Annotated in this window: 50 protein-coding genes; 25 read left to right on the forward strand and 25 right to left on the reverse strand. The window is 68.0% G+C overall.

What is annotated here, in order from left to right:
- Positions 1-149: 149 nt before the first annotated feature.
- Positions 150-491: a BP74-related protein gene (locus tag ACL03I_RS35340; protein WP_039794242.1), complete on the forward strand. Its 342-nt coding sequence runs from the start codon at positions 150-152 to the stop codon at positions 489-491.
- A gap of 54 nt (positions 492-545) precedes the next feature.
- Here the strand turns inward: ACL03I_RS35340 and ACL03I_RS35345 are convergent, their stop codons facing one another.
- Positions 546-2,084 carry a Rieske 2Fe-2S domain-containing protein gene (locus tag ACL03I_RS35345; RefSeq protein WP_356963297.1) on the reverse strand — a complete coding sequence of 513 codons (1,539 nt, stop codon included), beginning with the start codon at positions 2,082-2,084 and terminating at the stop codon, positions 546-548.
- A 42-nt stretch (positions 2,085-2,126) separates the two neighbouring features.
- Positions 2,127-3,089 carry a hypothetical protein gene (locus ACL03I_RS35350; protein ID WP_412808130.1) on the reverse strand — a complete coding sequence of 321 codons (963 nt, stop codon included), beginning with the start codon at positions 3,087-3,089 and terminating at the stop codon, positions 2,127-2,129.
- Between the two features lie 76 nt (positions 3,090-3,165).
- On the opposite strand from ACL03I_RS35350, the gene ACL03I_RS35355 reads away from it, so the two are divergent.
- Both ACL03I_RS35355 and ACL03I_RS35360 read left to right on the forward strand, forming a co-directional pair.
- Complete coding sequence (locus tag ACL03I_RS35355; protein ID WP_355073260.1) at positions 3,166-3,915, forward strand: lysophospholipid acyltransferase family protein; 750 nt, start codon at positions 3,166-3,168, stop codon at positions 3,913-3,915.
- A gap of 11 nt (positions 3,916-3,926) precedes the next feature.
- On the forward strand, positions 3,927-4,670 hold the full coding sequence (locus ACL03I_RS35360) for a lysophospholipid acyltransferase family protein (protein WP_355073259.1): 744 nt from the start codon (positions 3,927-3,929) through the stop codon (positions 4,668-4,670).
- Between the two features lie 37 nt (positions 4,671-4,707).
- Here ACL03I_RS35360 and ACL03I_RS35365 read toward each other — a convergent pair whose 3' ends face one another.
- The 3 genes from ACL03I_RS35365 to ACL03I_RS35375 all read right to left on the reverse strand — a co-directional run bounded on the left by ACL03I_RS35365 (position 4,708) and on the right by ACL03I_RS35375 (position 7,673).
- Positions 4,708-5,115: a hypothetical protein gene (locus ACL03I_RS35365; protein ID WP_412808131.1), complete on the reverse strand. Its 408-nt coding sequence runs from the start codon at positions 5,113-5,115 to the stop codon at positions 4,708-4,710.
- Positions 5,116-5,156: 41 nt separating this feature from the next.
- The gene (locus ACL03I_RS35370) at positions 5,157-5,984 is read right to left on the reverse strand and encodes an alpha/beta fold hydrolase (RefSeq protein ID WP_412808132.1); all 828 of its coding nucleotides are present in this window, start codon (positions 5,982-5,984) and stop codon (positions 5,157-5,159) included.
- Positions 5,985-6,155: 171 nt separating this feature from the next.
- A complete protein-coding gene (locus ACL03I_RS35375; protein WP_355073254.1) occupies positions 6,156-7,673 on the reverse strand; it encodes a sugar transferase in 1,518 nt (505 codons plus the stop codon).
- A 451-nt stretch (positions 7,674-8,124) separates the two neighbouring features.
- Here ACL03I_RS35375 and ACL03I_RS35380 point away from each other — a divergent pair, with 451 nt between their 5' ends.
- Genes ACL03I_RS35380 through ACL03I_RS35395 form a run of 4 tightly spaced genes read left to right on the forward strand, consistent with a single transcriptional unit; the run spans position 8,125 to position 11,865 of the window.
- Positions 8,125-9,408 (forward strand): methyltransferase domain-containing protein, encoded by a 1,284-nt coding sequence (locus tag ACL03I_RS35380; protein WP_412808133.1) that lies wholly within the window; start codon positions 8,125-8,127, stop codon positions 9,406-9,408.
- On the forward strand, positions 9,405-10,178 hold the full coding sequence (locus ACL03I_RS35385) for a glycosyltransferase family protein (protein WP_355073250.1): 774 nt from the start codon (positions 9,405-9,407) through the stop codon (positions 10,176-10,178). The genes ACL03I_RS35380 and ACL03I_RS35385 overlap by 4 nt, the downstream gene beginning before the upstream one ends.
- Complete coding sequence (locus tag ACL03I_RS35390; RefSeq protein ID WP_412808134.1) at positions 10,157-10,825, forward strand: PIG-L deacetylase family protein; 669 nt, start codon at positions 10,157-10,159, stop codon at positions 10,823-10,825. Before ACL03I_RS35385 ends, ACL03I_RS35390 begins: the two co-directional genes overlap by 22 nt.
- 5 nt (positions 10,826-10,830) lie before the next feature.
- A complete protein-coding gene (locus ACL03I_RS35395; RefSeq protein ID WP_355073754.1) occupies positions 10,831-11,865 on the forward strand; it encodes an NAD-dependent epimerase/dehydratase family protein in 1,035 nt (344 codons plus the stop codon).
- On the opposite strand, the gene rfbC is transcribed toward ACL03I_RS35395, so the two are convergent.
- Complete coding sequence (gene rfbC, locus ACL03I_RS35400; protein WP_412808135.1) at positions 11,843-12,406, reverse strand: dTDP-4-dehydrorhamnose 3,5-epimerase; 564 nt, start codon at positions 12,404-12,406, stop codon at positions 11,843-11,845. The two genes, ACL03I_RS35395 and rfbC, sit on opposite strands and share 23 nt — an antisense overlap.
- Positions 12,407-12,420: 14 nt before the next feature.
- On the opposite strand from rfbC, the gene ACL03I_RS35405 reads away from it, so the two are divergent.
- Positions 12,421-13,587 (forward strand): class I SAM-dependent methyltransferase, encoded by a 1,167-nt coding sequence (locus ACL03I_RS35405; protein WP_412808136.1) that lies wholly within the window; start codon positions 12,421-12,423, stop codon positions 13,585-13,587.
- 182 nt (positions 13,588-13,769) lie between these two features.
- Here the strand turns inward: ACL03I_RS35405 and ACL03I_RS35410 are convergent, their stop codons facing one another.
- Positions 13,770-14,588, reverse strand: coding sequence for a glycosyltransferase family 2 protein (locus ACL03I_RS35410; RefSeq protein ID WP_355073243.1), 819 nt, complete (start codon positions 14,586-14,588; stop codon positions 13,770-13,772).
- A 260-nt stretch (positions 14,589-14,848) separates the two neighbouring features.
- Between ACL03I_RS35410 and ACL03I_RS35415 the strand changes: the two genes are divergently transcribed.
- The 11 genes from ACL03I_RS35415 (at position 14,849) to ACL03I_RS35465 (ending at position 28,898) form a co-directional block, all read left to right on the forward strand.
- Positions 14,849-15,925, forward strand: a complete 1,077-nt coding sequence (locus tag ACL03I_RS35415; RefSeq protein WP_412808157.1) for a glycosyltransferase family 4 protein — start codon at positions 14,849-14,851, stop codon at positions 15,923-15,925.
- Entirely contained in the window at positions 15,922-17,052 is a 1,131-nt protein-coding gene (locus ACL03I_RS35420; RefSeq protein WP_355073241.1) for a glycosyltransferase family 4 protein, read from the forward strand. Before ACL03I_RS35415 ends, ACL03I_RS35420 begins: the two co-directional genes overlap by 4 nt.
- A gap of 146 nt (positions 17,053-17,198) precedes the next feature.
- Positions 17,199-18,470, forward strand: a complete 1,272-nt coding sequence (locus ACL03I_RS35425) for a lipopolysaccharide biosynthesis protein (protein WP_356963501.1) — start codon at positions 17,199-17,201, stop codon at positions 18,468-18,470.
- On the forward strand, positions 18,467-19,483 hold the full coding sequence (locus ACL03I_RS35430) for a CgeB family protein (protein ID WP_355073240.1): 1,017 nt from the start codon (positions 18,467-18,469) through the stop codon (positions 19,481-19,483). Before ACL03I_RS35425 ends, ACL03I_RS35430 begins: the two co-directional genes overlap by 4 nt.
- Positions 19,484-19,566: 83 nt before the next feature.
- Positions 19,567-20,832: a hypothetical protein gene (locus ACL03I_RS35435; RefSeq protein WP_412808137.1), complete on the forward strand. Its 1,266-nt coding sequence runs from the start codon at positions 19,567-19,569 to the stop codon at positions 20,830-20,832.
- A gap of 11 nt (positions 20,833-20,843) precedes the next feature.
- Positions 20,844-22,109 carry a Wzz/FepE/Etk N-terminal domain-containing protein gene (locus ACL03I_RS35440; protein WP_412808138.1) on the forward strand — a complete coding sequence of 422 codons (1,266 nt, stop codon included), beginning with the start codon at positions 20,844-20,846 and terminating at the stop codon, positions 22,107-22,109.
- On the forward strand, positions 22,106-23,464 hold the full coding sequence (locus ACL03I_RS35445; RefSeq protein ID WP_356963310.1) for a glycosyl hydrolase family 28-related protein: 1,359 nt from the start codon (positions 22,106-22,108) through the stop codon (positions 23,462-23,464). The genes ACL03I_RS35440 and ACL03I_RS35445 overlap by 4 nt, the downstream gene beginning before the upstream one ends.
- A complete protein-coding gene (locus tag ACL03I_RS35450; protein WP_412808139.1) occupies positions 23,461-24,825 on the forward strand; it encodes a GNAT family N-acetyltransferase in 1,365 nt (454 codons plus the stop codon). Before ACL03I_RS35445 ends, ACL03I_RS35450 begins: the two co-directional genes overlap by 4 nt.
- A 161-nt stretch (positions 24,826-24,986) precedes the next feature.
- Positions 24,987-26,354, forward strand: a complete 1,368-nt coding sequence (locus ACL03I_RS35455) for a glutamate-1-semialdehyde 2,1-aminomutase (protein WP_412808140.1) — start codon at positions 24,987-24,989, stop codon at positions 26,352-26,354.
- On the forward strand, positions 26,351-27,445 hold the full coding sequence (locus tag ACL03I_RS35460) for a glycosyltransferase (protein WP_355073231.1): 1,095 nt from the start codon (positions 26,351-26,353) through the stop codon (positions 27,443-27,445). The genes ACL03I_RS35455 and ACL03I_RS35460 overlap by 4 nt, the downstream gene beginning before the upstream one ends.
- Before the next feature lie 259 nt (positions 27,446-27,704).
- On the forward strand, positions 27,705-28,898 hold the full coding sequence (locus ACL03I_RS35465) for a glycosyltransferase (protein WP_412808141.1): 1,194 nt from the start codon (positions 27,705-27,707) through the stop codon (positions 28,896-28,898).
- 146 nt (positions 28,899-29,044) lie between these two features.
- Here the strand turns inward: ACL03I_RS35465 and ACL03I_RS35470 are convergent, their stop codons facing one another.
- Positions 29,045-29,251 (reverse strand): DUF397 domain-containing protein, encoded by a 207-nt coding sequence (locus ACL03I_RS35470; RefSeq protein WP_412808142.1) that lies wholly within the window; start codon positions 29,249-29,251, stop codon positions 29,045-29,047.
- Complete coding sequence (locus ACL03I_RS35475) at positions 29,248-30,174, reverse strand: helix-turn-helix domain-containing protein (RefSeq protein WP_412808143.1); 927 nt, start codon at positions 30,172-30,174, stop codon at positions 29,248-29,250. The genes ACL03I_RS35470 and ACL03I_RS35475 overlap by 4 nt, the downstream gene beginning before the upstream one ends.
- A 282-nt stretch (positions 30,175-30,456) precedes the next feature.
- Here ACL03I_RS35475 and ACL03I_RS35480 point away from each other — a divergent pair, with 282 nt between their 5' ends.
- Positions 30,457-30,945: a DNA-directed RNA polymerase subunit beta gene (locus tag ACL03I_RS35480; RefSeq protein WP_412808144.1), complete on the forward strand. Its 489-nt coding sequence runs from the start codon at positions 30,457-30,459 to the stop codon at positions 30,943-30,945.
- Between the two features lie 520 nt (positions 30,946-31,465).
- On the opposite strand, the gene ACL03I_RS35485 is transcribed toward ACL03I_RS35480, so the two are convergent.
- From ACL03I_RS35485 to ACL03I_RS35495, 3 genes are all read right to left on the reverse strand, one after another.
- Complete coding sequence (locus tag ACL03I_RS35485; RefSeq protein WP_355073227.1) at positions 31,466-32,038, reverse strand: PIN domain-containing protein; 573 nt, start codon at positions 32,036-32,038, stop codon at positions 31,466-31,468.
- A gap of 12 nt (positions 32,039-32,050) precedes the next feature.
- Complete coding sequence (locus ACL03I_RS35490; RefSeq protein WP_355073225.1) at positions 32,051-32,575, reverse strand: helix-turn-helix domain-containing protein; 525 nt, start codon at positions 32,573-32,575, stop codon at positions 32,051-32,053.
- Positions 32,576-32,727: 152 nt separating this feature from the next.
- Positions 32,728-33,549, reverse strand: a complete 822-nt coding sequence (locus ACL03I_RS35495; RefSeq protein ID WP_412808145.1) for a helix-turn-helix domain-containing protein — start codon at positions 33,547-33,549, stop codon at positions 32,728-32,730.
- A gap of 85 nt (positions 33,550-33,634) precedes the next feature.
- Here ACL03I_RS35495 and ACL03I_RS35500 point away from each other — a divergent pair, with 85 nt between their 5' ends.
- Both ACL03I_RS35500 and ACL03I_RS35505 read left to right on the forward strand, forming a co-directional pair.
- On the forward strand, positions 33,635-34,498 hold the full coding sequence (locus ACL03I_RS35500) for an SDR family NAD(P)-dependent oxidoreductase (protein ID WP_412808146.1): 864 nt from the start codon (positions 33,635-33,637) through the stop codon (positions 34,496-34,498).
- 105 nt (positions 34,499-34,603) lie between these two features.
- A complete protein-coding gene (locus ACL03I_RS35505) occupies positions 34,604-34,948 on the forward strand; it encodes a hypothetical protein (RefSeq protein ID WP_355073219.1) in 345 nt (114 codons plus the stop codon).
- Positions 34,949-35,072: 124 nt separating this feature from the next.
- Here the strand turns inward: ACL03I_RS35505 and ACL03I_RS35510 are convergent, their stop codons facing one another.
- From ACL03I_RS35510 to ACL03I_RS35530, 5 genes are all read right to left on the reverse strand, one after another.
- The gene (locus ACL03I_RS35510; RefSeq protein ID WP_412808147.1) at positions 35,073-36,167 is read right to left on the reverse strand and encodes a threonine aldolase family protein; all 1,095 of its coding nucleotides are present in this window, start codon (positions 36,165-36,167) and stop codon (positions 35,073-35,075) included.
- A gap of 18 nt (positions 36,168-36,185) precedes the next feature.
- Complete coding sequence (locus ACL03I_RS35515; RefSeq protein WP_412808148.1) at positions 36,186-38,432, reverse strand: heavy metal translocating P-type ATPase; 2,247 nt, start codon at positions 38,430-38,432, stop codon at positions 36,186-36,188.
- A gap of 34 nt (positions 38,433-38,466) precedes the next feature.
- Positions 38,467-39,411, reverse strand: coding sequence for a hypothetical protein (locus ACL03I_RS35520; RefSeq protein WP_412808149.1), 945 nt, complete (start codon positions 39,409-39,411; stop codon positions 38,467-38,469).
- 16 nt (positions 39,412-39,427) lie between these two features.
- Positions 39,428-39,634 carry a heavy-metal-associated domain-containing protein gene (locus ACL03I_RS35525; protein ID WP_412808150.1) on the reverse strand — a complete coding sequence of 69 codons (207 nt, stop codon included), beginning with the start codon at positions 39,632-39,634 and terminating at the stop codon, positions 39,428-39,430.
- A 133-nt stretch (positions 39,635-39,767) separates the two neighbouring features.
- Positions 39,768-40,514, reverse strand: a complete 747-nt coding sequence (locus ACL03I_RS35530) for a carboxymuconolactone decarboxylase family protein (protein ID WP_364432840.1) — start codon at positions 40,512-40,514, stop codon at positions 39,768-39,770.
- A 119-nt stretch (positions 40,515-40,633) separates the two neighbouring features.
- On the opposite strand from ACL03I_RS35530, the gene ACL03I_RS35535 reads away from it, so the two are divergent.
- Positions 40,634-41,188, forward strand: coding sequence for a TetR/AcrR family transcriptional regulator (locus ACL03I_RS35535; RefSeq protein ID WP_412808151.1), 555 nt, complete (start codon positions 40,634-40,636; stop codon positions 41,186-41,188).
- 371 nt (positions 41,189-41,559) lie between these two features.
- Here the strand turns inward: ACL03I_RS35535 and ACL03I_RS35540 are convergent, their stop codons facing one another.
- A complete protein-coding gene (locus tag ACL03I_RS35540; protein ID WP_412808152.1) occupies positions 41,560-42,276 on the reverse strand; it encodes a sterol desaturase family protein in 717 nt (238 codons plus the stop codon).
- A gap of 8 nt (positions 42,277-42,284) precedes the next feature.
- Positions 42,285-43,022, reverse strand: a complete 738-nt coding sequence (locus tag ACL03I_RS35545) for a FadR/GntR family transcriptional regulator (RefSeq protein ID WP_412808153.1) — start codon at positions 43,020-43,022, stop codon at positions 42,285-42,287.
- A gap of 314 nt (positions 43,023-43,336) precedes the next feature.
- On the opposite strand from ACL03I_RS35545, the gene ACL03I_RS35550 reads away from it, so the two are divergent.
- The gene (locus ACL03I_RS35550) at positions 43,337-43,855 is read left to right on the forward strand and encodes a GNAT family N-acetyltransferase (protein WP_412808154.1); all 519 of its coding nucleotides are present in this window, start codon (positions 43,337-43,339) and stop codon (positions 43,853-43,855) included.
- A gap of 207 nt (positions 43,856-44,062) precedes the next feature.
- On the opposite strand, the gene ACL03I_RS35555 is transcribed toward ACL03I_RS35550, so the two are convergent.
- From ACL03I_RS35555 to ACL03I_RS35580, 6 genes are read right to left on the reverse strand one after another with little or no spacing between them, the layout of a single operon-like run.
- Positions 44,063-44,725 (reverse strand): hypothetical protein, encoded by a 663-nt coding sequence (locus ACL03I_RS35555; protein WP_412808155.1) that lies wholly within the window; start codon positions 44,723-44,725, stop codon positions 44,063-44,065.
- The gene (locus tag ACL03I_RS35560; RefSeq protein ID WP_397076996.1) at positions 44,722-46,401 is read right to left on the reverse strand and encodes an ABC transporter family substrate-binding protein; all 1,680 of its coding nucleotides are present in this window, start codon (positions 46,399-46,401) and stop codon (positions 44,722-44,724) included. Before ACL03I_RS35560 ends, ACL03I_RS35555 begins: the two co-directional genes overlap by 4 nt.
- Positions 46,402-46,433: 32 nt before the next feature.
- A complete protein-coding gene (locus ACL03I_RS35565; protein WP_412808156.1) occupies positions 46,434-48,134 on the reverse strand; it encodes an ABC transporter family substrate-binding protein in 1,701 nt (566 codons plus the stop codon).
- A gap of 13 nt (positions 48,135-48,147) precedes the next feature.
- Positions 48,148-49,998 (reverse strand): ABC transporter ATP-binding protein, encoded by a 1,851-nt coding sequence (locus tag ACL03I_RS35570; protein WP_355073168.1) that lies wholly within the window; start codon positions 49,996-49,998, stop codon positions 48,148-48,150.
- Complete coding sequence (locus ACL03I_RS35575) at positions 49,995-50,915, reverse strand: ABC transporter permease (protein WP_355073166.1); 921 nt, start codon at positions 50,913-50,915, stop codon at positions 49,995-49,997. Before ACL03I_RS35575 ends, ACL03I_RS35570 begins: the two co-directional genes overlap by 4 nt.
- Entirely contained in the window at positions 50,912-51,889 is a 978-nt protein-coding gene (locus ACL03I_RS35580) for an ABC transporter permease (RefSeq protein WP_355073164.1), read from the reverse strand. The genes ACL03I_RS35575 and ACL03I_RS35580 overlap by 4 nt, the downstream gene beginning before the upstream one ends.
- Before the next feature lie 155 nt (positions 51,890-52,044).
- Here ACL03I_RS35580 and ACL03I_RS35585 point away from each other — a divergent pair, with 155 nt between their 5' ends.
- Complete coding sequence (locus ACL03I_RS35585; RefSeq protein ID WP_355073162.1) at positions 52,045-52,884, forward strand: HAD family hydrolase; 840 nt, start codon at positions 52,045-52,047, stop codon at positions 52,882-52,884.
- The last annotated feature ends 186 nt before the right edge of the window (positions 52,885-53,070 follow it).

Genomic DNA, 53,070 nt, shown 5'->3' on the forward strand with positions numbered 1-53,070 from the left:
TCTTTTCTGCCGCCGAGACCGACCGGAGCCCGGTTATCTACTGGTTAGCAAATTTCTAGCAAATCTACGGTGATGCGCCGATAGGATCGAACCGCACCGGTGCGGATTCGCCATCCAACCAACACGACCCATCGACAAGAGGGGAAGACATGGCGCTCTTCGCATTCACCGACTACTCCGGCAAAGAGTTCATCATCCAGCTGACCAACGAGCAGCGGATCGCCGAAGCACGCCGCATCCTGTCGGGTGACGAGCAGATGTCCGTCCACGTCATGGGCCGGATCCGGAAGATGCCCGCCCCCTACAACCCGGGTTGGGACTTCCATCTGGACCCCGACACCATCACCTTCTTCACCATGGCGATCGAGGTTTGCGACGCCAGCATCATGTACGTGAACGATCACCTGGACGAGGCGTGCGGCGCGTTTCTGCCGGGCTGCTTCTGGTGTCCGTGGTCGTCGAAGCTGACCCGCGAGGTCGCCGACCGGTAATCGGCTGGCAAACGCTTCCGGCCGGCGTGTGAACGCCGGCCGGAAGTCTCGGATTCAGTCCAACTTGCGCGAGCGCAATTCGTGGCCCTTGGACGTCTTGCACCGTCCCGACTCCAGGTCCCACTGCCAGCCGTGCAGGTTGCAGGTCAGCGTGTTGCCTTCGACCACACCGAACTTCGACAGGTCCGCCTTCAGGTGCGGGCACCGCCGCTGCACCTCCCAGCCGCTGAGTTCGGTGGAGGCGGAGTCGTCGTGCGCCTCGGAGAACCAGCCGTCGGCGTAGGCGATCCGCTCGTCGGTGAGGCACTTGAAGAAGGTGTAGAGGAACTCGTTGTATCCGCCGATGCGCCAGGCCTGGAAGCGGGTGGACAGGAAGATGGTGTTCACCCAGTCGGGCTCCCGGTCGCGCAGCACCGTGCGCACCAGCTCCGGCGCGATGCGGAAGCCGTAGCGGTAGCGCCCCTCGCCTTCGATCGGCTCGCGCACCGTGCGCTTGGGGAAGTCCAGCACGACGGTCTCCTCGCCGATCACCAAGCCGACCGGGTAGCCGATGCCGTCGCAGATCACGTCGCTCTGGGCCATGATCGGCTCGAACACTTTGCGCAGCGGCTCCAGCAGCGAGCCATCGCCGCGCTCCCAGGTCGCCTTCTCGGCCTCCAGTACCGGGGCGAGGCGCTGGGCCATCCGTTCGATGTACTCGGCCTTGTTGTCGTAGATCTCGGCGGGGTCGCTCGGGTGGGTCAGGGTCAGCTCGGCGCCGCGCACGTCCGCGACCGAGCCGGGGATCATCAGGATTCCGCCCCCGTTGCCGTGGATCTCCATCTGCTCCAGGAACACCTTCTGGTCGGGGAAGATGTTGCCTTCGTCACCGCGATCGTCGTTGAGGTAGCGCAACTCGTCGTCCAGGAACACCGGCGGACCCGCCGACGGCACCACCCAAGTCGCGCCGACCTGCTCGATGTAGCTGCGGGCGCGGTCCATGCCGCGCTGACGCTTCTGCTTGCCGAAGTTCGACTTGGTGCGGGCCGGGATGTCGTAGACCATCGGGTACCAGATCGCGCCCGAGTACTGCAGCAGGTGGATGTCGACATGGCCGAAGGCGTCCTGCAGCACGTCCATGTCGACCGGGCGGGCGTCGTTCATGTTGAAGCAGGTGGTCTCGCCGTCGGAGACCACGAGCCCGGAGTCGCCGATCGGGCCGTCGGCGGGCGCGCGCAACGCGATGATCATGACGTCCAGGTCCCCGCCGGGGCCGGTCACCGTGTGCTTGACCGAGTCCTCGGTCTCGAAGAACTTGTGGAAGCCCAGCTGCTCGAGCTCCCGGCGCAGATCCGGCACGGGATAGTCCGGCAGCAGCACGGTCGCGTCCTTGTTCACGTGCTCGGCCAGCGTCTTCGCGTCGAAATGGTCGCGGTGCAGGTGCGAGACGTAGAGGAAGTCGCATGCGCCCAGCTCGTCCCAGTCCAGCTGGGTGTTGTCGGGGAACGGGAACCAGGAACCGAAGTACGCGGGGTTCACCCAGGGATCGCAAAGGATCGACCCGGCCGCGGTGCGGATGTGGAATCCGGCGTGTCCGACGCTGGTGATCTGCACTAGCTGCTCCTCCTGCTGTTTACCAGCCAACCAGGGTAGTAGTTACGGCGAGACATCGCCGATGCAGTAGCCGTCCGTCCCGGAGCGCAAGGTGAAGGTGCGGGTCTGCGTCACACCGGAGGAGTTGGTCACCGGCACGAGCACCGCGATGTAGTCGGTGTTCACCTGCTCCGACCGGATCTGCTGGTCGGCGAACTCGGCGGCCCCGGTGAGCACGCCCTGGTTGTTCGCCAGCGGCGCGGGGCTCGGACGCCCGGTGCCCTTGGGATCCCAGGACGCCGGGGACGCCTTACAGATCAGAGGGTAGTCGCCTTCTTTGTCGGCGGGGTCGAGCGGAGTGCCGACGAAGCGGGAGAGGTACCGGCGCACGGTGTGCCGGGCGTCGGCGTCGTTGTAGGCGATCTCCGCACCGGCCGTCGCGACGCGCGGGCAGGCGTAGCCGGTCTCGATCTCGGCGCGCTGGACGGCGACGGTGGTGGTCGGGCTCTTCCAGATGACGGCGTCCTGGCCCGCCGTGCCGGGCTGGGCCAACGCGGTGAGGACGGCCTGCTGGTCTCCGTACATCTCGGCGACGTTCCTGGGCGCGATGGTCCAGCACTTGTCCTGCATCTCGGCGATGGTGTGCGAGCGCAGGTCGGCCGCCCAGCGCCGCATCGCCGGGGCGGCGGCAGGCACCCCCGCGACCGCGCCGACCGCCGGAGCGTCGGCGGGAACCGGCGGAAGCGCGGAGGAGCTCGGCGGGGGCGTGGCCGGCACGGCGGCCGGCGGTGTCGTGCGAACGGCCGCCTGCGGCGGGGTCTCCTCCGGAATGCCGACGACGGAATCGCATCCGGTCAGCGCGATCGCAGCGATCAGGGCGGAGCCGCAGGCCAGCGCGGCGCGGGTCGCTCGCCCGGCCCGGTTCCGCTCGCGTGCTGCACTGCGGTCGTACTCGCGCGGTACCGATCGGGCGCGTTCCACTTCGACGATCCTCTTCTCTCCGGACGTGCGGTCGGGGCTGCTCATGCGTCCTCGCTCCGGCGCGGCGCGCGGCGGCGGCGAACTGCCGATGGGGACGAGCAGCGACTACGCTAGCGGACTTGTGGAACCCGTCTACCGGACGATCATCGGCCTCGCCCGTACCGTCTTCTTCATCGAAGGTCTGAAGTTCACCGTCAAGGGCGATGAACACATTCCCGCCCGAGGTGGCGCCGTGCTGGCGGTGAACCACACCGGCTACATGGACTTCACCTACGCGGGCCTGCCGGTGCGCACCCCGAAGCGCTACGTCCGGTTCATGGCCAAGAAGGAGGTCTTCGACGACAAGATCTCCGGCCCGATCATGCGCGCGCTCAAGCACATCCCCGTCGACCGTTCGGCGGGCGCGGATTCCTACAAGGCCGCTGTGGACTATCTGCGCCGTGGCGAGCTGGTCGGGGTGTACCCCGAGGCGACGATCAGCCGCAGTTTCGAGATCAAGGAATTCAAGTCCGGCGCGGCGCGCATGGCCATCGAGGCGGAGGTGCCGATCATTCCGATCGTCATCTGGGGCGCGCAGCGGGTCTGGACGAAGGGGTTCCCGAAGCGGCTGGGCCGCACCAACACGCCCATCTCGATCGCGGTCGGCGAGCCGATCCAGCCGTTCGAGCCCGCCGCCGAACTCACCGCCAAGCTCCGCTCGACCATGCGGGAAATGCTGGCCGACCTGCAGAAGGACTATGTGCACGAGCCCGGCGCGTACTGGGTTCCGGCCCGGCTCGGCGGCAGCGCTCCTACCCTGGAAGAGGCGGACGCGATGGACGCCGCCGAAGCCGAGGCGAAGGCCGCGCGCAAGAACGCGGCGGGGCAGTAGCGGGAGGTGCGATGGCGCGCGAACCGGTTTACGACATTCTCACCGGATTGGCCCGCGCCATCTTCTTCGCGCAGGGTCTGCGCCTCGATATCCAGGGCAGGCAGCACATTCCGCGTTCCGGCGGCGCGGTGCTGGCGGTGAATCACACGGCTTATCTGGATTTCATGGAAGTCGGACTGGTCGGGCGCAAGTCCGGCCGCAACGTCCGGTTCATGATGAAGGCCGAACTGGAACACGGCATCGTCGGCTTTCTCATGAAGCACTGCAAGGCGATCGGCGTCGATCGCACGGCCGGAGCCGAGTCGTACGCCCGCGCGGTGACCGCTTTGCGCGAGGGCGAGGTGGTCGTGGTCTATCCCGAGGCGACGATCAGCCGCAGCTTCGAGTTGAAGGAATTCAAGTCCGGTGCGGCGCGCATGGCGGTCGAAGCCGGGGTCCCGATCGTTCCCCTGGTCATCTGGGGCGCTCATCGGATCTGGACCAAGGACATCCCCAAGCAGTTGGGCCGCCATAATTTTCCGGTCACCATCCGGATCGGCGCACCGATCCCGCCCGATGAACCGGCCGAGAAACTCACCGCCACCTTGCGGACGCGGATGGGTGAGCTTTTGGACCTCGCTCAACGCGACTATCCAATGGTGGAAGGCGCCCGCTGGGTCCCCGCACGGCTCGGCGGAACCGCCCCGACTCTCGCGGAGGCGGCTGTGCTGGAACGCGAGGAGATGGAGAGGCGGCGGCGCGCGAAGGCGCGGTGACGGCGCTGTACCCGCCACGTCGTAGGGCGGCACTCGATCAGGCCGCGTCGAGCGCTGCGGTGATCTTGCGGACCATCTCGGCCGGGACGGGGCTGGGCGCGCCCTTGTGGGATCCGGCGGCTGCGTCGATGGCGACGAGGACGGTGCTGCGGAAGTTGTCGGCCTCGGCCGGGTCCTGATTCGCGAGCAGCCTCATCGCCGCGGTCAGGGCAGGCAGCACATGGTCGGTGAGTTCGGCGACGTTCTTGCCGTTCAGGGTGATGTCCTTGGACTTCGCGGCGAGTACGTGCCCGACCAGGCCGGTTGCCGACGACAGGGCGATGCTGCCGTGCGTGGCGGCCTTGTGGGGTGAGCCGGTGGCGTCGGCGGCGGCCATGAGCGATACGGCGCCGTAGGCGGCGGTGCGGACGGTGGCCTTGTCCTGGTCGGTCAGGGTGATGGACATGGTGGTGTGCTCCTTCGAAATGTGGGGGGTCGGCGGGCCGGTCAGTGGCTCGGCGAGCCGTGCTGGTCTCCGGCCGGTGCGGTCTGGCGGACGGCATCGGCGATGGCGCGAAAGTCCTTGCGCAGGATCGCGCCGTGGTTGCCGGCGACCTTCGCGCCGATCCGGATGTTCGGATTGCGGGCGCACACGCCGTCCAGGCTGGTGCGGATTCGCTCTTGCTCGTCGCCACGGCTTCCGAACGACGTCCCCGAAGCAACCACATACCGCACCGGAACAGTGCTGCGGTCCAGCAGGGGACCCAATTCGCGCTCACGGGAGAGCTTGCCGAGCTCGATGTTGCTCTCGGCCATCTGTTCGGCGGTCATCCGCGGGGTCAGACCGGTCGGGCGCAGCAGCGGCGTGAACCAGCTCAGCCGCTTGAACAGCTTGCGGATCCGCTGCTCCATGGCCTCGTCGAGCCAGTCGTACGGGAAGGCGCCGTCGACCAGCACCGCGCCCATGGCACGGTCCGGATTCCGGTCGGCCCAGTGCGCCGCGACGACTGCCCCGTAGGACCAGCCCACCAACAGCGCCCGGTGCACGCCTCTGGCCGCCGAGACCGCATCGACGTCCCGGACGGCGGCCTCGAAGGAATAGTCCGCCGAACGCCGGGATTTGCCGCGGGCGCGCTCGTCGAAGGTGATGTGCCGGTAGGCGGGGCCGAGCGCGGCGATGACCCGCCGCCAGTAGCCCTGAGTGGCGAACTGGCCGTTGCAGTAGATCACGGGGATACCGGGACCGCCGGTATCGGTGACCGCCAGGGCGGTATCGTCCACCGGCACCGTGCCGGTCCACTTCGAAGCGGGGGCCGGGTTGCTGTTCTTCGTCATGGCAACAACTCTCGGCGTCCGGCCTGACACCGCCCTGACACCCGCCTGATACGGCCACTGACACCGTGTTTCGCGGCGGCGGTTGTAGTTCAGCCCAGATCGGGTGCGTTCTCGACCGCCCTACGCGAGCGGCGGTCGGAACATCCGACTACCGCCCGGTCCGCAGGGCCTTCAGTACGCTCCGTCACCCCGGGCCACCACACCGACCGTGCGCGCGATCAGCCGCAGGTCCATCCGCATGGACACGTTCTCCACGTAGGACAGATCGAGCCGCACGGCGTCTTCGAGCGGAAGGTCCGACCGGCCACTGACCTGCCACAAGCCGGTCAGCCCCGGCTTCACCAGCAGGCGTCGGCGCATCATGTGGTCGTAGGTGTCGACTTCCCGCCGCACCTGCGGTCGCGGCCCGACCACGCTCATGTCGCCGCGCAGCACGTTGAGGAACTGCGGCAGCTCGTCGAGACTGTACTTGCGCAGGAATCGTCCGACCGGCGTGACGCGGGGATCGATCTTCATCTTGAAGAAGACCGGATTTGCACCTTGCTGTGCGATCAAAGCTTCGGCATATCGGTCGGCATCGTCGTGCATACTGCGAAACTTGATCATGCGGAAGGGCAGGCCGTATCGGCCGATGCGTTCGGACAGGTAGAAGACCGGGCCGCGGCTGGTGGTCTTCACCGCGATCGCGATCACGAGGAACACCGGCAGCAGCAGTAGCAGGCACATCGTCGCGAAGACGATGTCGAAGGCCGTTTTGCTGACCGACCGAGCCCGCTCGTACTGCGGTTCGGCGATGTGCATCATCGGCATTCCCGCGACCTGCCGATTGGTGAGCCGGGATATGGCGATGTCGACCGCCCCTGGCGCCAGCATGAACTCGACTCCCAGCGCATCCAGTTCCCAGGCGAGCCTGCGCAACTCGGTCGGACCGAGATGCCGGGTCGGACCGATGGCGACGGTGTCGGCGTGGGTGTGCAGGACCGCCCGCAGCACGGCGCTGTCGTCGCCGACGACCGCGACCGTGCCGCCGGTGAACGCCAGCGGCGCATCTCCTGATTGCCCACCCGGCACGCAGGCGCCGACAACGTTGTACCCGGCGCCCGGGTCTGTGGCGAACGCCGCGGATATCGCCGCGGCCGCTTCGGCCGTACCGACCACGAGTACGGCCGAACGATAGCGTCCCCGGCGGCGTGCCCTGGCAAGCTGGTGGCGCCACCACAGTCGTCCACCGACCACCGCGAGTACGCCCGCCGGAAAGGCGATCGCGAGATACCCTCGGGCGAACTTGATTTCGAGTGCCAGTGACGTGAATGCCAGTACGCCGAACAGGTGCATCGTCGCCGACATCAGCCGCCGGAATTCCTCGACACCGCTGCCGACCAGCTGCGGCGCACGGCTGCCCGCACTACCGAGGATCGCGAACCAGCCCGCGACCAGCGCCCCGGATACCATCGTGTAGCCGACCCGGTACGGCCCTTCCCAGGCCAGCGGCGGAGCGCCGCCCTCATTGAAACGGATCAGTTGCGCACTCCCCACAGCGATGGATACGGCGGCGAAATCGGTGATGGCGAGGCGGCGTACGTACTCCGATCGCCAGGCCTTACGGGTCGAGACGGTAACCGGGGTAACCGTGAAGGATCGTGGGATTTCGGCGGTCCCATGCCATTCCGGGACAGCCTTGGATTTCATCAAGAGAACACCCCTCCTGGGGCAACGGTGGAATTGCTACCCGATCCGAGGATCGGCTGTCCCGGCAGCGTCCCGACCGCCTCTACCGAGCGCTTCCTCGGCACTTGATCGGCAAGTGTCACAACATTTCTCGCCGGTCAGAAGGTGTGCGCGAGGCAGCGTGATCGGGATGTTAACTGATGCGAATCCGCCCAGCGACCCATTGTGATGCGCGTTTGGAATAACACCACGAGTGCGAATATGAAATGTGCCCTATATCACAGTTAGTAACGCGGATGTGTAACCCGGCCGATATTGCCGTCGGTACGCTGAAGGTCGCAACAGGTGCGGTCGGTACCACGAATGACGTTCTCGTCGCGCGCATCTCGTGATACGCCGGGCAGCTTCTGCTTCCGTGTGCCGCGACAGGCGTTCCGGCGGGCCGGGGCGTTTCGAGCAAAGGATCGGATCTGTGCGCTGTCGACTCTGTGACTCCGACAGGCTGTCCAGCATTCTGGACCTCGGCGCCACACCGCCGTGCGAATCGTTCCTCACCGCCGATCAGCTCGACCTGCCCGAGCCGACCTATCCCTTGCACCTCCGGGTGTGCACCGACTGCCTGCTACTGCAGATTCCGGCGCTGATCACGCCGGAAGACACCTTCACCGAATACGCCTACTTCTCCTCCTACTCCGACAGCTGGGTCCGGCACGCGGGCGAGTTCGTCGACACCGCGACCGCACGGCTGGGGCTGGGCAGGAACTCCTTCGTGGTAGAGGTCGCCAGCAACGACGGCTACCTATTGCGCCACGTCGTCGACCGCGACATCCGATGCCTGGGCATCGAGCCATCGGCCAACGTCGGAGCAGCGGCTCGCGAGTCGGGCGTGCCCACCGAAACCGTCTTCCTCGACGAGGATTCCGCACGCCGCGTCCGTGCCGAACACGGCCCCGCGGATCTGGTGATCGCGAACAACGTCTACGCCCACATCCCGGATCTGCGCGGGTTCACTCGTGCGCTGCGCATCCTGCTGGCGGATGACGGCATGCTGACCATCGAAGTCCACCATGCGCTGAACTTGGTCGAGTCCGGTCAGTTCGACACCATCTACCACGAGCATTTCCAGTACTACACCGTGCTGTCGGCGCAGCGTGCGCTCGCTGTCGCCGGATTGACCGTGGTAGATGTCGATCGGCTACCGACGCACGGCGGATCGATCCGGCTGTGGGTGCGCCCCGATGCCGCCGCGGAGGCGGTGAGCGACCGGGTGCGGGTGGTGCTCGACCTCGAGCGCGCCGCCGGGCTGCACTCGGTGGCCGGCTACACATCGCTGCGGGAGCGTGCCGAGTCGGTGCGGCATGAATTGCTTCGGTTCCTGCTCGACTGCAGGCACCAGCGCAAACGCGTCGCCGGATACGGTGCACCGGGCAAGGGAAACACACTGCTCAACTACTGCGGGATCCGACCTGACCTGCTCGAATACACCGTCGACCGCAACCCCTACAAACACGGCAGATTCACACCGGGAACGCGAATCCCGATCCACCCGCCGGCCCGTCTCGACGCCGATCGCCCGGACGTGATCGTGGTGCTGCCTTGGAATCTCGAGTCCGAGATCACCGCACAGTTGCGGCATGTCGCCGAGTGGGGCGGTCGGCTCGCCTATCCCTTGCCCGAGCTGCACGTGATCGACCCGGCGTTCCCGGCCCGCACGGTGCAGGCCGGAGCCGAGTCGAAAGGAAACCGGCGCCGATGAAAGTCGTCTTGTTCTGCGGTGGCTACGGCATGCGCATGCGCGGAGGCAGCGATGACATGGTGCCCAAGCCGCTGCAACTCGTCGGCCCCCGCCCCTTGCTCTGGCACGTGATGCGGTACTACGCGCACTACGGCCACACCGAATTCATTTTGTGCCTCGGATACGGCGCCGAACACATCAAGAATTTCTTCCTCACCTACCGGGAGTCGGCGTCCAACGACTTCGTGATCCGCAACGGCCGGGTCGAGTTGCTCGGCAGCGACATCGATGACTGGACGATCACCTTGGTCGATACCGGCGTGGAGTCGGCCATTGGGGAGCGCCTGCGCCGGGTGCGCGAGCATCTCGGCGACGACGAGCACTTCCTGGCCAACTACGCCGACGTCCTCACCGACGCTCCCCTGGACGAGATGATCACCCAGTTCCACGCTTCGGGGGCGGCGGCCTCTCTCATGGTGGTGCCGCCGCAATCGTCGTTCCACTGCGTGGACCTCAGCCCTACCGGTGAGGTCAAGGACATCGTTCCCGTGGCGAATATGCCATTGTGGGAGAACGGCGGCTATTTCGTGCTCGGCCGGGAGATCTTCGACCTGCTGCCACCCGGTGGAGATCTGGTGGAGGACGCTTGCGGAGCGCTCGCAGGCCAGGGCCGGTTGTTCGGTTACCGCCACGACGGATTCTGGAAGCCGGCGGATACATTCAAGGAGCGCGCCGAACTCGACGCGGCCTACCGCAGCGGACACCGGCCATGGATGGTGTGGGAGCCGTGATCGCGCTGCTTCCCCCGCGGCCCGCCGAGATCGCCCTGCTCGGCGCGCACTGCGACGACATCCCGATCGGCATGGGCGCCACGCTGTTGTCGCTGACCCGCGACCATCCGGATATGCGGGTGCGCGCGCTGGTCCTCTCCGGTGCGGGCACCGAGCGCGAAGAGGAGGAACGGGCGGCGCTCACCGCCTTCTGCGCCGGACGGACGCCGGAGTTGACGGTGCTCGACGTCCCGGACGGACGAGCACCGGCGCACTGGGATCGGATCAAGACGGCCGTAGCGGAGTTTCGCCGGGCGGGCGAACCGGACCTGGTGTTCGCCCCGCAACCGGGCGACGCGCACCAAGATCACCGCACGCTCGCCGAGCTGGTGCCGACCGAGTTCCGCGACCACCTGATCCTCGGCTACGAGATCCTCAAGGCGGAGGTCGACACACCGGCGCCGACCGTGTTCCACCCGGTCGACGCGGAGCTGGTCCAGCGGAAATCGGAACTGCTGCACCGGCATTACCCGTCCCAGACCGGTCGCGACTGGTTCGACGAAACCGCGTTCCTCGCCTCCGCGCGGATCCGCGGCGTGCAGTGCCGCACCGAGTACGCCGAAGCCTTCGTGGTGGACAAGGCCGTCATTCGATGGGAGAAGCAGTGACAACGATGCGAGTCCTGGTCACCGGGCATCAGGGATACCTGGGCACCGTCATGGTCCCGATACTGCGGGCCGCCGGGCACGAGGTCATCGGGCTCGACACCGGGTGGTTCGCCGACTGCCTGCTCGGCGAGTTCGCCGGTGACCCGGTGGGCCTGCGCCTCGATCTGCGATCGGTGGGGATCGAAGACCTTCGCGGCATCGATGCGGTCGTCCATCTCGCCGCGCTGTCCAATGATCCTTTGGGCGCGCTCGCGCCGGAAGTCACCCACGAGATCAACCATCGCGCCTCGGTGCGTCTGGCTCGGCTCGCGAAAGAAGCCGGTGTGTCACGGTTCCTGTACGCCTCCACCTGCTCGGTGTACGGGGCCGCCGGAGACGAGCTGGTGACCGAGTCGGCGCCGCTGCGGCCGATCACCCCGTATGCCGAGTCGAAGGTGCGGGTCGAAGACGACGTCGCGGCGCTGGCCGACGACCACTTCGTTCCGGTGTTCCTGCGCAACGCCACCGCGTTCGGATTCTCGCCTCGCCCCCGCGCTGACATCGTGCTCAACAATCTCGTCGGTCACGCCGTCCTCACCGGTGTGGTCAAGGTGCTCTCCGACGGCACGCCCTGGCGGCCGCTGGTCCACGCCCGCGACATCGCGGCAGCCTTCGAACGCTGCCTCACCGCACCGGCATCGGCCGTCGCCGGCCGGGCGTTCAACATCGGGACCGAGCGAAACAACCTCACCGTTGCCGAGATCGCCGAGTCGGTGGTGGCCACCGTGCCGGGGTCGCGGCTGCTGGTCACCGGCGAGACCGGGGCCGACCCACGCTCCTACCGGGTCGACTTCTCCGCCGCTCGCGCGGTGCTCGGGTTCGAGGCGCAGTGGTCGGTGCCCGACGGCGCCGCCGAACTCTACCGTGAGTACACCGAACGCGGCCTCACCCAGGACGCCTTCTTTCAGCGATTCACGCGACTCACGTGGCTCCAGCGGCTGCGCGCGTCCGGCGCGCTGGACCCGCGGCTGTGTGCGGTCACCGCGCCGGCGACAGGGTAGCCCGCAGATGCTCCCATCGTCCCGCGTTCGCGTCGCGATCCGACAGCACCGTCACCGGCAGCGGCCAGGCGATCGCCAAGTCCGGATCATCGAAGGCGACGCCGAGATCCTCGGCGGGATCGTGCGGCCGATCGATGCGGTAGCACACGTCGGCGGTGTCGGTGAGCGCTTGGAATCCGTGCAGGAATCCCGGCGGCACGTACAGGTGCCGGAACTCCTCGTCGTCGAGCCGGAACGCCTGCGTCCGGCCGAACGTCGGCGACGACGGCCGGATATCGACCAGCACGTCGTGCACCGCGCCGTGTGCGCAGCGGACCAGCTTGGCCTCGCCGCGCCCGGATCGGCCGTGCATGCCGCGCACCACCCCCCGGCGCGACCGGGACTGCGAGTCCTGCACAAAACTGGCGGAAATTCCTGGAATCCCCAGGTGAGAGTCGAATTCGGCGGCATCGAAGGTCCGGGTGAAAAGGCCCCGGTCGTCCCGGACGGGCGCTGGGATCAACACCACCACGTCGGCCAGGTCGGTCTGCTCGATACGCACACCGGCATCGTGTCATGACCGGCCGCTGCCGCGCCTGCTCCGGCGCCGTTCTGCACACCGTCCTGGATCTCGGGACGGTGCCCGCGGCCGATGATTTCCCGCCCGCGGCACGACCGGTGACGCCGGCGGAGACCACGCATCCACTGCGGATGGTGCGGTGTGCGCGATGCGAGCTGGCACAACTCGCCGAAGACGACACCGTGGCGTCCGAACCCCGTGGAGTGGAGCCGCAGGCTCTCCGTGATCAGGCCGCTGACGCGATTGCGCGGGTCGACGCGGCCGGACTGCTGCGCGGCAACACGGTCATCGAATTCGGCAGCCCGCACGGTGGTTCGTGGCTGCCGTTGCTGGCCGAGCGTGGCTGCGCGGAAGCCGACGCGGCGCGGGCGGACCTGGTTCTGGACTGTTTCGGCATCATGCACGAACCCGACCAGCGTGCAGCCTTCGCCGCCCGCGCCGCGGCCGTCGTCCCGGGCGGATTGTTGCTGTTGCAGTACCACTCGCTCGCCGCCATCGTGGCACAGCGGCAGTGGAACGCGTTGCGCCACGGGCATTTCGCGTACTACTCCCTGCATGCGCTGAGCCTGGCGCTCACCGGCGCGGGCATGGGCGTGACCACCGCGTGGGAGTTCGACCTCTACGGGGGGACGGTGCTGGTGGCAGCTCGGCGCGGGCCCGCAGCGCCCGACCGCACCGTGCGCGAGATCCTGTCCCGCGAACGCGAGATCATCACCCCGGAATCGCTGCGCCTGCTACAGCGGTTCGTGGACGATCACGTGCGCGCGCTGCGGACCTGGCTGATCGATGCGGCCGCGGCCGGGCAGCGAGTCTATGCCTACGGGGCGGCGTCCCGGGCGGTTGCCCTGCTGTCGCTGGCTGGTGCGCACCAGGGGCTTGTCGCAGGCGTCGCCGACGTCGCGCCCGCCAAGCAGGGACGCCGAATGCCCGGCACCGACATCCCGATCATCAGCCCACGGGAGCTGATCGAGGCGGCACCCGACCGGGTGCTGTTGACGCTGCCCGACCTGCTGGGTGAAGTGTCGTCCGGACTTCCGGAACTCGACGGTCGCTGGTTCCTCGACGATCCCCGCGGACCCAGAAAAGGAGGTGTGGACGACCGCCACACCCCCTGGGCCGCCCCCGGCCAGCAGTTCACGAGCGAAGGACAGCCGTACCGATGAACACCACCCCTCGGATGCGCCGACACCGGCTGCACTGGCCGGCTGACTCGGTCGCACCGGCCACTGCGCTGATTATCGCGGCTGTCTTGCCGATGTGCGGCGGCACCGCCGCTGTCGACGGCACGAGCTCGACGGTGTGATCGACAGTGGACCCTACCGGACAGAAGCAACCGCGATCGTGCTCAGCGGCCTACCGTGGCCCGCGCTCGCACCCGCAGCCGCGTCCCCAACGCCCGGACCAGACGCAGATCACCGGCCAGCACGTCGGCCGGACGCACGAGATCCGGGTGATCGGCGCCCAGGCGATGATGGAATCGCAGCTGCTCGGTGAGCTTGCTACGGGTCGAGGTGCGACTGCACAGGTTGAACGAGGAGTTCCGCCACGCGGCAACGATGTCGCCGAGCCCGACGAAAGCGCCGCGGCTGCCGACGCGGGCGAACAGGTCCACATCCATCGGAAACACCAGGTCGCCGCGCAGTCCGCCGACGGCGTCGTAGTCGGTACGCCGGAACATGGCGGCCGCGGTCGGGCCGAAGTCGGCCGGTCCGCGACGCACGATCATCCGGGCCAGATGGCGGCTGCCGTGCCTGCCGACCAGCTGCGGCAGCCCAAGCCCCGTCTCGAGCATGTCGCCGGACTCGTCGATCACGTCGAACCTGCCCGCGCACAACGCGATCGCGTCGTCGTCGAACTCCGCCGACTGCGCGGTGAGGGCGCCGGGACGCAGGATGTCGTCGGCGCAGACCACCTTCACGAGGTCCCCGGTGGATTCCCGGATCGCCCGGTCCCAATTGGCGCCGATCGGCAGTACCCGATCGTTGCGCAGCACACGCACGCGCGGATCGCGCCGCGCTCGCGCGATGTCACCGGTGCGGTCGGTGCTCGCGTTGTCGAGGATCACGACTTCGAAATCGAGATCTTGGGCCAGCACCGAGTCCAGGGTCGCGGACAGAGTTCGTTCCGCGTTGTAGGCCGGCACGCACACCGACAGTTTCCGCATCCCAAGCCGCCCCTTTGCCAGAATCGCGATCGGACATTGCCTCGTAATTGCCGAAACTATGCCACATTTCACCGCGAGTTGGCATCTGCATTCGGAATTCCCAGTGCTGGATATCAGTTACCGCACCTCTGCGCGACCAGGATGAATCCGGCGTGCAGCCTTATACTTTCCGGCCGTGAACGAGTTCGGCAGACGACTTCACGGTGCGGCGAACGGGACGAAGGGATCGGGTCATGACGAGTGCGTCCGGCGCGGTGAAGGTGCACATGACCGGATCGGAATGGTTCGGCGCCGCGCCCGGCGGGCTGGGCCGATATTTCACGGACTTACACGGCGCTTTATCGGATATACCAGGGATTTCGATGTCGGCCGCCGCTTTCGGCCTGCCCGACCGGACGCATGCCGGGGCGCGATCCTGGGGGCCGGTCGGCGGGTCGACCCTGCGCCGCGCCCGCACCGCGTTCTGCGCTCGCGACGCATTGGACCCCGGCACGGTGGTGGATCGCCACTTCTGCCTCTACGGCCCGGCCGCCAGGGACCGGCGTGGTCGCCGGCTACCACTCGTCGTTCATTTCCACGGCCCGTGGGCGGCGGAAAGTCGAATGCACGGACAGCATCCCGTCGCAGCCTTCGCCAAATACCTCATCGAGCGTATGCGATACGTTTGCGCGGATCGTTTCGTTGTGCTCTCGGAACACTTCCGCAACGTGCTGTGTGACGATTACCGCATCGCGCCCGATCGCATCGAGGTGATCGCGCCCGGGGTCGATCTCACCCGGTTCCGCCCCGCCCCGGTCCCCGCGTCTGCGCCGGTCGTGCTCTGTGTGCGTCGACTGGAGCGCCGGATGGGGATCGATGTGTTGCTGCGCGCCTGGCCCGGGGTGCTCGCCGAACACCCGGAGGCTCGTCTGGTCATCGTCGGAACCGGCAGCGCCGAGGCGGATCTCCGGCGCGCAGCCACCGAGGGTGGGCTCGACGGCAGCGTCGAGTTCACCGGCCGGATTCCCGACCATGAGCTGGCCGCCCGCTACACCTCCGCCGCACTCACGGTGGTGCCGACCGTAGCCCTGGAGGGATTCGGCCTGATCGCCCTCGAGTCGCTCGCCGCGGGCCGGGCGCCGGTGGTCACCCGGTGCGGTGGTTTGCCCGACGCCGTGCAGGGCCTGGATCCGTCGCTGATCGTGCCGCCCGGCGACCCCACCGCGCTCGCGGCTCGGATCAGCGCGGCGATCGCGGGCTGTCGGCCCACACCGGCGCAATGCCGCGCCCACGCGGAGACTTTCAGCTGGCATGTCGCCGCCCGGCGGCACGCGGCGCTGTACCGGGAGCTCGTATGAGCGGACCCGCCGTCTTCCTCGGCCATACCGCCGCGCCCTCCGGAGCCGAATTGGCCACCCTGCGGCTGCTGCGCACACTGCGGACGCAGGGCACCGAAGTGGCGCTGGTGTGCACCGAGGACGGCCCGGTGATGGCTCGTGCCCGCGACGCGGGGATCGAGACTCGTGTCGTGACAGGCCGATTCGACAGCCGGGCGATGACCACCGCATCCGGCCCGTTGCGGCTGATCACCGGGTTTCTCGCGCTGCTGCGGCTGGGCTGGACGGTCGGTGGCGCGGTCCGCGAGCTGCGCGCTCGGGTATTGGTCGCGGAGAGCAGCAAAGCGCTCGTGCTGGGGGCGGTCGCGGCCCGCCGCGCGCGGGTGCCGCTCGTCTGGCAGGTCCACGACCGGGTGTCCCGGGACTACTTCGGCTTGCTCCCGGCCACCACGATCCGGCTGCTGGCCGCCCTGGTCTGCCGGGGACTGCTCGCCAACAGTCACGGCACCCGTGCCACGCTGCCCGCGCGTATCCCGGCGGCCGTCGCCTATCCGGGCGTCGCCCTGCCTGCAGCGCCGCCGTCGCCGCGCGGACGCGCGGCCGCCGACGCGGTCGTAGTCGTCGTGGGACGGTTGAGCCCCTGGAAAGGCCAGGACGTATTCCTGCGAGCCCTGGCGGCGGTGCCGACCCGGCCTGCTGCGGTGTACCTCGTCGGCGGCACGTTCTTCGATGAACAGCCGTTTCGGCAGTACTTGGAACGACTCGCCGACGAACTCGGTCTGGCCGTGACCTTCACCGGTCACGTCGACGACCCCGACCGGTACCTCGCCGAGGCCGACGTGCTCGTGCACTGCTCGGTGCTGCCCGAGCCGTTCGGGCAGGTGGTCGTGGAGGGTATGGCCGCGGGCTGCGCGGTGATCGCGACGGTGCCCGGCGGCCCGGCCGAGATCATCGACGACGGGCGTACCGGCCGATTGGTTCCTGCCGGTGACGAAGCCGCCCTCACCGCGGCTCTCACCGAACTGCTCGGCGATCCGGCCGCACGCGCCCGGATCGCCGCCGCGGGCGCCGACCGCGCGCGCGACTTCGACATCCGCGCCACGGCACATGTGGTCACCCGCTTCCTCGACGAGGTGGCGCCGCCGTGACCGAACCCGATTACCTGGCCACGCTCACCACCGACGTCTTCCCCCGCGTCGAACTGCCCCCGCGCCCCCGCGGGGTGCACCGGCGCGCCGACGGGGCGCGCGGGCCGGGAGGTGGTGGCGCGCACAGCAAGCCGAGCCGGTTCGAGGTGCTCGGCGATATCGCCCTGGTGAGTTTCGGCAGATACGGTCAGTACATCGTCACGGTCGTGACCGTGCCGTTGATCGCCCGGGTGCTCGGCGCCAACGGCCTCGGCCTGCTCGCCATCGGCATGTCGGCCTACTTCATCGGTTCGCTTGTCGTGGATCTGGGAGTCACGCAGTTCCTGTCCGCCCGCGTGCCGGAGATCAACGCGCGCAAAGACACCCGCTTGCGGGAGATCAACCAGCTGCGCGGCGACTATCTGGCCATCCGGCTCACCACGGCGACGCTGTTCGGTGCCGCGCTCGCCGTAGCCTCGGCCGTGCGCGTGCCGGAAGCAGCGCAGATGGTGCTGCTCGGGCTGTTCGTCGGTGGCTTCTGGTCCCTGTCGGAGGACTGGCTGCTGATCGGTGAGGGACGATTCGGCACCTCTACCGCGTATCAGACCATCGGCCGACTGTGCTATCTCGGGCTGCTGGTCGGCTTGCTTCCCCAGCTGCCGAACTCGCACATCGCCCTGCTGTGCTTACTGCTGTCCTCCGTGCCGACGGTGGCGTTGACATGGTGGGACGCCTGGCGCCGGTACGGGTCGCCTGCTCGTCCTCGCTACTACGGCGTCGTGCTGCGCCGCAGCGTTCCGGTGTTCGTCTCCCGGTTGCTGGTCACCGGCTACGGCCAGGGCGCGGCGACGCTGTATTCGACCGTGCTCGACGCCATCTCGCTGGGGCTGTACTCGGCGGGCGACCGCCTGGTGCGCGCGGTCCAATCCCTGCTCGACGCCATCGGCTTCGCGCTGCTGCCACGGATGGCCCGGCGCGGCGACGACCACGGGTTCTGGCGGCACAGCCTGCAAGCGCTGGCCGTGACCGTCGCCGTCGCCGCACTCGCTTCGGTCGGCATCTGGCTGGCCGCGCCACTGCTCATCCGGCTGGTCTTCGGAACCGAGTTCGCCGCGTCCACCGGCCTGTTGCGGATCGAGGTGCTGATTCTGCCCGCCACGACGGTCACCTCCTTCATCACCACGGCCATCCTGCCGGTGCGCCAGGACACCACCGGCGTCCTGATCGGCGCGCTGCTGGGGACTCTCGTCGCCGCGGGCGCACTGGTGCTGACCGTGCGGACCCGCTCGGTGCACACCCTGGTCTACGGCCTGCTGGTGGCCGAAATCACCGTCGCCACCTGGCATTTGCTGCGTGTGCGCTTCCTGACGCGCCGGGATCGGGCCGAAGCCGACACCGTGCCGCTGCCGATCGTGCCCCGGAAGGAAATCCGACCATGAGAATTCTGTTCGTCGGCGACGACTGGCTCGGCAGCAACGCGCGTTCGCTGGCCGACGGCTTCCGTCAGGCCGGCCACGACGTGCTCGTGGTCGACTCCACACCGGTGACCCTTCCGGCCAGGCTGTCGCCGCCGTGGGTGTACGCGAAGGCGACCGGCCGACGCGACCGGCGCACAGTCGAACGGGTACACGCCGAGATCGAACGAAACGCTGCCACCTTCCGGCCCGAGATGCTGTTCGTGTTCAAGGGAATCCATCTGGACCAGCAGCGACTGCTCGACGTGCCCGCCGCGTTGCATGTGCACTACAGCCCTGACGACGTGTCCAATCCCGAGAACCTGACCGATGCCTACCTGGCCGCCGAACCCGGCTGGGACCTCATCGTCACCACCAAACAGCACAACGTGCCGGAGTTGCTGGCGCGTGGCGCCCGTGCCGCGGGCTTCGTGCTCAGCGCCTACGACCCGGCCTGGCATCATCCGGCGGCGCGCCGAGGCACAGGTGATCATCTGGTCGGCTTCATCGGAGTGTGCCGACCCGACCGACGCGCCGAACTGGTGTCGCTGGCACGCCGCTACGGACCGCGCCTGCTGGTCCGCGGCCCCGGCTGGCGCCGGGTTCCTGAGTTGCGCGCCACCCGCGCCGTCGTCGGCGGCGCGGTGTACGGTCCGGAATACTCCGCGGCGGTCGCCGAGGTGACAGCCAATCTGGTGCTGCTCAACTCCGGCAACCGCGACACCCACACCTGCCGTACCTTCGAGGTGCCCGCGGCCGGTGGATTGTTCGTCGGTGAACGCACCGGCGAACACGCCGAGCTGTTGCGCGACACCGTCGAGTGCTTCCTGTTCGACGGCACCGACGAACTGGTCTCGATTCTCGATTGGGTGGCCGCCCACCCGGAGCGCGCGGCCGAGGTCGCGGCGGCCGGGCACCGGCGGATCACCGCCGAGGGGCATCGTTACGTGGATCGCGCCCGGCAGATCGTCGGCCTCGCCGCGGAGGTCGGGAACTGAACGCCTACACCGATATAGCCGCCGTCGCGGCTGCACTGGTCACGGTTGCGGCGGCCGCGCTGTGGGTTCCCGGCATCGCCCGCGTGTTCTTCATCGCGCAGGCCCTGTTCTGGTCGCTGTCCTACGTGGCGCGGCCGCTGGTGCTGCTCGCGGTGCTGCCCGATCCGCACTACGGCGACAACATCTCCGACCCCCGGCTGGCCGGACTGGGATACGACCGCGGGATCGGTCTGGTGCTCGACCACGTGGTGTTCGGTTTGTGGTGTTACGCGCTACTGGTGATCGGTTACGCGCTCTGGCGGCGGCGGCACCCCCCGAGCGCCGTCCCGGCCGCGGTCGAAGACCCCGGCGTGATGCCCACGCTGATCGTGCTCTACGGGCTCGGACTGTTGGGCCGGGCGGCATCGGTGGCCACCGGATCGCTGGGCGCGGCCGGTGAGGTCAGCAGCGGCAACCCCCTGCTCAGTTTCGTCGCCACGTTCGCAGGGATCGCGGCGCTCGGAATGATCATCTTCCTCCGGCCTGCACGGCCGCAGACCACGGCGCTGGTGCTCGGCGCCCTGTTCGCGGGCGAGCTGTACTGGTCGTCGGCCGTGCAGTCCAAGACACCGATCCTCGCCGCCGCACTCGCGCTGGCCGTGCGGTTTTCGATGCTCGGCTGGAACCGGCGCACCACGATCGGCGTGGTGCTGATCGGCGTGCTCGGCGTCGCCGGATTCGGCTGGCTGCAGTCGTTCAAGAACTCCGGCACGGCCGCGCTGGACGCGGCCCTCGTCGACTCCCGCTACCCGGAGAACGTCCGGCCGTTCCTGAGTATCCTGCGGCGCTTCGACCTGCTCGAAGCCGCCACCGACGCGTACTTCGTCGGTCCAGGGGGCTGGCTGTCGCCCGGCGAGGTTCTCCACCACGCGAGCCTGAGCCTGATCCCGGCGCAGGTACTCGGTATCGAGAAGCTCCAATCCGGTACGGCCTGGGCGAACGACGTGCGCGGCGCGTCGGTGGATATGAGCACCGTGTCGGTGTCCCTCGCGGAGGGCAACGTGAACGAAGGCTATCTGCTCGGCGGTGAGGTCGGCGTGCTCGTCGCCGTCGTGTTCACCTTCGGGCTGTTGCTCGCGTGGGAGCGCGCACTGTATTCGCGGTTCTTCCCGGTCCTGGTGCTGGGGCTCGCGATCACCGGCGCCTCCACCCTGTTCGAACGCGGGATTCTCGGCAGCTTCGAGAATCTCGGCAAGTTCGCCCAGTCGGCCGTGCTCGCCTGGTTCGTCCATCTGATCGTCACGGAATTCCGCCGCCGCCCGACGCCGCTCCCGTCACCGGCGCACGCTTCAGCAGTTACGAAGACATGAGGTCGCAGTTCATGGGTTTGATCGATATCTGGCATATCGTCCGGCGGCGGTGGATGCTGATCGCCGCCATCGCGCTGACCGTCACGGTGGCCGGCGTCTGGTACGCCTCCTCCCGCGCCGTGACGTACGTGGCCAGCAGCACGATGTACGTCTCGATGGCCACCGGCACCTCGGTCAACGACTCCTACCAGGGCGGTCTGGCGGCCCAGCAGCGCGTGCGGTCCTATCTCGAACTGGCCACCAGCGCCGCGGTCGCGGAGCGGGTCGTCCACGACCAAGGGCTGACGGAATCGCCGGACGAGTTCCGCGGGCGGATCACCGCCTCGTCGCCGCCCGCAAGCACGATCCTGGAGATCGCGGTCTCCGCGCCCACCGCGCAGCGGGCGCGTGATCTCACCGACGCCACGGTCGCCCAATTCCGGGCTCTAATCGACAGTCTCGAATCCATCGAATCAGGCGCTGCTCCCGCCGCCCGCGTCTCGGTCGTCGACCGTGCCCGGTTACCGGCCGCTCCGGCAGGCCCCGGCACGAGCCGGTTCGTCGCCATGGGTTTGTTCGGTGGACTGCTGCTCGGCTTCGCGGCCGCATTTCTGCGCGAACGCACCGACCGGCGTATTCGCACCAGTAGCAACCTCGCCGAGGTCGCGCCGGTCCCGGTGGTCGCCGCCTTCGACCACGGAGAATCCACCTCCGAGGCGGCCCGGCGACTGCGTAATCACCTGCGGGGCGCCCAGATCATCGAATGCACCAGCCTCACCGACCGATCACTATCAAAGGTGGCGAACACCCTGGCGCTGGCCTTCGCCGATGCCGGTCATCCGGTGATCCTCGTCGACGCCGACACCTCCGGCGACGGAAGCTCCGGCACGGTGCCCGGTCCAGGCCTCACGACGCTGCTGCGCGGCGGTGTACCGCTGGACCGGGCGATCACCGAGGACTGGGGCGGGACCGGGGTCGCGGTGCTGCCGATCGGGCACATCGAGCCGGATACGTCCGACCTGATCGCCTCGGAACACTTCGCCCATCTCATCGCCGATCTGCGCGAGCGCTATTACCGCGTGATCATCGAGACCGCACCGGTCAGTCGTGCCGCCGACGCGGTCGCCGTCGCGCCGTTGTCCGATGCCATTCTCGGCGTCGCCGATCTCGGCAGACTCACCGAACCGCGGCTGCGTACCGCCCTGACCGCGTTCGGCACGTCCGGGCCGACCGGCGTGGTCGGCTACCACGCGCCCGGATCGGCGGCGGACCGACTGGTGGGATGGTTGAGGGTATGAGCGACGACATTCTCCGGCGGCGCCGCTTGCTCGCCGCGACTTTGGGTGCGGCGGCGGTACTTCCGATCACCGCCGCCTGCACCACAGCCGAGCCGGACGACCCGCAGTTCCGGTCGCCGACCACCGATGCGCCCGCGGCACGTAACGTCCGGGACTTCGGAGCCGTCGGAGACGGTATCGCCGACGACACCAAGGCTTTGGCCGCAGCCGTGGCCAAGGACCCGGACGAGCCGCTGGTGCTCTACCTGCCCGCCGGGCACTACCGGGTCGAGTCGATGCCTGATCTGCCGGACTACGCCACGATTCTCGGTGACGGCGCCGACGTCACCACGATCGTCTACGCGGGCGAGGGCACTCTGGTGCGGCTGCGCAAGCGCAGCCGGGTCCGTTTCGCCAGGCTGGGCATCTACACGACAGGTCCCGGCTCGACGGCGGTCGACCTGTCGGAATGCTTTCGCTGCTCCTTCGACGCGGTGGTACTGCGCGGCAACCACCTCAGCGACAACCATCCGCGGTACCTGACCCAGCGCGGAGTCGTGTTGCGCGACAACACCGGCGGCACCGCCTTCATCAACTGCGACATCAACAATTTCGGGATCGGACTGACCACATCCTGTATCCAGAACTACGTCACCTCCTCGAAGTTCACCAGTAATCACACCGGCGTCCTCGGCACCGGCAACGACCACAACGCCGGGCTGGCGCTCACCAACGTCGAATTCGTCTCCGACCAGAACCCGCTCACCACCCACCGGCACCTGCGGGTCGACGGCGCCGCCAACGACTGGTGGCTGACCAACGTGTGGTTCGAAGGAGCCGACGTCGCCGTGTCGGTCGGCGAGAACGGGCGCGGCGGGCCCGCGCAGTTCGGCATGGTCAACGCGAAGGTCGCGGCCCGTTCGGTCGGGCTGGAACTGAACTACTGCCGACAGCCGTATCTGGCGAACGTGATCTTCGACGCGGAGTCGCAGCCGCCGGGCATCCCGGTGCGCGTGGATCCGGTCGGCTGTCCGGAAGGCACTGCGCTCGGATTGATCTCGGGGATCACCGACGACATTCCCGTCGAGACGTTTCCGGGCGGCTGGAATGTCATCGGCCGCAAGGGCATGCGCACTCCGCGGTTCACCGGCACCGTGGTATCCCAAGCGGGGCCGCACGGCGCGGACGTGTTCCAGGCACAGAGCAGCGACGGCGCCGTCCGCGCCGCGGTGACCGCCGACGGAACCTGGGTCTGCGAGCACGCCGACAACGGTCCAGTGCTCAAGGCGCCCGACGGCGGCTACTGGCGGCTCACGGTCTCCGACGACGGAAAGCTGGGCACGGTCGCGCTCGGCAGGAAGCGTCCCGGCGGATGACCCGACGCCAGTACCGCCGTATCGAAGCGCAGCCGACCATCACCGGTCCACTCGGAACGCCGGTGCGGTTGCGGCCGCCGCGCTTCGACGATTTCGCTGAGTGGCGGCGGATCCGGCTCCGTGACCGCGCGATCATGGAGCCCTACTGGGTCAGCTCGGAGCAGGACTGGCCCGACCGCCACACCGCACGCCACTGGGTGCGGGAATGCCTGGACAACTGGGCCGAGGCACGCGCCGTGCGGCGGGTGAGCATGGTCATCGAGGTGGCCGGGCGGTTCGCCGGACAGATCGAACTGGCCTCGATCGATACGGCGGCGGGCAGCGCCGAACTCGGCATCTGGATCAGCTCCGCCGTCGCGCGCGGCGGTATCGGCGCTCTTGCCTTGACCATGATGACGGACTTCGGTTTCGACAGTCTCGGCCTCATGCGAATCACCGCACCGATCGCACCCGGCAACATCGCCGCGGCCAAGGCCGCGGCCACGGCGGGCCTGCGGTACGAAGCCCGGATGACCACCTATTTCGATGCCGGTGGCGCACGCCGCGACCACGAGCTGTGGGCGGTGACCCGCCCCGATCGGCCCGACCTCGGCTTCACCGCCGTCTACCTGGCCCGGCAGCGCCTCCACCCGATGACGACGCAACTGCCCGCCGCCCCCGCTGTCCCGCACGGGCCGCCCCGCGTGAGCATCGCAGCCGCGCGTCTGCGGTACCAGCTTTCCCGATTGCGCCGGGTGTTCAGGTGGTTGCGGGGCAGCGCCGCCGTCGCCCTCTCCGACTCCGATGACCGCGGCGGGGTGCTGGTGCGGTCACGCCGTGTCGCCGATTTCCGGCAGCGCCGCGCGGCCCGTATCCGCAACCGGGCGACGCTGGCACGCGATCCGCACATGTCACCCGCCGCGTGGCTGCGCCGACATTCCCTGCGCCACTGGCTGGCCGAACTCGCCGAAGCCAGGGCAGGCCTGCGTTCCGGGCCTGGGCTGACGCTGACGATTCTCGACGACGGCCGCTTCGTCGGGGAAGCCCGGCTGCACGGGCTGGACATGTTCGATCGCAATATCCGGCTCAGCGTCTGGACCGACGCGTCGGCTCGCCCGGAAACCCGCGCGAGCGTGCTCCGCCTACTGGTGCGCCATGCGACCGAACGGCTCGAGATTCTCCGCGTCGCCATCGCGATCCCCGTGTCCGACGTCGCCGCAGCGGCTGCGGTCGCCGCGGCCGGGTTCGCCGAGGAAGGGCGGATGCGCGGGCACCTCGATGTCTTCGGACCTCGCGGCGATCACGACCTCTGGGCGTACAGTCATCCGGCCCGCACGGCTGTCCCGGATGACGCGCCGGTCCGTGGGGAGCCGGTCCCGTGACTTCGGCGACCGGGCGCGCCCCGGCGCAGGACCACAGCACCTCCGGCCGGTCCCGCGACCTCCTCGACGCCGGAGCGTATCCCCGTCCGACACTTCACCGGCACCGCTCTGCTGTACCGGCTTCCGCCGGTATCCTGCCCGCACCGCATACGGAGCACCAGATGACTCTGCCCCCCGACCTCCCACCGCACCACGGGTTCGCCCGCAGCAATGCGCTGCAGCGTCGGCTGCACGAGCTGGTGCCGGGCGGCGCGCACACCTACGCCCGCGGAGCCGATCAATACCCGGAGCAGATGGCGCCGATATTGGTGCGCGGCAACGGATGCCGAGTCTGGGATGCCGACGGCAACCAGTACGTCGAATACGGGATGGGACTGCGTTCGGTCACCCTCGGCCATGCTTGTGCACCGGTTCTCGACGCCGTGACGACCACGATCGCCGACGGAGTGAACTTCAGCAGGCCGACCGAACTGGAACTGCTCGCGGCCGAGGACTTCCTGGACCTGGTCCCCGGTGCGGACATGGTCAAGTTCGCCAAGAACGGCTCCGATGCCACCACCGCCGCCGTCCGGCTGGCCAGGGCCGTGTCCGGTCGCCAGCGGATCGCCGTCTGCGAACAGCCGTTCTTCTCGGTCGACGACTGGTTCATCGCGACGACACCGATGTCGGCGGGCATCCCCGCTCAGGTCGGCGCCGAAACCGTCCGGTTTCCCTACAACGACGTCGACGCCCTCGCCGCGGTCCTGGCGGGCGACACCGTGGCCGCGGTCGTCATGGAGCCGGCCACCGCGACCGCGGAACCCGAGCCCGGCTATCTCCAAGCCGTGCGCGCCCTGTGCGATCGGCACGGCACCCTGCTGGTGTTCGACGAGATGATCACCGGATTTCGCTGGGCCGCAGGTGGCGCACAGTCCGTCTACGGCGTAACTCCCGACCTGTCCTGCTGGGGCAAGGCCATGGGTAACGGATTCCCCATATCGGCGCTCGCCGGACGGCGCGAGTACCTGGAACGGGGCGGTCTGCGCACCGACGCCGACCGCGTGTTTCTGCTGTCCACCACGCACGGGCCGGAAACCAGTGGGCTGGCGGCCTTCCGCGCGGTCGCCGCGGCCTACCGGACCGGCGATCCGATCGCTCGAATGGAAGCGGCCGGCGCCGCACTGGCGACCGGGTTCACCGCGCTGGTAACCGAACTCGGGATCGGCGACCACCTCCGGGTCCGCGGTCGCTCCTCCTGCCTGATCTTCGAAACCCTCGATTCCCACGGGAACCCATGCCAGGCGTTCCGCACGTTGTTCCTGCAAGAACTGCTGCAACGCGGAGTACTCGGGCAATCCTTCGTCACCTCGGCGGCACACGACCACGACGCGATCGCCGCCACCCTGTCGGCTTGCGCGGCCGCGGCCCAGGTGTACCGGACCGCCCTCGAACGCGGCACCGTCGATGGACTGCTGCGCGGACGATCGGTCGCTCCCGCGATTCGACGCACCGCCGCGCCGCGGCAGATCGAAACGAGCACATCTCGATGACCACACCCCGCATCGCCATCGTCCACGAACGGTTCACCGAATTCGGCGGATCCGAAGCCGTCGTGGGCGAATTCGCCCGCACCTGGCCCGGTGCGGACATCTACGCCCCGATCGTCACGCCGGACGGAATCCGCCTGCCCGTCCGGCATGTCCACGACACCTGGCTCTCTCGCGCCCACACGGTGACCCGCGGTCGGCACGCCCCTCTGCTGCCGTTCGTCCCCCGTTCCCTGCGTCGTATGCCGTTGCGGGGCTATGACGCCGTGGTCGTCAGCCACCACTCGTTCGCCACTCAGGCCGCGTTGGCCACCGACGCGCCCGTGATCGCCTATGTGCACAGCCCCGCGCGATGGGCCTGGGATCGAGAGTTCCGCATCCGCGAAGCCGGCGGACGGACCGGCCAGTTCGCCCTCGGCGCCCTGGGCGCACTGGCCCGCCGCACCGAACTGCGAGCCGCGCCGCGCCTGACCCAGGTGATCGCCAACTCGACCGCCGTCGCCGACCGGATCCGCGACTGGTGGGGCCTGACCGCCACCGTGATCAATCCCCCCGTCGATGTCGACCGTTTCACCCCCGATCCCACACGTGCCCGGGAGGACTTCTTTCTCTGCGCCGGTCGCCTCGTTCCCTACAAACGCGCTGATCTCGCCATACGAGCCGCGCAACTCGCCGGCGTGCGGCTGGTCGTGCTGGGCGCCGGACGTTTCCGGCCTCAGCTCGAAGCCCTCGCCGGACCCGAGACAACTTTTCTGGGCGCCACCTCTACCGACGTCCTGCGGGACATGTACCAACGCTGCCGCGCCCTGCTCATGCCCGGCGTGGAAGACTTCGGCATCGTCCCGGTCGAAGCCATGGCCTGCGGTACCCCGGTGATCGCCATCGGCGCGGGCGGCGCGCTCGACACGGTACGACCGGGCACGACCGGCGAACACATCGCTCCGGGCGCCGATCCCGACGTCGTCACCCGCCTGGCCGCGGCGATGGCCGACTTCGACGCCGCCCGCTACGACCCGCGCATCGTCCGCGCCCACGCGGAAACGTTCGCACCAACCGCGTTTCGGGCACGGATGGCCGCGTGCGTCGCTCAGTAAGCGGCCGCCCAGCGAAGTGCCGAACGCTGTTTGCTCGGCGAGCGTGATCTGCCTGGCCGCATGGTCGAGCGCGTCTGCTCACTCGTCGAGCCGGTCGTAGCAACGGCTGCCGTGACGTATCACAGGTTCTCCGGGATGGGAACGGATGCGCAGGGGGGCAACGTGTTCCGGGTCGATGATGGTCGGTATGGGCGGCATCGTCGACTTCGTTCGGGCCAGGCGCATCAGTGTGCATCCAGCTGTAGAGCGTCGGTGACCCGTGCGGGTGCTGTTGACGGCGAGTGGGTCGCGCGGCGACAGCGAGCCGATGTTGGGGCTCGCGCTGTGGTTGCGGGAATTCGGAGCGCGGGTGCGGGTGTGCGCGCCACCGGATATCGCCCCGCGTTGCGCTGACCTGGGGGTGCCGATAGTGCCGCTGGGGCCGCTGAAGGCCGGTTCCCGAGCCGGGAGACCGTCGCGGGCTGAGCTGTCGCGATTTGTGACGGACTGGCCCAGAATCCAATTCGACACGATCGCCACAGCGGCCGCAGGATGCGACGTTGTGGTCGCGGCCGGCGTGACCCAGGTCGCGGCCCGGTCCGTCGCCGAGAAGCTCGGCATCCACTACCAGTATGTGAGCTACCAGCCGACCAGTCTGCCCTCGCCACATCACCCGCCGATGCCGTTGCCGGGCGATCGACCCGCGCCCGAGGCGATCGCGAACCAGTTGCTGTGGGAAATCGACAGCCACGGTTGGAACGCACAGTTCGGCAACGCGCTCGATACCGGCCGGGCGGCGCTCGGGCTAGGGCCGGTCACCGACGTACGCGACCACGTCATCACCGAGAGTCCGTGGCTGGCCGCGGACCCGGTGCTGGGTCCATGGCCGCAATCGCCGCAACTGAACGTGATACAGACGGGTGCCTGGATCGTGCCCGACGAACGCGCCTTGCCCACCGACTTGTCGGCGTTCCTGGACGCGGGCACACCCCCGGTGTATGTCGGGTTCGGCAGTATGCCGATGCGCGGCGGAATCGCCCGGGCGGCAATCGAGGCGATCCGCGCCCACGACCGCCGCGTCCTCCTTTCCAGTGGCTGGGCCGAGCTGGCCCTGATCGATGACCTGCCCGACTGCATGGCCATCGACGAGGTCAACCATCAAGCGCTGTTCGGCCGGGTCGCCGCCGTCATCCACCACGGCGGCGCGGGCACGACGACCGCCGCCGCCCGGGCGGGCGTCCCGCAAGTGGTGGTACCCCAGATGATGGACCAGCCGTACTGGGCACGCAGGGTGGTCGACCTCGGCATCGGAGCGGCGTGTGCGGAAGCCGACCCCAGCGCAGCCGCATTGTCCGCCGCTCTCGACATCGCATTGGCGTCTACCACCCGAGCGCGCGCGAACGAAGTGGGCGGCATGATCCGCTCGGACGGGGCGGCGGTGGCTGCGAAACTGCTGATCGATTCGATCAGTTGAGAATCCGCCCGCAGTTGGCGGCACCCCGCTGTGATCAGCCTAGGTACGGCTGTGTTCGACCCTCGAAGTGGTGTCGCAAACGGAGGCGGACGGGTACGAGGTAGCCCGGTGGCGACGGGTCGCTCGTCGCCGTACCGGGCTTCAGATCACGGCCGGTCGTACTCGCCGTTGATCACGTGCGCTGTGAAGCTGTCCCATGCGCCGGGTGTAAACACCAGTGCCGCTCCGGTCGGACTCTTGGAGTCCCGCACGCCGACTATGCCGCCTTCCAGGTGCGCGACCTCGACGCAGTCGTCCCTGCCGCCGCTGTGGCTGCTTTTGAACCAGCGTGCCCCGGGTAGGTCCATGCTCATGGCGCGTACTCCTTTGCCACCCGCCGTAGCAGGTGCTTGCTTTCGGTGCGATCCAACGCTACCCGCTGAATCTTCTGGAATGCGTTGCGATAACGGCGCACGCTGTCCGGCCTTTCGAGGTGAATACTGCCCGCGTAACTCTCGATATATACGACAGGGGGCTCGAGAGCTTTGCCTGCGCTGTCGGTACCGAAATCGAGGATCGTGAACGGCCCAGCCGTCGTACCCACTGGGTAGCCTGCGGCGTCGGGCAGCACTCTCACCGACACGTTCGGCGGCAAGTCGGCAAGGTGGCGGCACAGTCTCGCCATTACCCGGGGTCCGTGGACCACTCGCCGAAGCACTCCTTCGTCGATCACGAGGTCGACGTCGAGGGGGGAGACTGTGCGCAGTATGAGGTTCTGGCGCTCGCGTCGTATGCGCAGTCGCCGCTCACGTTCTTCGGGCAAATCTTCTACGAAGTACACCCGGTCCAAAGCCTCGGCATACTCGCGTGTCTGGAACAAGCCGGACACGATGTCCGGCCGATAGATGGTCACCGATTCGGCCGCAGACTCCAAGCCTAGATATACGCCGAAACTGGGCGCTACCTGGTCGGTGTACTCGTCCCACCAACTCTGCTCCATACGTTGAGCAGCGAGAGCTTTCAGCTCACTCGCGCGCTCGGGCTGCCGATAGAGCCGACACAAGCTGTCGATGTCGGAATCGGAGATCTTGTTCGCGTGGCCCGTCTCGAGCCGTTGCAAGGTCCCGGAGCCACGACCGATCGCCTTCGCGGCCATCAGGATCGACAGGCCGGATTCCAGGCGCATCGCTCGTAAGACGCGGCCCAGCTGCCGATGCGGCACGCCCGGAGTTCGCCCCATGGATGGCGACGACACGGTGTTGCGCGGTGAATTCCCCCTGGTGAGTGGCTTGACCACTGCTGCGTTCCCCTTCTGGTAGATGGCAAGCACTGCATTCGCGGGTGGCCCCACCCCCGAGCTGTGGATGACGCTACTGTCGCGTCACGGGTGCCACCGAACAGCAAGTATGGGTGGTCACCTGGGAAAACGAAGCAGTTTTCGCGAATCGTTCATTGGATCACCCATGCATGGTGTGGGACTGCTGTGCTGCGCGTGTGCTCGTAGGGCTGGCCGCATTTCGCGGGTCGGTGGAACCCGGAGCTCGTCAACCGTCTTTCGATGTGCGAGAAGGGGCTACAGATGGAAACGCGCGGAGATACACCGTTGTCGCGATGCTTGTTCTATCGGCAGGAGTGCGGTCTGCCCGCTGTGGTCGACCCGCCGGAACTCGGGCGGATCGTCATGCGAGCGGGGTCAGTGTGGGCGATGACGATGCCTATTCGCCTGGGGCAGGCGGTGAAGGCGCACATGCACAACAGAAGCGTCCCGTTGGGACCGATTGTGGGACATCCGCGTTCGGGGCGCTGGACCTTCCTCATCCAGCCTGATCTGCCCGATGACGTGCGGTTGTTCGCCGAACTGTTCCGGCTGGACGTGGCGGTCGCGCGGACGGGAGCGACGATCGCGCTGCCTTCGCCAACCGCTGCGGTAGGCGCGATCCGGCACTGGATAGTGCCGCCGCGCACCGCCTTCCGCCCGTCAGGCAGGTTCGTAGTCGAAGCCGTCCGGGCGTGGGCGGACCAGATGCCGCGTACTCGGCGCAGGTCGGGGACAACTCATGTCGGATGACGAATTGCGCACGAGGCGGTTCCTCCGCGTCGATGAGTCGCGGTTCCAGCGCGCACATGACAACCCACACTGGCCGGTATCCAGTCCCGCGAATGCCAGAAAGGCGCTGGAACTGCACTACGAATGCGACTACTCATCGTGCGCGACGCTCGTCGCGGCGGTGATAGCCAGCCGCGAGGACTACCGATACTTCCGCCGCACCGAAACGAACGCAGCCGGAGTCGTGAGCGAGTGCGCGACGTCCACACCGGGACCAGGTGCGTGATGTGTGGCGATTCATCCATGAACCCATCGAACGACGTTCACGTGAGCGTATTCCTACACGGACTGCGAATGGATTTCGCCGCATGCGCCACGGCGGCGATGACCTTCGCGCGGGAATGGCGGCACACCCATTACCCCGACGCGGTGGAGATCCTCCCGGACGGCGCACACGGCCTGCCCCGCCTCCCTTGTGAACGCTTGTATTGCGATCGTTCGCGCCCCGCTAGCGGAAACGAGTGAGCGCGAGCCGGTGAGATCAGCTGACGTAGCGCATCATTTCGACAGCTTGGGTCATGTCGTAGCGCTTCTCGAGAATGTTCAGCAACTCATCGATCGATTGGGGCGGGTTGCGGTAACGGCGGCTCAGGCTCGTCAATGCGCGAAGTGCTGTCTCGGGAGCAGTCGAGACTGTGTTTGCCGCGAACAGCGCTGGTTCGATCACCTGGATATGCCTGGGCACCCGCGTATCCGGGAAATCCTTCACGTTGCTGGTGATGATCGCGCCCGCCCCACCGACCAGGGCGGCGGCGAGCACGTGCTCGTCGTCGGGATCGGGAAGCCCGAAGGTTCCCTCATGGGGTTCCCAGTTCCGCACCACGGCATCATCGAACGCTGCTCGCATCGTTTCGACGAGCCGCCGTGCCCGCCGCTCGGCGTCGCCTTGAACCTCGCCCTGCTCAACAAGTTTGGCGGTTTCGGTGTACTCGACCTCTTCGAGGATCCGGTCCGACCATAGCGGCCGGTACAAGCTCTCCACGGCGAGCGACAGCAGGAAGTCCCGCTGCAAGCTGGGATAGAGCACACAGGTGTCGAGCACTACCGCGAACACACGGTGATTCTCTCAGCTCTGCGCTCGTCGCCGCGCCGCCACAGCACGGCGTGCCTCCTTCAGCCGCGCTCGCACCGCGTCGGGATCGTCCTCGGCGTCGATATCGACGGTGCTCGCTGCGATCGCCTCGTACTGCCGTACCTTGCGCGCTTCCTGGTACTCCAGTACGTCGTCCAGCCGCAGACGGTGACGGGAACCGATGCGCTCGGCGGGCAGTTCACCGCGCTCGATCAGCTTGATGACCGTCGGCCGACTGACGCCCAGCAGGTCGGCTGCTTGCTGCGAGGTCAGTGTCATGCTGCGCGGCGCGACAGTCACGGCTTTACCCGCCTGCATCGCCGTGACCACCTGCACCAGTGCCTCGTGTACTTCGGGTGGGAGCTCTATCCGATCGCTTTCACTCGCGCCGACCAGTGCATAGCGCACTGAGGGCCCCGCACCCTGCGAGATGGCGTGCGCGATCAGGAAATCCAGCAGCGAAGGCAATGTTTCAGTGTGTTCCGGCACGAACGTCCGCGCTTCGATCGCCGTGGTCATGTCTGCGCCTCCATTCGCACATCCAACGAAAATTCCGCAAGATGTTTCGAATCTTTCGAATAAGCATCGCACGGCTTCCGTGCGATGTCGAGAGAGGCGATGGACACAGCTCGGCAACGCTCGTACTGCCGCCGTGTTCGGTGCCGCCTCGATCAACGGAAGCGGGTGAGTGCGCGGCACGGGGAGGGGGCGGGTACCTCACCTCGGAGGAACGACGTCGGCGGCACGCCCATCAGGCTGCGGAAATCGGCTGTCATGTGGGACTGGTCGTAGTAGCCGGTGCCTGCCGCGAGGTCGGCCCACGGTGTGTCTTCGGCTCGGGACAAGACGCGCCGGACGCGGTCGATGCGGGCGAAGTGTTTCGGGGAGACGCCGATTCCGGTGGTGAACAGGTTGCGGAGCTGACGTTCGCTGACGGAGAGGCGTGTGGCGAGTTCCGGGACGGGGAGCGGGTGGGCGGCGGCGATGGTGGCTACGGCGGTGGCGAGCAGTCGGCGGTGGGCGCGCTGGGCCGGATCGTCGGGGATGCGGCGCGGCAGTTCGTTCTCCAGGTACGGCACGACCTCGTCGTGCTCGAGTTCGATCAGCTCGGCGGCGAGGTGCGCGACCGGGCCGGGTAGGTCGTCCAGTCGCGCTACGCGATCGGTGAGGTCCGCCGCAGGGACTCCGAGCAGGGCGGGGACGGCACCGGGCGCGAGTCGAAGGCGCACGCAACCTGCGGGTTTGCTCGCGCGCGAGTAGCTGGCCTTCGTCTGCGGGCCGACGACGAGCGCGGCGCGGGTGGCTCCGGCATCTCCGTGTTCGGCGCGCAGCACGATCGTGGTGGCCGTCTGCGGAATGTGCGCGAACGGCTCGGAGAGGTCGAGCACGGTGGGGATGCGGCCGAGTTCGACCAGCCACGGCCGCAGCGACTCCGGTGCGGGTTCGGACGTCTCGACCAGATCGGCGGTCACGACGCGCGGCAGGGTGATCACCGGATCCACTGTAGGCAGTCGCTGCCGCGCCAGGTGTGCCGGAATTTCCTAGAGACCTGCGCGAACGCCCGGCACGGTGGTCCACATGATCGTGATCACGGGTGCGACCGGCACCATCGGCAGTGAAATCGTCCGGCAGCTGAGCGAGCGGGGGATATCGGTCCGGGCCGTCACCCGAAACCCGGACCGGGCGGAGGTGCCCGCCGGGGTAGAAGTGGTGCGCGGCGATTACACCGACCTCGCGTCCATGGCGAAGGCGATGGCCGGTGCGGAGGCCGCGTTCGTCGTCGGCGTGCTGGGCCCGGAATATGTGGAGGCCGACCGGGCACTCATCGCCACCGCGCGGGACGCGAAAGTTGCCAGGATCGTCAAACTTTCCGCCATCGGCACCGGAGATGCCGGACTCGGCCGGGTCGGAACCTGGCATTTGCCCGGTGAGCAAGCCGCACGCGAGAGCGGAGTCGACTGGACTATTCTGCGCCCCAGCGCTTTTGCCTCCAACACCCTGAGCTGGGCCGCCGCGATTCATGCCGGGCAGCCGGTGCCGAATATGACCGGCTCCGCCGCACAGGGTGTGATCGATCCTCGTGACGTCGCCGGTGTCGCCGCCGAAGCGCTGGTTTCCGCCGAGCACGCGGGCCGGATCTACACCCTCACCGGGCCAGAATTGCTCACCACGCACGATTTGGCCGCCACTTTGGCTACCGTGACCGGCCGAACGGTGGAGGTTGCCGACATTCCGGAAACCGAAGCGCGGCGACACATGCTCGCGTCCGGAATGTCCGCCGAATTCGCGGACGGTGCGCTTGCGGGGCAAGCCTATGTGCGTGCGGGACACAACGCGATCGTCACCGACGACGTGCGGCGGATACTCGGGCGGGCGCGAACTTTCGCCGAATGGGCTGCCGACAATGTGCGGGCATTCGATGCCGCGATGCGCACGTCATAGGGTATATGTGATTGGCCTCACATCGAATTGCCGAACGCTGCCTGCTCGGCAAGGGTGACATGACTGGCCGCGTGGTCAGTGCGTATACACGAAAAGGGGATTCGGATGCGTCGACGGGTCATGACGGTCTTGGTCGCGCTCGTAGCGGGAGGTTCGGCAGCGGCGTTCGGCGGGGCGAGTGCCTCGGCGGTCGCGGTGAATCCGTTCCCCGGTGGCACGGAGGTCTACTTCGACAACGGTGAATCCGCGGCGATCGCGAACCTGAACCTCGGACCGGTGCTGAGCCAGGTGGCCGTCGCATGGTCGCCCGGAGCGAAAGCGCTTCTCGGCGAAGGGATCACCGAGCACGCCCAATGGGCCGCCGAAACCCCGACCGGCGGGGTGTCGATCGAGGTCTACGGGGCATTCATCCAACCGTCGCTGGTCACGGTCACCACGCTGCGCGGCTGAGCTTTTTTCGTTTCGGAATTCGGTGTGCCAGAGGTATGCTCGCCCATGGCGTTATGCGCATGAGACCTCCTGGCGGATGCCCGGACGGGACGACACCACGTGTGCCGTCCCGTCCGGTGTTTCATCATCGTGCTCGGTTGCCCGCGGTTTCCGGGAACGCGTCCTGAGCGGCCATTTCCTCGGCGATCGCCGTCGCGAAGGCGTCCACGCCGGCTTCGGTGGTGTCGAACGAGCACATCCAACGGACCTCGCCGGTGCGCTCGTCCCAGGTGTGGAAGCGGAAGCGTTTCCGCAGCCGCTCGGCGACCTCCCGGGGCAGTATGGCGAAGACGGTGTTGGCCTGCACCGGCCGTACGATCTCGACGCCGGGGACCCGGGCGACGGCCGTGGCCAGCCGGGCCGCCATCGCGTTGGCGTGCCGCGCGTTGCGTAGCCACAGGTCACCTTCCAGCAGCGCGACGAACTGCGCCGACACGTACCGCATCTTGGAGGCCAGCTGCAACGCGGCCTTGCGCAGGTACTGCACGCCGCGCACCGCGTCCGGGTCGAGCACCACGATCGCCTCACCGAGCATCAGGCCGTTCTTGGTGCCGCCGAACGACAGCACGTCCACCCCGGCGTCAGTGGTGAACGCGCGCGGCGGCAGGTCGAGCGCGGCGGCCGCGTTGGCCAGCCGGGCGCCGTCCACGTGCAGCAGCATGCCGCGCTCACGCGCCAGCGCGCCGATCGCCGCGATCTCACCGGGCGTGTAGAGGGTGCCGAGTTCGGTGCTCTGGGTGATGGAGACGACCTTGGGCTGGGCGTGGTGCTGATCGCCGAAGCCCCATGCGTACCGGTCGAGCAACTCCGGCGTCAGCTTGCCGTCCGGAGTGGGCACCGGGATCACTTTCAGCCCGGCCACCTTCTCGGGTGCGCCGCACTCGTCCAGGTGGATGTGCGCGGACTCCGGGCAGATCACGGCGCTCCACCGGTCGCACATCGCCTGCAACCCGACCACGTTCGCGCCGCTGCCGTTGAAGACCGGATAGACCTCGGCACGCTCGCCGAAATGCCCTTTGATCAGCTCGCGTAGCCGGGCGGTGTGGACGTCCGCGCCGTAGGCCGGCTGGTGGCCCTCGTTGGCAGCGGCGAGCGCCGCCATGATCTCCGGGTGCACGGAGGCGTTGTTGTCGCTGGCGAATCCGCGGAGCGGCTCGCTCTCGGTAGCGTTGTCGCTCACCGGTCCTCCGGTTCCGTGTTATCGGGCTGTCGAGCGGAAGCCGCGCAACCGCAGGCTGTTGCTGACGACGAAGACCGAGGAGAACGCCATCGCGGCGCCCGCGAGCATCGGGTTCAGCAATCCCGCCATGGCCAGCGGGATCGCGGCCACGTTGTAGGCGAAGGCCCAGAACAGGTTGCCTTTGATCGTCGTGAGGGTGCGGCGGGACAGGCGGATCGCGTCCGCCGCCGCCCGCAGGTCGCCGCGGACCAAGGTCAGATCGCCCGCCTCGATGGCCACGTCGGTGCCGGTGCCCATGGCCAGGCCCAGGTCGGCCTGGGCCAGTGCCGCGGCGTCGTTCACACCGTCGCCGACCATCGCGACCACTTTGCCCTCGGCCTGCAACCGCTTGACGGTGTCGACCTTGTCCTGCGGCAGCACCTCCGCGATCACCTCATCGATACCGACTTGCGCGGCGATCGCGTCGGCGGCGGCCCGGTTGTCGCCGGTCAGCATGATCGGGGTGAGCCCGAGGGCGCGCAGCTGGGAAATCGCCTCGGCCGAGGTGGGTTTCACCGCGTCGGCCACCACGAGCACGCCGCGCGCCTCGCCGTCCCAGCCGACCGCGACGGCGGTCTTTCCTTCGGCTTCGGCCGCGCGCATCGCCCGGGTCAGGTCGTCGTCGAGATGCTGTGACCAGTCGGCGAGCAGCCGCGCGCGGCCGACGACCACCGCGTGCCCGTCAATCGTGCCCTGCACGCCCAGGCCCTCGACGTTCGCGAAATCCTCGACCGGCTTCAGCTCACCCACCCGCTCGCGGGCGCCCTTGGCGATGGCCTGGGCGATCGGGTGCTCGGAGGAATCCTCCAGCGCCCCGGCCAGTTCCAGAATCCGTTCGACCTGCTCACCCTCGGCCGCGAAGACATCGAGCAGCGTCATCTTGCCCGCGGTGACGGTGCCGGTCTTGTCCAGCACGATCGTGTCCACCCGCCGGGTCGACTCCAGCACCTCGGGACCCTTGATCAGGATGCCCAGCTGCGCGCCGCGTCCCGTGCCGACCATCAGCGCGGTCGGCGTGGCCAGTCCGAGCGCGCACGGGCAGGCGATGATCAGCACTGCCACCGCGGCGGTGAACGCCGCGGCCACCGAACCGCCGGTGCCGAGCCAGAATCCGAGCGTCGCGACCGACAGCGCGATGACGATCGGCACGAAGATTCCGGAGATCCGGTCGGCCAGCCGTTGCGCCTGCGCCTTACCGGTCTGCGCGTCCTCGACGAGCTTCGCCATCTGCGCCAGCTGCGTGTCGGAACCGATCCTGATGGCGCGCACCACGATCCGGCCGCCCACGTTGACGGTCGCGCCGACCACGGCGTCATCCGTGCCGACCTCCACCGGCACCGACTCACCGGTGAGCATCGAGGCGTCGACGGCCGAGGAACCTTCCACCACGACGCCGTCGGTGGCGATCTTCTCGCCCGGCCGCACCACGAACCGGTCGCCGACCGTCAGCTGCTCCACCGGAATGCGCAGCTCGGTTCCGTTGCGCAGAACCGAGACCTCCTTGGCCCCCAGCTCGAGCAGGGCACGCAGCGCCGCACCCGCCCGCCGTTTGGCGCGCGCCTCGAAGAAGCGTCCGGCCAGGATGAACGTGGTGACTCCCGCCGCGGCCTCCAGGTAGATGCTGCCGGTGCCGTCCATCCGGGAGATGGTGAACTCGAACGGGTGCGTCATGCCCGGCCTGCCCGCGGTGCCCCAGAACAAGGCGTACAGCGACCAGCCCAGTGCGGCCAGCGTTCCCATCGAGATCAGGGTGTCCATGGTCGCGGCGCCGTGGCGCAGATTGGTCCACGCCGCGCGGTGGAACGGCAGCGCGCCCCACACCACGACCGGCGCGGCCAAGGTCAGTGACAGCCACTGCCAGTTGGTGAACTGCAAGGCCGGGATCATCGCCATGGCGATCACCGGCACCGACAGCGCCACGGAGATCAGCAGGCGGGTGCGCAGGCTCGCCGCGGGATCTTCCTCGGCGGCGATTTCTTGTGGCTTCGGGGGCTCGGGCAGGGCGGCGGTGTAGCCCGCTTGTTCGACGGTGGCGATCAGGTCGTCGGGCGAGACGTCACCGGTGACGTCCACCCGGGCCTTCTCGGTGGCGTAGTTCACGGTCGCGGTGACGCCGTCGAGCTTGTTGAGTTTCTTCTCGATCCGGGCGGCGCAGGACGCGCAGGTCATTCCACCGATCACGAGTTCGACCTGCCCGGAGGGCTGCGGTTGTGTCGCGGTGGTCATCGTGGGTGCTCCGTTCTGTGCGGCGGTCGGCGGGTCAGTGCACGTGGCCGTCCGGCGCCTGCTGCTGACCAGTGTGTTCGTTGTGGCTCGAGGCGTCTACGGCGGGGGTACCCGGCGCGACGGCCAAGGTGAATTCGGCGGTGCGGACCACGCCCTCGTGCTGGAAGTCGAGGAACAGGCGGTAGTCGCCCGCGCTCGGCGCCGTGACGGCGAAGGTGATGCCGGGTCCGGCCGCGGTCACGCCGTCGCCGGGGTGGCCTTCCGGATGGACGTGCAGATAGCCCAGGTCGGCGGCGCGCAGGGCCACCAGATGCCCGTAAGCGCCGAGGTAGGGCTGTAGGTCGGTCACCGGCTTGCCCGCGCGGCTCACCGACAGCGTCACCTTGGAAGCCCGGCCGGGAACTACGGTGCCGTCCAGCGTCACGATGTAGTCGCCGACGTTGGTGGTGGAGGTCGCCGCGGGCAGCTGCTGTGGGTCGTAGACGCCCGCCACCAGCAGGTCCGCGCCGAGTGTCAGGTTCTCGCCGCCCTGCGGAGTGAAGTCGGCGAACACGCGATAGTCACCGGCGCGGCTGAGGTCGAGTGGGACGCTCCAGGTCCCGTCGGCGCCGAGCACCGGGTGGACGTGCTGGAAGGCGGCCATATCACGGCGCACGACGATCAGGTGCAGATCCTTCTCGTGGCTGCGCACGTAGCGGGTGACGGGCTTTCCGTCCCGGTCGAGGATGGTGAAGCGCAGCGGTACGTTCGCCGCGGCGGTGGCTCGGGTGGTGTCCAGCCGCAAGGTGTAGCCGCGGTCGGTCGCCATCATTCCTCCAGGTAGTGCGTGGTCCTCGCCTTGGGCGGCGCCGTGTGCGTTCGAGTCGTGGGCGGCGGGTTCGGTGGGCTCCGGCCCGATGGTCGCACCGGCCGCGAGTGCGATCCCGAAGACCGCGGCGAGGCCGAGGGCGAAACCGCCGAATTTGATGGTCGCGTTCATCGGAGTACTCCGTCCGTCAGCCTGCGACCGCGTAGCCGGCGCGAACCACCGCCGCGGTGAGTTCGGCGCGTTCGATCGGGGTCGCGCTATCTACGGTCACCAGCCCGTCGGCGAGGTCGACGGCCACCGACTCGACGCCGGAGATGCGGCCGATCTCGGTGCGGACCGATGCGGCGCAGCCGCCGCAGGTCATGCCGGTGACGGTCACGGTGGTGGTGCTCATGGTCGGTGTCCTCCTGCTGGTTCGTCTGCTTCTCGAGTTTTACCCTACCCCCCTAGGGTATCTACACGTCAAGTCCGGAGCAGACGAAAGCCCGGCCCGCGACGAGTCGCGGACCGGGCTGTGCGGGTCGGGATCAGCGGTAGGTCACCAGCGCGACGGCGGGTGCCGAGACCACTTGCACATCGGCCGAGTCCGATACCTTGACGTGCAGGAATCCGCCCTCGATCGCGATGTGGACGTCATCGACGGTGCGTGCGGCCCGGCCCTCACGGTCCACCAGGGAGTAACCCTCGACCAGGACAACCTTGCTCGCGGGCCGCCATTTCGCTTCCATTGCCGTGCCTTTCGTCGGTGCCGCGGGCGGGAAGTCGAGTTCCGGCTCGGCGACATGGTTGAAGTAGTTGGACAAGACGTTCAGTGCGACATGGCCGACGATCTCGCTCAGTTCGGCGTCGCTGACGCCACGGGCGCGCGCCGAGGCGAGCGCGGCGTCGTCGAGCCGGCCGCGGGAGCGGAGCACGTCACGGGCGACGCGCAGGATCGCGTCGGCGTGCGGGTCGTCGGCGCGCGCCGCGCGGGTGTCGACGATCGCCTGCTCGGTGAAACCCATCCGGTCGGCGCGCATGGTGTGCGCGGCGGTGCAGTAGTCGCAGCCGTTCTCGCTGGCGACCAGAAGGGCGAGTTGCTCGCGCACCCGGGCGGAGAGCTTTCCCTTGGTCAGCGCGTCGCGCAGGTTCAGGTATCCGCGCAGGGTGGCGGGGCTGTTCGCCATGGCGGCGTAGAGATTCGGGACCCGGCCCAACTGGCGCTGTACCTCGGCGAGCAGATCGGCCTGCTCGGCGTCGGCGGAGTCGGTGGACACAAGGGGCAGGCGGGACATCGAAGCCTCCAGCTCGGACAAGATGGTACCGATCGGTTCCGAATCGAGACGGTACCGATTGTTTCCGTATTGGTCAAGTCGAATGGTACTGATCAGTTCCGTTCTGCTACCGTGGCGTTATGCCAACCCGGGCCAAGCAACGTTTGCTCACCACGGCGGAAGAACTGTTCTATGCCGAAGGCATTCGTGCCGTAGGCATCGATCGCCTGCTCCAGGAGTCCGGCGTCGGCCGGGCTTCCTTCTATCGCCACTTCGCGAGCAAGGACGACTTGGTCGTCGCTGTGCTGGAGGATCGCGACCGCCGGTGGCTGGACTGGTTGCGCGAATCGGTCGAACAGACCGTCGACCCCGACGCCCGCCCGCTCGCGGTCTTCGACGCTCTGGCCGAACGGTTCGCCCGCAACGACTTTCGCGGCTGCGCGTTCATCAACACCATGGTCGAGGTGGCCGATCGCGAGAGTGCTGCCCATCAGGTCGCCGATCGGCACAAGCGCCGCGTGATCGAGTACTTGAACGAACTGCTCACCGAAGCGGGGCGATCCGACGCTGAGGTGCTGGCCGCCGAACTCGCGCTGCTGGTCGACGGAGCGATCGTCACCGCGGTCCGTGAGGGAACTCCGGAGGCGGCCCATCGTGCGCGCACGATCGCGGAGCGTTTGCTCGCGACGCGGTGAGAGTTGGCGTACTACCGCCGATTTGCATGCGGGGTCTACTCGCTCGCGGTGATCGGGCCCGTGGCGTGTACCCGCTTCTTGGCTACGGACCTGTTTGCTTCATGAACTCGTCGCGAGACGGTCGGCGTTGTGACGAAGCGCCACCCGGATCGCTGAGCGGCGCCCGGGGTAGTCATCGCGGACCCGTCGCTGTCGGCGTCGTGGCGACTGCGGCCGTTGGGCGAGCTCACCGGCGTGCCACCCGGTGGAGTCGTCGCCGGACCGCCTTGGTCGCGCAGCGGTCCGAATGCCCGGTGCGGGTAGTGCGGTCGTGGGTATGCGCGCCGGGGGGCCGCCCCGGCTGACTTATCGCGGGGCGGCACCTGCTTGGATCAGGCGGAGTGCAGATTACGTGCCGTGGGTGAGGTCTCGGTCGTGGCCGGGTCGGGGTAGGTGCCGAAGAGGCGGTCGGCGGTGCCGGAACTGGTGACCGTGAACCAGTAGTGCTCGTTCTTGTAGTGGTGGTGGCGATGGTTGCGCCAAACCGCCCGGTAGAGCGAACCTTTCGGCTTGTAATCGGTGTGGATCAGGTAGTGCGTCCACTCGTAGCCCAGGCCGAGCAGGGTGATGGTGATCAGAAAGGTCAGGCCGAGGCCCGAACGGGGAAAGGCGAAGGCCGCCAGCGCGATCAACACCACGACCAGCACCGCCAGCGTTTTCGTCGGGATGAAGATCAGCGGGATGTCGCGCGGATCCACGTGATGCTCCCGGTGCTTGCGGGCCAGTTCGCTGTCGAGTGCGATCGGGCCGAGCCGCCGTGGCCGCCAATGCAACACCGTGACGTGCACGATCCACTCGAACACCGGGAACACCGCCAGCATCACGGCGGGGACCAGCAGGTCGGTGAGCTGCCAATCGCCGACGACGACGCGAGCGATCAGCGCGCCCACCAGCGTGGTCCCGATCATCCACGGCGAGGGGTGCCGGAGGAATTCTTCGAATGCCTGGCCGAGGGTGAGTCCGCGCCGCAGCGCCCGCTCATCCCTGCGTACCCGCGCCCGTGCGTCCGTGTCGATCGAAGCCTGTTCGGATGCTTTCGGTTTGGTCATGATCGTTCCTAGCTGTGCGTGACCGGCGGTCCGCCGAGGACCTCGATCAGGACGGTGGTCGCCGGCTCGAGCAGCGCCCGAGCAGTGCCGGCGGCCTTCTGCGGCCGGCCCGCGGCGATGGCGGCGGCCAGTTCGCGGTATGCCTCGACGTTGCCCACCTCGGCGGACATGATCGGGGCCAGCGCCGCGAGCGCCGGTTCATAGGCGGCGCGCAACATGTTGAACATCAGCCGGAACACGATCGAGTCGGCCGCGTCCACGACGTGATCCCAGAACTCCATCGCATGCCGTTGCTGTGCGATCGGATCCTGTTCGGCGGCAAGCGCTTCGAGGGAAGCCTCCAGCAGGGGACGAACCTCGCCCGCGCCGATCGCGCCGACCCGGCGCGCGGCCAGCTCCGCCACCTTCGGCCCGTTGTGCAAGCGGGCCTCCAGAATGCTGCGTGCGACCGCGGGGTCCAGTTCCCCGGCCTGCACCAGCAGCCTGGGCAGAACCTCGAGCCCCGCGCCGCGCCGATAGTCCAGCACGGTCGTCGCGTCTCCCTGGCGCACCGACACCAGCCCGGCCGCGGCCAGCCGCTGCAAGGCTTCCCGCACCGCGGGCCGGGACACCCCGAGCGCCTCCGCCAACTGCCGCTCACTGGGCAAGGTCGCCCCGGGAGCCAGCTCACCGCTGAGCACGTCCGCGGCGATCTGCTCGAACACGTCCGCCGACACCGATCGCTTGACCACAGGTTGCAACGCCATGCGTCTACTGTGCGCCTCAGTGGTCAGGAGGACAAGTGGTCAGACCAATTTGCCGTAACTTTAATCGGTGGCCCACCCGCCTCCCGGCGAGCTAGCATCGCTTGTTCATATTCGAGGTGGAGACCACGCCGAGGAGGTGGGGCGGGATGACCGCGCCGAAGCCCGCCGTCACGCACGACGCCCGGACTGTCCATTCGTCCCGGGTCCCGGTCTGATCCTTTTCGTCCGGCGTTTGTGCCGAGCCCTTGGGCTCCTGTGACGGTGGTGCTGTGTCCGCGACCGGGCCCGGCCATCATGAACACGGAGAATCCGAGTTGAGTTCCACCATCGATTGGCGCGTGCGCGCCGAAACCGACGCTGATATCCCCGCGATCCACGAGATCAACGTCGCGGCCTTCGAGCGAGCCGAGGAGGCCGAGCTGGTCGACGCACTGCGCGACGACCCGGCATGGATCGACGGCCTGTCGATCGTCAGCACGCTGCCGGACGGCACGCCGGTCGGCTTCGCGCTGCTGACTCGCTGCCACGTGGACACCACGCCCGCGCTGTGCCTGGGCCCGTGCGCGGTGTTGCCCGGCTACCAGAAAACCGGCGCCGGTTCCGCCGCGATCCGAGCCGGGCTCGCGGCTGCCGCGCAGATGAACGAGCTTTTCGTCATCGTGCTCGGTCATCCGATGTACTACCCGCGCTTCGGCTTCGGCCGGGCGTCCGAGTACGGCATCGGCCTGAGTATCGAGGTGCCGGATGAGGCGTTGATGGCGCTGACGCTGGACCCGGCGCACTCGCCACCGCGCGGCACGGTTCGCTACGCCGCGCCGTTCGGCATCGACTAGTACTGTCGGCCTGATCGTACCGGCGGTGGGCGTCGCAGGATTCGTCCCACCGCCGGTCTCGAGCACGGTGGTCTATCGGTGATCGTCGATGCGCGCCATGCACAACCTCACTCTCGCGACGCGGGCGTGCGGTCGCACAGACGGACGGCCTCACGTGCACTCCTACGAATGCGAACAATCGGCGCTGCGGTGCTCGTGGTCGGGCGGTCAGGTGGGGTCGGAGCCCTGCACGGCGGAGAGCCAGATCGTGCAGGCGGCGGCAATTGTGGTGGCGGCCAGAAAGACCGAGAAGCCGCCACCGTCGAGGTAGACCCACAGGAGGGCGGCGATGGGGGCGGCGACAGTGGATTGGGAGTCGAGCAGGAGGCGGCGCCGCAGGCGGGTGGCCTTCGCGACGTGGGCGGGTGCGCCGGGGTCGGGGCGGCTGGGGTTGTCGATGAGACGGCCGGGCGGTTCGACGTCGCGCATGCGGCCGGACGGGTAGAGGCGTCGTCCCGCGACGTGAATCGTGCGGTCGGTGAGTTCCCCTTCGGTTTCGGTGAGGTTGACCAGCGCAGGATCGAAGTACACCGGAACCCACCGCGGGCGACCTGTGCCGCCCACCTCCAACCACGACCGGCCGACCAAGCGATGCTGCTGACGGATGCGGGCAACCCGAACGGTCGGCGCGGTGGACGGACGACGGAATCGGAGTATGCCGAATGCGAGGGCGAGCCGATATCCGGTGTACCCGCAGACGCCGAGCGCGACGGCAGCGATCGCCGCCACCTGATCCAGAGTGCCGAACGGCGCCCAAGCGGCACAGACCGCGAGGGCGCCGATCGTCACGGTGATCGGATAGGCCAGCGGATGGCCCGGTCCGGAACTCACTTCAAGAAGCCGACTTTCGTGTAGTCGTAGGACGCCAGGCCGGGTGCGCCATAGTTGGCCAAGTCGGCGCGCACCGCGAGATTGCCCGCGGACTGCATCAGGGGCAGCGAGTGACCTTCCTCGAACACCTTGCGGTCGACCTGGTTCGCCAGTTCCCTGGCCTTGTTCGGGTCGAGTTCGGATACCGTCTGCTCGATCAGCGCGTTCAGTTCCGGTGATCCGATGCGACCGTAGTTGCCCTGCAGATCGTTCGGGTTGTATCCGTAGATCTGGTTGATGCTGCCGAGCGGGAACGGGTCACCCACCCAGGTCCACTGGGCCACGTCGAAGTTGCCCGGCTGGATCACCTCGGTGAAAAAGCCCTTGCCCGGCTTGGTTTCGATGTTCAGCTTGACCCCGATCGACGCCAGGTTCTGCTGGATGATCTGCGCTATCTGCACCCAGGTGTCCTCCTGGTACATGACGTCGCGGATCTCGAGTTTGCGGCCGTCCTTTTCCCGGACATCGCCGTTGAGCTTCCAGCCCAGGTCGTCGAGTTCCTTCGCCGCGGCGGCGGGATCGAAGCCGAGGCTGTTGTCCTGGTAACCCGCCTGGCCCTGGATGTACACGTGGTTGTTCAGCGGCTTCGGGTGCTCCACCAGGCCGTTCTGGATGGCGGTGACGATGCCCTGCCGGTCGATGGCCTTCGAGATCGCAACGCGCAGTTTCGGATCCGCGAGGATGGAGCCGGGGGCGCCGTTGAAGGTGAAGTGGTTCCAGCTGTTGCCCGGTGCGCGCCGGATGGCGATACCCGGCGTGTTTCGCGCCGTGCGCAGCTCGTCGCGGGTGCCGAGGCCCACCGCGTCGATCTCGTTGTTCTGCAACGCGGGCAGCTGCGCGGAGGAGTCGAGCACGCTGAAGGTGATCGTGTCGAGTTTGGGTGTGTCACCCCACCACTTGGGGTTGCGGCCGAGCACGATACGTCCCTGTGCCCTATCGGTGGACTGCACGAGGAACGGCCCCGCGGTCAGCGTGATGCCGTCGACCAAACCCTTGTTGAACGCCGCGGGAGTGGCCGTGACGGACTTCGGGAACAGGAATGTATTGCCCGCGAACTGCCCGCGCCATTCGGCGTAGTGCTGCTTGAACGTAATGATCGCCTGCCGGTCGTCGACGCCGCGCTCGACCTTCTCGACCCGGTCGAACCCACTGTTGTTGGCGATCAGGAACGACTTGTCGGCGCCGCTGAGCGCGTTCGCCTGGGACTGGATGTCCTCCCAGGTGATCGGGGTGCCGTCGGACCACACCGCCTTGGGATTGATGGTGTAGGTGACCTGCTGCGGATCGGTCTTGGTGAGCTGTACGTCGGTGAAGTAGTCGGTGTTGACCGAGAGCTCGCCCGCCGCGTTGGTGCGGAACGCGCGCGGAAGCATCGGCCGTTCGATGGCGCCGGTCTCGGCGTCGTTGCCATCGTTGGACAAGGCGTTCCAATTGGCGGGCAACGTCGAAATCGCCAGCCGGAGGTTGCCGCCTTCGCGCAGCTCGCTGACATCGTGCGGGTTGATGTCGTTGGTGGTGCCGAGTTCGGCAGCCGAGCCTGCGGGCGCGCCCTCGTCGTCCGAGCTACACCCGGAGGCCACCAACCCGATCGCGACGGCGGCTATCGCCAGTCGTGTCGTCAGTGAACGAATCCGCATGGTTCGCTCCTTCCCGCAGCGCTGCTGCGTGTCTACTTCAGGAAACCGATCTTGGTGTAGTCGTACGACGCAAGCCCGGGAGACCCGTAGTTGGCGATGTCGCCGCGGACGCCGAAATTACCCTCGGACTGGGTCAGCGGCAGGGAATGGCCCTCTTCGAAGACCGCGCGGTCGACCTGGTTGGCCAGCTCGATGGCCTTCGCCGGGTCCAGCTCGGAGAGGGCGCGATCGATCAAGGCGTTCAGTTCCGGAGCTCCGATGCGACCGTAGTTGCCCTGCAGATCGTCGGGGTGAAAAGCGTAGATCTGCGGCATGCTGCTGAGCGGGAACGCGTCGCCGGAGAATACGAATTGCGCGGCATCGAAATCTCCGGGCTGGATGACCTCGGTGAAGTACCCCGCGCCCGGCTTGGTATCGATCACCAGCCCGACACCGACGGCGGCCAGGTTTTGTTGAATGATCTGGGCGATCTGTACCCACGTGGGGTCGTTGTACATGACGTCGCGGACGACCAACTTGCGCCCGTCCTTCTCCCGCACGTCACCGTTGAGTCTCCAGCCCAGGTCGTCGAGTTCCTTCGCCGCGGCCGCGGCGTCGTAGCCGAGGCTGTTGTCGCGGTAACCCTCCTGTCCTTGCAGGAAGATGTGATTGTTCAACGGCTGAGGGTGCTCCACCAGACCGTTCTGGGTGGCGGTGGCGATGCCCTGGCGGTCGATGGCCTTCGAGATGGCCATGCGCAGTTTCGGATCGGCGAGGATGGAGCCGGGGGCACCGTTGAACGTGATGTGGCGCCAGCGATTACCCGGTGCCCGGCGCACAACCATACCCGAGGTGTTGCGGACGGTCTTGACGTCGTCGATAGTGCTCAGCCGCACCGCGTCGAGTTCGTTGTTCTGCAGGGCGCCGACCCACGCGGCTCGGTCGAGCACGCTGTAGGTGATGGTGTCCAGCTTCGGCCGATCGCCCCACCATTTCGGGTTGCGTGCCAAGACGATGCGGCCTTGGCCGCGGTCGGTGGACTCGATCACGAATGGGCCTGCCGTCGGACCCATATGGTCGACCAGTCTGTGGTTGAACGCCTCCGGATCGGCGGTCACCGACTTGGGGAACAGCGCCATGTTCCCGGCGAACTGGCCACGCCATTCCGCGTAGTGCTGCTTGAACGTGACGACGGCTTGCCGGTCGTCGACGCCGCGCTCGACCTTCTCGACTCGGTCGAACCCGCTGGTGATGGCGATCAGAAAGCGCTTATCCGCGCCGCTGAGCGCGTTCGCCTGGGAACGGATGTCCTCCCAGGTGATCGGGACGTCGTCGGACCACACCGCCTTCGGGTTGATGGTGTAGGTGACCTGCTGTGGATCGGTGCCGGTGAGCTGGACGTCGGTGAAGTAGTCGGTGTTGACCGTGAGTCGGCCCGCAGCGTCGGTGGTGAACGCGCGCGGCATCAGCGGCCGCTCGATGTCCGCGATCTCGCCGTCGTTCCCGTCGTTGGACAGCGTGTTCCAGTTCGCTGGGAACGTGGTGGTGGCCAGGCGGAGATTTCCACCTTCGCGCAGCTCGTCGGGGCTTTTCGGATTGATGTCGCTGGTCGTGCCGAGCTCGTCGGACAGGCCGGTCGCCGACTCGGCGCCGTCTGCGCCGCACCCGGCGACCACGAGTCCGAGCGCGACGACGGGAATCGCCCAGCGCGTCGAGCGCGGGCGACCACAGCCCCGGATGGATCGGATCCGCATCGCGCCCTCCTACCTATCTGCTGACTGCCGGCACCGGCACCGCGTCGATCAGCGCCCGCGTGTACTCGTGTTGCGGGGCGGCGAAAATCTGCTCCGCCGGGCCGTACTCCACGATCTTCCCGCGATACATGACCGCGATGTCGTGGGCCAGGTTCCGCACCACGGACAGATCGTGTGAGACGAACAGATAGGAGAGGCCGCGCTCGGTCTGCAGATCGCGTAGCAGGTTCAGCACACCCGCCTGGATCGAGACGTCCAGCGAGGAGACCGGTTCGTCCAGCACCAGCAGCTCCGGGTCCAGCGCGAGTGCGCGGGCGATGCTGATGCGCTGTTTCTGGCCGCCGGAGAAGTCGCCGGGGTAACGGTCGGAGTGTTCCGGGCGCAGACCCACCTTTTCGAGCAGTTCCGGTACCCGGCGGGCGATCTCGGCGCGCGGCCGCCCGTCGATGCGCAACGGCTCGGCGAGGGCGTCGAAGATCGGCAGGCGGGGGTCGAGGGAGGCGGTGGGGTCCTGGAAGACGATCTGCATCTTGCGGCGGATCTCCCGTTTGCGCGCCTTGCTCAGGGATCCGACGTCGTTGCCCATGATCTCGATGGCGCCCGATTGCGGCGGGACCAGATCGAGGATCTGGGTGAGCGTGGTCGATTTGCCGGAGCCGGACTCACCGACCAGCGCCAAGGTGCGCCCGCCGCGGACCTCGAAGCTGATGCCGTCGACCGCCCTGATCTCCCCCTTGCGGCGGCGCAGCACCACACCGGAGGTGATCGGGAAGACCTTCACCAGGTCCGAAACCCGCAAAACGACGTCCGACTCCACCTGCGCTTCGGCCTCCGGCTCGGCGATCTCGCGCCGATAGGCGTCGAACAGCTCGTCGGTGCCGACCTCGGCGGTGCGGATGCAGGCGGCGGTATGACCCGGTTCGACTGCCTCCAGCGGCGGTTCCGCCGCCCGGCATTCGCCGATCGACACCGGGCAGCGCGGTGCGAACGAGCAGCCCGGCGGCAGCGCGTGCATGGCGGGCGGGGCGCCGACGATCGGGATCAGCGGTCGCCGCGGCGGACCGTCCATGCGCGGGATCGAGCCGAGCAGACCAACGGTGTACGGCATCCGCGGCGCGTTGAACAGCTCGCTCGCGGTGGCGGTTTCGACGATCTTGCCCGCGTACATGACGGCGACCCGATCGGCCAGGGTCGCGGCGATGCCCATGTCGTGGGTGATCATGATGACGCCCGCGCCGGTGATGTCGCGCGCTTTGCGCAGCAGATTGAGGATCTGCTTCTGCACTGTCACGTCCAGCGCGGTGGTCGGCTCGTCGCAGATGATCAGCGCCGGATCGTTCGCGATCGCCATCGCGATGACGACGCGCTGGCGCTGGCCACCGGAGAACTCGTGCGGAAACGCCTTGGCCCGCACTTCCGGGTCCGGGATACCGACCAGGTCGAGCAGCTCCACCGCGCGCTTCGCGGCATCGCCTCTGCTCGCCTTGCCGTGCGCCAGCAGGGCTTCGGCGATCTGATCGCCCACCCGGTAGACCGGCGTGAGCGCCGAGAGCGGGTCCTGGAACACCATGCTGATGGAACTGCCGCGCAGCTTGGACAGTTCGCGGTCGCCCAGCCCGAGCAATTCGCGTCCGCGGAACCGGATGGAACCGGTGATCCGCGCCTGCTCCGGCAGCAACCCCATCACCGCCAGCGAGGACACCGACTTGCCCGAACCGGATTCACCGACGATGGCGAGCACCTCGCCGTCGGAGACCGTGTAGTCGACGCCGCGTACCGCGTCGATGCGGCCCTCCTCGCTGGGGAAGGACACCCGCAGATCGGTGATCTCCAGCAGTGGCGCGGTGGAGGTCGTCGTCGTCATGCCTTCGCCTTCTTCTTCGACCGAGCCCGCTTCGCGCCGGGATCGAACGCGTCGCGCAGTCCGTCACCGACGAGGTTGGCGCACAGCACGGTGATGATCAGCAGACCACCTGCGAACAGGAACAGCCAGGGATAAGTCAACGCTGATTTGGTCCCCGCGGCGATCAGCGAGCCGAGCGACACGTCCGGCGGCTGCACGCCGAAACCGAGGAAGCTCAGCCCCGTTTCGGCCATGATCGCCGAGCCGACGGTGAGGGTGGTGTCGATGATCAAAATCGAGGCGATGTTCGGGATGACGTGGCTGAGGATCACCGTGCGGGTGGGCGCGCCCATGTACCGCGCGGCCCGGACGAATTCGCGATCACGCAGGCTCAGCGTCAGGCCGCGCACGATCCGCGCCGAGATCATCCAGCCGAAGCAGGACAGCAGGAGGATCAGCAGCAGGATGGAACCGCTGCCCTTGGTGCGCGGCGCGAACAGCGCGATGATGATGAAGCTCGGGACCACCAGCAGCAGGTCGACCAGCCACATGATCGCCCGGTCGGTCCAGCCGCCGAGCAGTCCGGCCAGTGAACCGGCGGTGGCGGCGATCGTGGTGGACAACAGCGCCACGCACAGGCCGATGACCAGGGATTTCTGTAGTCCGCGCAGGGTCTGCGCGAGGACGTCCTGACCGATCTGGGTGGTGCCGAACGGATGTTCCGGGCTCGGCGGTTTGAGCAGGGCGGTGTAGTCCAGCTGCTGGTAGTCGTAGGGCAGGAAGGGCGGCAGCGCGAAACTGACGACGAACAGCGTGATGAGGACGATGCCGCCCGCGACGGCGGGTTTGTTGCGCAGGAAGCGCCGCAGGACCAGCTTGCGCCGCCCGGTCGCGGCGACCTCGGGCGCGCCTTGGACGATGATCTCGGCTTCGGTCATCCCACACGCACCCTTGGATCGAGAATCGCGTACACGATGTCGGACAGCAGACCCGACACCAGCACGACCAGGCCGGCGAACGCGGTGACCGTCACCACGACGTACAGATCCTGGGCGTTGATCGAGTCGACCAGCCACTCGCCGACGCCGTGCCAGCCGAAGATCTTCTCGGTGAACGTCGCGCCGGTGATCAGGGCGCCGAGACTGTAGGCGAACAGCGTGGCCATCGGGATCAGCGCCGTGCGCAGGCCGTGCTTGTACAGCGCCTTGCTTCGGGTGAGCCCCTTGGCGCGGGCGGTGCGGATGAAATCGCTCTGCAGCACGTCGAGCATCGCGTTGCGCTGGTAGCGGCTGTAGCCCGCCATCGCACCGAGGGCCAGCGCGGTGGTGGGCAGGATCAGGTGCTGGATGCGGTCGAGCAGTTGCGGCCCGAATCCTTCGATCTTGTTCGCCGACGTCTCGCCGGTGTAGAGGAAGATCTGCGATCCGGTGAGCGAGTTTACTTCCAGCGCACCGTATTTCAGCAGCGTCGCGAGCAGGAACACCGGCGTGCTCAAGATCAGTAGCGACACCACGGTGGTGAAGTAGTCGCTGAACTTGTACTGCCGGATCGCCCCCGCCGCGCCGATCAGCACGCCGAGCACCGTGCCGACCAGGGAGCCGACGATCAGCAGCCGCAGACTCACCGCGACCCGCCGCGGCAACTCCTCGCTGACCGGTTGACCGGCCAGCGTCGTGCCGAAGTCACCGTGCGGAATGCCCTTCAGCCAGGTGATGTAGCGCTCCGGGATCGGGTCGTTGAGGTGCAGCTCCTCGGCCTTGGCGTCGATCACTGCCTGTGGCGGGCGCGGATTGCGTTGTTCGAGACTGTCCAGCGGCCGGAACGTCAGGGACGCCAAACTGAACGTCAGGAACGAAGCCAGCAGCAACAGCACGACATAGTTGAGCGCGCGTCGTAGCAGGAAGCCGGTCATCAGTCCTCTGGTCTTTCGGCTGGACGGGCCAGCGTCGGTATTAGCCCCCGATCATAAGGACGTGGTTCGCGGCGCGCGTGCCACACGACATCCGGGCATGTCCGGGGCACAGCCGAGCACGGTGGCCGGGCGCGGGCCGGAGGTTGTCCGGCAGGATGGAATGGGTGACGCCCCTGCACCTCCCCAAACCGAAGATGGTCGCCACCGATGTGGACGGCACGCTCATCGATCACGACGAGCGGGTGACCGCGCGGACGAAGGCGGCGGTGGGCGCCCTGATCGCCGACGGTGTGCCGTTCGTGCTGGCCACGGGCCGTCCACCACGTTGGATCGACCCGGTGGTGCAGGGGCTCGGGTACGCGCCGCTGTGCGTGTGCGGCAACGGCGCGGTGATCTACGACAGCGCCGCCGACCGGGTGCTGGTCAGCATGACGTTGGACGTGCCGACGCTCGCCTGGCTCGCCGACGTCGCCGAACGTGCCTTGCCGGGCTGCGGCCTCGCGGCCGAACGCGTCGGCGAGAGCGCGCACGACGCGGTGACGCCCCAGTTCGTCAGCTCGCCCCAGTACGAGCACGCCTGGCTCAATCCCGACGACACCTCGGTCGCCCGGGAGGAGGTCATCGACGCGCCCGCCATCAAGATGCTGATCCGGCTGCCGGGTGCGCGCAGCTCGGACATGCGCACGGTGCTCGCGCCGCTGATCGGCGAACGCGCCGACATCACCTACTCGACCGAGCACGGGCTCATCGAACTGTCCGCGCCCGGCATCACCAAGGCCGCGGGGCTGGCGGTGGTCGCCCAGCGGCTCGGTGTGGACGAATCGACCATCGTCGCGTTCGGCGACATGCCCAACGATGTCCCCATGCTGACCATGGCCGGCCACGGTGTCGCGATGCGCAACGCCCACCCCGAAGCCCTCGCCGCGGCCGACGAGATCGCCGAATCGAACACCGACGACGGAGTCGCGCGCGTCCTCGAGCGCTGGTGGGTGTGAGCTGTGTTTGTTTTTCCAGCGCCTGCGGCGCTGGGTGTTCGCGGCCCCTTATGGCTCGCGTCCGCGCGACCGCCGCTTGCTCCTTCGTCGCCTAACCCGCCGGCCGGCGCGCCCCCGCCCGGGCCCCCAAGCCGGCAGGCCGGGCAAGCGGTGCTCGGGAATAAGGGGGTTTGGTGGGGGGGGGCG

It is taken from the genome of Nocardia sichangensis, assembly GCF_047200615.1.
GTDB classification, from domain to species: domain Bacteria; phylum Actinomycetota; class Actinomycetes; order Mycobacteriales; family Mycobacteriaceae; genus Nocardia; species Nocardia sichangensis.

Excerpts from the sequence above, each read along its gene's own strand:
- ACL03I_RS35340 (WP_039794242.1), top strand. The coding sequence starts at position 150 with ATGGCGCTCTTCGCATTCACCGACTACTCCGGCAAAGAGTTCATCATC.
- ACL03I_RS35350 (WP_412808130.1), bottom strand. The coding sequence starts at position 3,089 with ATGAGCAGCCCCGACCGCACGTCCGGAGAGAAGAGGATCGTCGAAGTG.
- ACL03I_RS35360 (WP_355073259.1), top strand. The coding sequence starts at position 3,927 with ATGGCGCGCGAACCGGTTTACGACATTCTCACCGGATTGGCCCGCGCC.
- ACL03I_RS35365 (WP_412808131.1), bottom strand. The coding sequence starts at position 5,115 with ATGTCCATCACCCTGACCGACCAGGACAAGGCCACCGTCCGCACCGCC.
- ACL03I_RS35370 (WP_412808132.1), bottom strand. The coding sequence starts at position 5,984 with ATGACGAAGAACAGCAACCCGGCCCCCGCTTCGAAGTGGACCGGCACG.
- ACL03I_RS35375 (WP_355073254.1), bottom strand. The coding sequence starts at position 7,673 with ATGAAATCCAAGGCTGTCCCGGAATGGCATGGGACCGCCGAAATCCCA.
- ACL03I_RS35385 (WP_355073250.1), top strand. The coding sequence starts at position 9,405 with ATGAAAGTCGTCTTGTTCTGCGGTGGCTACGGCATGCGCATGCGCGGA.
- ACL03I_RS35390 (WP_412808134.1), top strand. The coding sequence starts at position 10,157 with ATGGATGGTGTGGGAGCCGTGATCGCGCTGCTTCCCCCGCGGCCCGCC.
- ACL03I_RS35395 (WP_355073754.1), top strand. The coding sequence starts at position 10,831 with ATGCGAGTCCTGGTCACCGGGCATCAGGGATACCTGGGCACCGTCATG.
- ACL03I_RS35405 (WP_412808136.1), top strand. The coding sequence starts at position 12,421 with ATGACCGGCCGCTGCCGCGCCTGCTCCGGCGCCGTTCTGCACACCGTC.
- ACL03I_RS35410 (WP_355073243.1), bottom strand. The coding sequence starts at position 14,588 with ATGCGGAAACTGTCGGTGTGCGTGCCGGCCTACAACGCGGAACGAACT.
- ACL03I_RS35420 (WP_355073241.1), top strand. The coding sequence starts at position 15,922 with ATGAGCGGACCCGCCGTCTTCCTCGGCCATACCGCCGCGCCCTCCGGA.
- ACL03I_RS35430 (WP_355073240.1), top strand. The coding sequence starts at position 18,467 with ATGAGAATTCTGTTCGTCGGCGACGACTGGCTCGGCAGCAACGCGCGT.
- ACL03I_RS35440 (WP_412808138.1), top strand. The coding sequence starts at position 20,844 with ATGGGTTTGATCGATATCTGGCATATCGTCCGGCGGCGGTGGATGCTG.
- ACL03I_RS35445 (WP_356963310.1), top strand. The coding sequence starts at position 22,106 with ATGAGCGACGACATTCTCCGGCGGCGCCGCTTGCTCGCCGCGACTTTG.
- ACL03I_RS35450 (WP_412808139.1), top strand. The coding sequence starts at position 23,461 with ATGACCCGACGCCAGTACCGCCGTATCGAAGCGCAGCCGACCATCACC.
- ACL03I_RS35455 (WP_412808140.1), top strand. The coding sequence starts at position 24,987 with ATGACTCTGCCCCCCGACCTCCCACCGCACCACGGGTTCGCCCGCAGC.
- ACL03I_RS35460 (WP_355073231.1), top strand. The coding sequence starts at position 26,351 with ATGACCACACCCCGCATCGCCATCGTCCACGAACGGTTCACCGAATTC.
- ACL03I_RS35470 (WP_412808142.1), bottom strand. The coding sequence starts at position 29,251 with ATGAGCATGGACCTACCCGGGGCACGCTGGTTCAAAAGCAGCCACAGC.
- ACL03I_RS35480 (WP_412808144.1), top strand. The coding sequence starts at position 30,457 with ATGGAAACGCGCGGAGATACACCGTTGTCGCGATGCTTGTTCTATCGG.
- ACL03I_RS35490 (WP_355073225.1), bottom strand. The coding sequence starts at position 32,575 with ATGACCACGGCGATCGAAGCGCGGACGTTCGTGCCGGAACACACTGAA.
- ACL03I_RS35500 (WP_412808146.1), top strand. The coding sequence starts at position 33,635 with ATGATCGTGATCACGGGTGCGACCGGCACCATCGGCAGTGAAATCGTC.
- ACL03I_RS35505 (WP_355073219.1), top strand. The coding sequence starts at position 34,604 with ATGCGTCGACGGGTCATGACGGTCTTGGTCGCGCTCGTAGCGGGAGGT.
- ACL03I_RS35515 (WP_412808148.1), bottom strand. The coding sequence starts at position 38,432 with ATGACCACCGCGACACAACCGCAGCCCTCCGGGCAGGTCGAACTCGTG.
- ACL03I_RS35520 (WP_412808149.1), bottom strand. The coding sequence starts at position 39,411 with ATGAACGCGACCATCAAATTCGGCGGTTTCGCCCTCGGCCTCGCCGCG.
- ACL03I_RS35525 (WP_412808150.1), bottom strand. The coding sequence starts at position 39,634 with ATGAGCACCACCACCGTGACCGTCACCGGCATGACCTGCGGCGGCTGC.
- ACL03I_RS35530 (WP_364432840.1), bottom strand. The coding sequence starts at position 40,514 with ATGTCCCGCCTGCCCCTTGTGTCCACCGACTCCGCCGACGCCGAGCAG.
- ACL03I_RS35535 (WP_412808151.1), top strand. The coding sequence starts at position 40,634 with ATGCCAACCCGGGCCAAGCAACGTTTGCTCACCACGGCGGAAGAACTG.
- ACL03I_RS35540 (WP_412808152.1), bottom strand. The coding sequence starts at position 42,276 with ATGACCAAACCGAAAGCATCCGAACAGGCTTCGATCGACACGGACGCA.
- ACL03I_RS35545 (WP_412808153.1), bottom strand. The coding sequence starts at position 43,022 with ATGGCGTTGCAACCTGTGGTCAAGCGATCGGTGTCGGCGGACGTGTTC.
- ACL03I_RS35560 (WP_397076996.1), bottom strand. The coding sequence starts at position 46,401 with ATGCGGATTCGTTCACTGACGACACGACTGGCGATAGCCGCCGTCGCG.
- ACL03I_RS35565 (WP_412808156.1), bottom strand. The coding sequence starts at position 48,134 with ATGCGGATCCGATCCATCCGGGGCTGTGGTCGCCCGCGCTCGACGCGC.
- ACL03I_RS35570 (WP_355073168.1), bottom strand. The coding sequence starts at position 49,998 with ATGACGACGACGACCTCCACCGCGCCACTGCTGGAGATCACCGATCTG.
- ACL03I_RS35575 (WP_355073166.1), bottom strand. The coding sequence starts at position 50,915 with ATGACCGAAGCCGAGATCATCGTCCAAGGCGCGCCCGAGGTCGCCGCG.
- ACL03I_RS35580 (WP_355073164.1), bottom strand. The coding sequence starts at position 51,889 with ATGACCGGCTTCCTGCTACGACGCGCGCTCAACTATGTCGTGCTGTTG.
- ACL03I_RS35585 (WP_355073162.1), top strand. The coding sequence starts at position 52,045 with ATGGAATGGGTGACGCCCCTGCACCTCCCCAAACCGAAGATGGTCGCC.